This window comes from Acinetobacter lwoffii (assembly GCF_022967985.1).
Classification (GTDB): Bacteria; Pseudomonadota; Gammaproteobacteria; order Pseudomonadales; family Moraxellaceae; genus Acinetobacter.
The window spans coordinates 1-57,671 of record NZ_JALJVC010000022.1 but is presented as its reverse complement, the minus strand read 5'-3'; the positions used below and the strand labels follow the sequence as shown (position 1 = coordinate 57,671).

At 41.9% G+C, this 57,671-nt stretch carries 51 protein-coding genes; 18 read left to right on the top strand and 33 right to left on the bottom strand.

The features are described 5' to 3' along the window. Positions 1-5: 5 nt before the first annotated feature. The 12 genes from MWG72_RS12670 to rfbB all read right to left on the bottom strand — a co-directional run bounded on the left by MWG72_RS12670 (position 6) and on the right by rfbB (position 12,370). The gene (locus tag MWG72_RS12670; RefSeq protein WP_243475553.1) at positions 6-977 is read right to left on the bottom strand and encodes an IS481 family transposase; all 972 of its coding nucleotides are present in this window, start codon (positions 975-977) and stop codon (positions 6-8) included. 110 nt (positions 978-1,087) lie between these two features. Then, positions 1,088-2,041: a GNAT family N-acetyltransferase gene (locus tag MWG72_RS12665; RefSeq protein ID WP_247144191.1), complete on the bottom strand. Its 954-nt coding sequence runs from the start codon at positions 2,039-2,041 to the stop codon at positions 1,088-1,090. 105 nt (positions 2,042-2,146) lie between these two features. Then, entirely contained in the window at positions 2,147-3,295 is a 1,149-nt protein-coding gene (locus MWG72_RS12660) for a glycosyltransferase family 4 protein (protein WP_247144190.1), read from the bottom strand. Beyond that, positions 3,292-4,161, bottom strand: coding sequence for a glycosyltransferase family 2 protein (locus MWG72_RS12655; RefSeq protein ID WP_005108303.1), 870 nt, complete (start codon positions 4,159-4,161; stop codon positions 3,292-3,294). The genes MWG72_RS12660 and MWG72_RS12655 overlap by 4 nt, the downstream gene beginning before the upstream one ends. A gap of 2 nt (positions 4,162-4,163) precedes the next feature. Then, entirely contained in the window at positions 4,164-5,303 is a 1,140-nt protein-coding gene (locus MWG72_RS12650) for an O-antigen ligase family protein (RefSeq protein WP_005245440.1), read from the bottom strand. A 150-nt stretch (positions 5,304-5,453) separates the two neighbouring features. After that, positions 5,454-6,341, bottom strand: coding sequence for a glycosyltransferase family 2 protein (locus MWG72_RS12645; RefSeq protein WP_276520288.1), 888 nt, complete (start codon positions 6,339-6,341; stop codon positions 5,454-5,456). Positions 6,342-6,354: 13 nt separating this feature from the next. Then, the gene (locus tag MWG72_RS12640; RefSeq protein ID WP_005245442.1) at positions 6,355-7,599 is read right to left on the bottom strand and encodes an O-antigen translocase; all 1,245 of its coding nucleotides are present in this window, start codon (positions 7,597-7,599) and stop codon (positions 6,355-6,357) included. After that, a complete protein-coding gene (locus MWG72_RS12635; RefSeq protein WP_005108299.1) occupies positions 7,600-8,715 on the bottom strand; it encodes a DegT/DnrJ/EryC1/StrS family aminotransferase in 1,116 nt (371 codons plus the stop codon). 94 nt (positions 8,716-8,809) lie between these two features. Continuing rightward, positions 8,810-9,901 (bottom strand): acyltransferase family protein, encoded by a 1,092-nt coding sequence (locus tag MWG72_RS12630; RefSeq protein ID WP_247144188.1) that lies wholly within the window; start codon positions 9,899-9,901, stop codon positions 8,810-8,812. A 116-nt stretch (positions 9,902-10,017) separates the two neighbouring features. Continuing rightward, positions 10,018-10,431, bottom strand: a complete 414-nt coding sequence (locus tag MWG72_RS12625; protein ID WP_247144187.1) for a sugar 3,4-ketoisomerase — start codon at positions 10,429-10,431, stop codon at positions 10,018-10,020. A gap of 5 nt (positions 10,432-10,436) precedes the next feature. Next, the gene (gene rfbA / locus MWG72_RS12620) at positions 10,437-11,312 is read right to left on the bottom strand and encodes a glucose-1-phosphate thymidylyltransferase RfbA (RefSeq protein ID WP_247144186.1); all 876 of its coding nucleotides are present in this window, start codon (positions 11,310-11,312) and stop codon (positions 10,437-10,439) included. Further along, positions 11,312-12,370 carry a dTDP-glucose 4,6-dehydratase gene (rfbB, locus tag MWG72_RS12615; RefSeq protein WP_247144192.1) on the bottom strand — a complete coding sequence of 353 codons (1,059 nt, stop codon included), beginning with the start codon at positions 12,368-12,370 and terminating at the stop codon, positions 11,312-11,314. The genes rfbA and rfbB overlap by 1 nt, the downstream gene beginning before the upstream one ends. Before the next feature lie 739 nt (positions 12,371-13,109). Between rfbB and MWG72_RS12610 the strand changes: the two genes are divergently transcribed. The 11 genes from MWG72_RS12610 to ahr all read left to right on the top strand — a co-directional run bounded on the left by MWG72_RS12610 (position 13,110) and on the right by ahr (position 23,455). Then, a complete protein-coding gene (locus MWG72_RS12610) occupies positions 13,110-14,186 on the top strand; it encodes a polysaccharide biosynthesis/export family protein (RefSeq protein WP_005108292.1) in 1,077 nt (358 codons plus the stop codon). 421 nt (positions 14,187-14,607) lie between these two features. After that, complete coding sequence (locus tag MWG72_RS12605) at positions 14,608-16,791, top strand: polysaccharide biosynthesis tyrosine autokinase (protein ID WP_247144185.1); 2,184 nt, start codon at positions 14,608-14,610, stop codon at positions 16,789-16,791. A gap of 165 nt (positions 16,792-16,956) precedes the next feature. Next, positions 16,957-17,661: a BamJ family beta-barrel-assembly machinery protein gene (locus MWG72_RS12600; protein ID WP_184413379.1), complete on the top strand. Its 705-nt coding sequence runs from the start codon at positions 16,957-16,959 to the stop codon at positions 17,659-17,661. 48 nt (positions 17,662-17,709) lie between these two features. Continuing rightward, a complete protein-coding gene (locus MWG72_RS12595) occupies positions 17,710-18,399 on the top strand; it encodes a BamJ family beta-barrel-assembly machinery protein (RefSeq protein WP_184413381.1) in 690 nt (229 codons plus the stop codon). Positions 18,400-18,563: 164 nt separating this feature from the next. Then, positions 18,564-19,298, top strand: a complete 735-nt coding sequence (locus MWG72_RS12590; RefSeq protein WP_184413383.1) for a dienelactone hydrolase family protein — start codon at positions 18,564-18,566, stop codon at positions 19,296-19,298. A gap of 93 nt (positions 19,299-19,391) precedes the next feature. After that, on the top strand, positions 19,392-19,751 hold the full coding sequence (locus tag MWG72_RS12585; RefSeq protein WP_026055739.1) for an HIT family protein: 360 nt from the start codon (positions 19,392-19,394) through the stop codon (positions 19,749-19,751). A gap of 162 nt (positions 19,752-19,913) precedes the next feature. After that, positions 19,914-20,942: an A/G-specific adenine glycosylase gene (mutY, locus tag MWG72_RS12580; protein ID WP_180087358.1), complete on the top strand. Its 1,029-nt coding sequence runs from the start codon at positions 19,914-19,916 to the stop codon at positions 20,940-20,942. A gap of 69 nt (positions 20,943-21,011) precedes the next feature. After that, complete coding sequence (locus MWG72_RS12575; RefSeq protein ID WP_247144184.1) at positions 21,012-21,554, top strand: M23 family metallopeptidase; 543 nt, start codon at positions 21,012-21,014, stop codon at positions 21,552-21,554. Between the two features lie 15 nt (positions 21,555-21,569). After that, positions 21,570-21,815: a hypothetical protein gene (locus MWG72_RS12570; protein WP_184413389.1), complete on the top strand. Its 246-nt coding sequence runs from the start codon at positions 21,570-21,572 to the stop codon at positions 21,813-21,815. 24 nt (positions 21,816-21,839) lie between these two features. Beyond that, complete coding sequence (locus MWG72_RS12565) at positions 21,840-22,421, top strand: DNA-3-methyladenine glycosylase I (RefSeq protein ID WP_247144183.1); 582 nt, start codon at positions 21,840-21,842, stop codon at positions 22,419-22,421. Between the two features lie 5 nt (positions 22,422-22,426). Continuing rightward, complete coding sequence (gene ahr, locus MWG72_RS12560; RefSeq protein ID WP_184413393.1) at positions 22,427-23,455, top strand: NADPH-dependent aldehyde reductase Ahr; 1,029 nt, start codon at positions 22,427-22,429, stop codon at positions 23,453-23,455. Between the two features lie 48 nt (positions 23,456-23,503). Here the strand turns inward: ahr and MWG72_RS12555 are convergent, their stop codons facing one another. The 9 genes from MWG72_RS12555 to MWG72_RS12515 all read right to left on the bottom strand — a co-directional run bounded on the left by MWG72_RS12555 (position 23,504) and on the right by MWG72_RS12515 (position 33,053). Next, positions 23,504-24,148: an START domain-containing protein gene (locus MWG72_RS12555; protein ID WP_004280862.1), complete on the bottom strand. Its 645-nt coding sequence runs from the start codon at positions 24,146-24,148 to the stop codon at positions 23,504-23,506. A gap of 56 nt (positions 24,149-24,204) precedes the next feature. Then, complete coding sequence (gene dapB, locus MWG72_RS12550; RefSeq protein ID WP_195725378.1) at positions 24,205-25,026, bottom strand: 4-hydroxy-tetrahydrodipicolinate reductase; 822 nt, start codon at positions 25,024-25,026, stop codon at positions 24,205-24,207. Between the two features lie 602 nt (positions 25,027-25,628). After that, a complete protein-coding gene (locus tag MWG72_RS12545; RefSeq protein WP_004280859.1) occupies positions 25,629-25,826 on the bottom strand; it encodes a hypothetical protein in 198 nt (65 codons plus the stop codon). Between the two features lie 69 nt (positions 25,827-25,895). Continuing rightward, complete coding sequence (locus tag MWG72_RS12540; protein ID WP_004647679.1) at positions 25,896-26,123, bottom strand: hypothetical protein; 228 nt, start codon at positions 26,121-26,123, stop codon at positions 25,896-25,898. A gap of 111 nt (positions 26,124-26,234) precedes the next feature. Continuing rightward, positions 26,235-26,450, bottom strand: a complete 216-nt coding sequence (locus MWG72_RS12535) for a cold-shock protein (RefSeq protein WP_004280856.1) — start codon at positions 26,448-26,450, stop codon at positions 26,235-26,237. Positions 26,451-27,075: 625 nt separating this feature from the next. Continuing rightward, positions 27,076-28,197: a molecular chaperone DnaJ gene (gene dnaJ, locus MWG72_RS12530; RefSeq protein ID WP_195725377.1), complete on the bottom strand. Its 1,122-nt coding sequence runs from the start codon at positions 28,195-28,197 to the stop codon at positions 27,076-27,078. Positions 28,198-28,301: 104 nt separating this feature from the next. Then, entirely contained in the window at positions 28,302-28,679 is a 378-nt protein-coding gene (locus MWG72_RS12525) for a hypothetical protein (RefSeq protein WP_005245471.1), read from the bottom strand. Positions 28,680-28,821: 142 nt separating this feature from the next. Further along, positions 28,822-31,947 carry an efflux RND transporter permease subunit gene (locus MWG72_RS12520; RefSeq protein WP_247144182.1) on the bottom strand — a complete coding sequence of 1,042 codons (3,126 nt, stop codon included), beginning with the start codon at positions 31,945-31,947 and terminating at the stop codon, positions 28,822-28,824. Positions 31,948-31,949: 2 nt separating this feature from the next. Continuing rightward, a complete protein-coding gene (locus MWG72_RS12515; protein WP_247144181.1) occupies positions 31,950-33,053 on the bottom strand; it encodes an efflux RND transporter periplasmic adaptor subunit in 1,104 nt (367 codons plus the stop codon). A 148-nt stretch (positions 33,054-33,201) separates the two neighbouring features. Here MWG72_RS12515 and MWG72_RS12510 point away from each other — a divergent pair, with 148 nt between their 5' ends. From MWG72_RS12510 to MWG72_RS12500, 3 genes are all read left to right on the top strand, one after another. Further along, entirely contained in the window at positions 33,202-33,825 is a 624-nt protein-coding gene (locus tag MWG72_RS12510) for a TetR/AcrR family transcriptional regulator (protein WP_247144180.1), read from the top strand. Between the two features lie 150 nt (positions 33,826-33,975). Beyond that, the gene (gene ppc / locus MWG72_RS12505; protein ID WP_247144179.1) at positions 33,976-36,660 is read left to right on the top strand and encodes a phosphoenolpyruvate carboxylase; all 2,685 of its coding nucleotides are present in this window, start codon (positions 33,976-33,978) and stop codon (positions 36,658-36,660) included. A gap of 296 nt (positions 36,661-36,956) precedes the next feature. Beyond that, positions 36,957-38,252, top strand: coding sequence for a solute carrier family 23 protein (locus MWG72_RS12500; RefSeq protein WP_247144178.1), 1,296 nt, complete (start codon positions 36,957-36,959; stop codon positions 38,250-38,252). A gap of 121 nt (positions 38,253-38,373) precedes the next feature. Here MWG72_RS12500 and MWG72_RS12495 read toward each other — a convergent pair whose 3' ends face one another. From MWG72_RS12495 to ilvD (MWG72_RS12480), 4 genes are all read right to left on the bottom strand, one after another. Beyond that, positions 38,374-38,661 carry a chorismate mutase gene (locus tag MWG72_RS12495; RefSeq protein ID WP_005094791.1) on the bottom strand — a complete coding sequence of 96 codons (288 nt, stop codon included), beginning with the start codon at positions 38,659-38,661 and terminating at the stop codon, positions 38,374-38,376. Beyond that, positions 38,642-39,964: a hypothetical protein gene (locus tag MWG72_RS12490; protein WP_247144177.1), complete on the bottom strand. Its 1,323-nt coding sequence runs from the start codon at positions 39,962-39,964 to the stop codon at positions 38,642-38,644. Before MWG72_RS12490 ends, MWG72_RS12495 begins: the two co-directional genes overlap by 20 nt. A 151-nt stretch (positions 39,965-40,115) precedes the next feature. Continuing rightward, the gene (gene ilvD / locus MWG72_RS12485; protein ID WP_247144176.1) at positions 40,116-41,801 is read right to left on the bottom strand and encodes a dihydroxy-acid dehydratase; all 1,686 of its coding nucleotides are present in this window, start codon (positions 41,799-41,801) and stop codon (positions 40,116-40,118) included. Between the two features lie 373 nt (positions 41,802-42,174). Beyond that, complete coding sequence (ilvD, locus tag MWG72_RS12480; protein ID WP_247144175.1) at positions 42,175-44,004, bottom strand: dihydroxy-acid dehydratase; 1,830 nt, start codon at positions 44,002-44,004, stop codon at positions 42,175-42,177. A gap of 408 nt (positions 44,005-44,412) precedes the next feature. Between ilvD (MWG72_RS12480) and fmt the strand changes: the two genes are divergently transcribed. Continuing rightward, positions 44,413-45,375, top strand: coding sequence for a methionyl-tRNA formyltransferase (fmt, locus tag MWG72_RS12475; RefSeq protein WP_247144174.1), 963 nt, complete (start codon positions 44,413-44,415; stop codon positions 45,373-45,375). Beyond that, on the top strand, positions 45,372-46,679 hold the full coding sequence (gene rsmB / locus MWG72_RS12470; RefSeq protein ID WP_247144173.1) for a 16S rRNA (cytosine(967)-C(5))-methyltransferase RsmB: 1,308 nt from the start codon (positions 45,372-45,374) through the stop codon (positions 46,677-46,679). Before fmt ends, rsmB begins: the two co-directional genes overlap by 4 nt. Positions 46,680-46,749: 70 nt before the next feature. On the opposite strand, the gene zupT is transcribed toward rsmB, so the two are convergent. From zupT to MWG72_RS12450, 4 genes are all read right to left on the bottom strand, one after another. Next, the gene (zupT, locus tag MWG72_RS12465) at positions 46,750-47,559 is read right to left on the bottom strand and encodes a zinc transporter ZupT (RefSeq protein WP_005108262.1); all 810 of its coding nucleotides are present in this window, start codon (positions 47,557-47,559) and stop codon (positions 46,750-46,752) included. A gap of 89 nt (positions 47,560-47,648) precedes the next feature. Then, positions 47,649-47,759 carry a methionine/alanine import family NSS transporter small subunit gene (locus MWG72_RS12460; protein WP_004647694.1) on the bottom strand — a complete coding sequence of 37 codons (111 nt, stop codon included), beginning with the start codon at positions 47,757-47,759 and terminating at the stop codon, positions 47,649-47,651. A 10-nt stretch (positions 47,760-47,769) separates the two neighbouring features. Next, positions 47,770-49,245 carry a sodium-dependent transporter gene (locus tag MWG72_RS12455; protein WP_247144172.1) on the bottom strand — a complete coding sequence of 492 codons (1,476 nt, stop codon included), beginning with the start codon at positions 49,243-49,245 and terminating at the stop codon, positions 47,770-47,772. Between the two features lie 579 nt (positions 49,246-49,824). Beyond that, a complete protein-coding gene (locus MWG72_RS12450) occupies positions 49,825-51,273 on the bottom strand; it encodes an aldehyde dehydrogenase family protein (protein WP_247144171.1) in 1,449 nt (482 codons plus the stop codon). Positions 51,274-51,407: 134 nt separating this feature from the next. Between MWG72_RS12450 and MWG72_RS12445 the strand changes: the two genes are divergently transcribed. Together MWG72_RS12445 and MWG72_RS12440 are read left to right on the top strand one after the other, a co-directional pair. Further along, positions 51,408-52,097 carry a TIGR04219 family outer membrane beta-barrel protein gene (locus MWG72_RS12445; RefSeq protein WP_085064399.1) on the top strand — a complete coding sequence of 230 codons (690 nt, stop codon included), beginning with the start codon at positions 51,408-51,410 and terminating at the stop codon, positions 52,095-52,097. A gap of 366 nt (positions 52,098-52,463) precedes the next feature. After that, positions 52,464-53,015 carry a type 1 glutamine amidotransferase domain-containing protein gene (locus MWG72_RS12440; protein ID WP_005245514.1) on the top strand — a complete coding sequence of 184 codons (552 nt, stop codon included), beginning with the start codon at positions 52,464-52,466 and terminating at the stop codon, positions 53,013-53,015. A gap of 49 nt (positions 53,016-53,064) precedes the next feature. Here MWG72_RS12440 and MWG72_RS12435 read toward each other — a convergent pair whose 3' ends face one another. From MWG72_RS12435 to MWG72_RS12420, 4 genes are all read right to left on the bottom strand, one after another. Beyond that, entirely contained in the window at positions 53,065-53,388 is a 324-nt protein-coding gene (locus tag MWG72_RS12435) for an ankyrin repeat domain-containing protein (protein WP_247144170.1), read from the bottom strand. Positions 53,389-53,441: 53 nt separating this feature from the next. Beyond that, the gene (locus MWG72_RS12430; RefSeq protein ID WP_247144169.1) at positions 53,442-54,284 is read right to left on the bottom strand and encodes a hypothetical protein; all 843 of its coding nucleotides are present in this window, start codon (positions 54,282-54,284) and stop codon (positions 53,442-53,444) included. 100 nt (positions 54,285-54,384) lie between these two features. Then, positions 54,385-55,734: an aromatic acid/H+ symport family MFS transporter gene (locus MWG72_RS12425; RefSeq protein ID WP_004647700.1), complete on the bottom strand. Its 1,350-nt coding sequence runs from the start codon at positions 55,732-55,734 to the stop codon at positions 54,385-54,387. A gap of 342 nt (positions 55,735-56,076) precedes the next feature. Beyond that, positions 56,077-57,441, bottom strand: coding sequence for an MFS transporter (locus MWG72_RS12420; protein ID WP_004728947.1), 1,365 nt, complete (start codon positions 57,439-57,441; stop codon positions 56,077-56,079). Positions 57,442-57,671 lie beyond the last annotated feature (230 nt).

Below are 57,671 nucleotides of genomic sequence, written 5' to 3'. Positions count from 1 at the left end.
GTGATTCATAGAGATCGTTTCAATTTAGCGATCTCTAAATCCATCTTGTAATTGGCGTGTTGAATCCGTTCATTGGATGGGTTGTATTGCTTCTGGACCTCATCAGAGAAAGGGGTTTCTTCACATAATTCAAAGTACCTTTCCATCGGTGTTTTACCTTTCAAAGCTGAATGTGGTCTCATCCAGTTATAGTAATGCTGCCATTCGGCTAGCTTGTCTTGGATATCTTCAGAATTAATATCGACAGTAGCGTAGAACTCAGATTTATCAGTCTTTTGAGAACGCTCTACCTTGCCATTCAAATGAGGTGAACCTGGTTTATTTGGCCTAAATTTGATTCCATGCTGCATCAATTTTTTCTGTACTTTTTCAGCAAAAAATTCCCGCCCACGATCGGTCTGTATTCGCTGTATGGGAAAAGGCATTTCTTCAATTACGCAGTCTAAAAAGTCGAGCGTATTCGCCGCTGTTCGGCGTTTATATATCCTTAAAACGCGATATCGTGTGCAGTCATCGATAGATGTGTACTGATATAGCCTAGAACCCAATTTACAAGTATCCATTTGAATTCTATCGCCTGGTAATGGGCGTTCATAACGAATGAAATCTACTTTACGACGGAATTTTTTAATCGGTTTGACTTGATGGGTGGATAGTACTTTATGGATAGTCGCTAAGGACAACGAGACTCCGTGCAGCCTCATCAATTCTGTTTGCAAACGTCGAGCACCCAGATTTCTAGCCGAGCGCATTTCCAATATTAAGTCCTCTAGCTCAGCATTGATTTTAGTATTTGGAGATTTTAATGGGCGTTTACTCTGACTACTTAATCCATCAATACCTTGCTCAGAATATCGTTTCCACCACTTGCGTAATGTTGGTCTAGAAATGCCACATCTCCGACAGACTAGGCCAGCATCATTGGTCTCTTCAAATAATTTAACCCATACGAGTCTTTGTTGAATTTCTCTGTTCATAGACACCAATTATATTGAAATGATGTCTATGAATCACACACTTGAGGCTTATTCAGCACATCCTTATGCAATTGAATAAGCCTGTAATCATCTGTTTGTGAAACAAAGACCTAAAGATCTATATTATAGAAATCATGTACAATCGCACGAGCACCAAATCTTTCTTTTTGATTAATTAAACCCGTATTTAAAAACTTCCCCTCATTTTCATTGGAAGTACCAAAGTCAAATATTTTAGCAGAATTTTTACTATTATTTATTAAAAAATCAAGCAGATAGTCTAATACTTTTTCCTTTCTACCCTTATCATTACTGGCCAAATACTGAGTATGAACCACTCTCTCAGTTTCAAAAGTTACTGCTGCTGCAACTATATGTCTATCAAGACAGCACTTATAAGCTCTTATATTATTAGGAAATCTACTTTTCAATAAATCTATTTCAATTTCATTATGTACAGGTTGTTGATTATGATGCTGACGTAATACTTCACGAAGCACCCCCCAAACAATACTAGGCTGATCTACTTCTTCACAAATAATCCCATTTTTTTTGAGCTTCTTAATTGATCTTCTTTTACTTTCTGAATATGAATATTCTTCCTCTAAATCAATACAAACGCTAATATCTCTACGATAAAGGTTTGCATGATTTCTAAATAAAGCATATAAGTCTTCTTGCGCTGGATAATTATGATAAATACTCGGGATACATTTATATATAATTTTTTCAATATTTTTTTCTTTTAAAAAAATCTTTAGTTGAGTAAAAAGTTCAAGCATATCAGTAGCATGAACTCCTCTATCAATCAAAAATCCACCAAAGGTTAGACCTTGATGACTATAAAAAATATTATCTTGAATATTTCCAGGCAATAAAGCCATAATTTTCTCTTCATCATTTTTAAATATTAAAGAGAAATCTTCGAAACGATCAGAATGATACTCCATGAAATCCCGATTAAACATAAAGTGAGAATTTTTACACTTTAATAAAAATTCATTCCACATAATTTTGTCTGAATCTTCGTATTTTTTTATTTGAAAGCTTGTATCTTCGCCCATTACAATCTCCTATATAAGTTAAATATTCTATACTTATTATTTTTAAGTTAAATTTAATCAAAATTATTTTTATAAATAAAAAATATTATTGAATAACTTCTAAGTCTAATTCATTCCTAATATTTGCAATAATCTATGATTTATATGATCAGCATTAAAATTTTTTTTAGCATATAAAAAGCCTTGATATCCCATTTTATTTACTTGTTCAGGATATTTTATGAAATAAATCATTTTCTTTACTAAAGCGTTTACATCCCATTTAGGAATTAGGAAACCCGTAACACCATCTACTACAGTTTCATTACAGCCAGGTACATCAGTAGTAATCACTGGTCTTCCTATAGCCATTGCTTCTTGTGTACTACGAGGTACGCCCTCACGGTAATAGGAGGGTAATACAAAAACTGCACTCTCACGTATTCTTTGATCCACATCTTTAACGAAGCCAGCGTATTCTATAATTCCTGTTTTTATCAATTGATCTAATTGTGCCTGCTTTAAACCAGTTGGGTTTTCAGGATCCAATCCACCTATAATTTTAAATGTTATATCAGGATATTTTTCTTTAACTATTCGAGCAGCTTCTAAATATTCAAATATACCCTTTTCAGCAATTAACCTGGCAATAAAGATAAAAGATAAATGTTTCTCAGTATCCCATTTCGTATAGGCATATTCTTGTAAATTAAGGCCAATTGGTCCTAAGACCTCAATTGCATTATTTTTATGAGGAAGATTATAATGATATACTAAATCTTTAGGATCATCGCGATTGAGAAAAATAATTTTATCTAAATATGGAAATACAAGCCGATATAAAGAGATTTGTATAAAGCGTATGAATTTAGACTTCAAACTTTGACCATGTTTATGCATTGTAAAAGGCGAACCCAATCCTTCAATCATGCCATAGATATAAGGAACCTTAGTCTTATAAGCAGCCAAAGTTGCATAAATAACTGGCTTAGTTGAATATGAAAAAACAATATCAGGTTGAATTTCACTTATTTTTTTAATCAGTTGATAAGTTGAATGAAGATCAGCAAATGGGTTCAATCCACCACGACTAAGTTTATAGGTAACCAGCGTAACACCTAAACTTTGTATTTTAGCCAACCATTCATTAGTATATTCAGACACGAAAGCATAAACATGATAATTCTGTGCTAAACAGGACAAAATAAAATCTTTACGAAAGCCATAAAGATTAGAGGCTGTTGTCCCAATGATAATAATTTTTTTAGAGATCATTGCTTTATACGCTCTATTAGTTCTAATTGTGACTCATAAAAATTTTTCTCGTCGTTAGAAACAGGGGTTATCCTACGGCTATGTAAGATCTTCATTAAATTTAGAAAATCTAATATTTTTACAATAATTTTTTTTATCTCAAATTTTAGAAGAATCTTATTTTTTTCGCGATCAGCGATTATATTATTATAATATTTTTTGATTACTTCAATCTGGGTATTATAACCACGGATCATTTTCTCTTTTTTTACATTTTCTACTTCTCGATAAAAATACAATGGTTCTTGCATTACCATATAATTAAAATCATTTTTTATAGCTGCTGAGAGCCATAATTCATAATCTTCAGCTAGGCAGTTATTTTCCTGATAAGGATTTCTTTGACACCATGCCTTACGTGCAAGAAGTGAAGGATGTAATAAATTTGTCAACCCTTGCAAAATTTCTTTTGGCTGCATCTGGTGGGTAGAAAAAATTCTTTTCCCCAGAATTTCATTTTTATTTCCAATGGAATACAAGCTGGTAACAACTAAATCAATCTCTGGATTTTTAGTTAGGACTTTAATCTGTTTTTCAAGCCGGTCTACAGCCATTAAATCATCAGCATCCATACGCGCAATAATGTCATATTTTGCTTCACTAATAATCTGATTTAAGCGATAGGGTAATCTTCTATTATAACCGTCAGAAATGATACGGATTCGAGAATCAACAAATGATCGGGCTATTTCTAAAGACCGGTCTGTCGAACCATCATCTACCAGTATGAGTTCCCAGTCTTGAAAAGTTTGGGCAAGGACAGATTTAATCGCATCTTCCAAGAATTTTTCAGCATTAAAAAATGGAATTCCGATAGAAATATACATATTTATTCATCCTTATTATTTGAGAATAATAAAAAAGCCGCCAATAAAAACCAAAAAATAATTGTTCTTGCGCTATAAGTGGTAAACCCATATAACATTGGCCCTAATAATATCATCTTGTTGGAAAGCGATAGTTTCTTAAATATTTGATATAAAAATATTAAAAATAAGGATATTCCTATAATCCCATAATAAAACAAGATACCTAACCAAGTTGAATGAATTTCATTTCCTGTAGGGTTATATAACCAGTGGGCGCCTTGCCCAGCACCAAAAATTAAATATTGAGGATAATCTAAAAAACTGAAAAGACCACGCCCTTCTACCTGACTGTCTCGTTGATCTAACCCTTCTATAAAGCGTAGTGCAATACTATCAAAGACCCCCAAGTTATATAAAAAGTAGCTTAAGCTTCCAAAAAACACTAATGTTCCAATGAATACAAATATTCTTTTATTTAGGTCTCCTTTTTGACTAAATATAAGTCCCAGAGTTAACATTAAAAAACCAACTGAAGCAGATCTTGACATGGTCAATAAAATTAAGAATAAGGCTAAAAAATAGATAGTTATTTTTTTAAAGCCATTTCCTGAAATATACAGATAAATTGCACAGCTACTCAGCACCCAAAATGCCATCTGATTAGGATCATTAAAAAGACCATTATATCGAGGTTCAAAATCATAACGACCTAAGTTGCTTGCCCAGATAATAATTTCAACAATATAGGAAAAAGGAATTAGGAATAATAATTTTTCATAGAAAAAGTTAATCTGAACTTGATTTAAATTCATCATTAATAGAAAAAACAATAAATTAAATATCCAGTAAACAGTCGACATCATATAACTTGAATCGAGAACAATTAAATACCAAGCAAAATTTACACAAATTGCATAAGCAACAAATAATAAAATTATATTTGAATATTCAATATTTATTTTAGAGCTTTTGCTAAATAGCAATAAAATAGCACCCATAATAAAAATATGGCTGAATTGTGGAACTCCACTTGACCAAAAATAAAACTGAGATAAAAAAAATGAAAACAGTATAAGATATATAATTGATTTATCTCTTATATTAGTATCACTTAAAAAAATAATGTTATTTTTTGAATTAGTTTCATTTAAAATAATCATTATCCATTCCTTTCTTATTGTCTTTTACTTGATAGAAAAGTAAAAGAACCGATTAATATTTTATATTATTAATTTAATTATTTTCTTATTTAATATATTTTAAAAATTATTCTTTAACAAAATTAATAACATTTATCAAACTTATTTATATTAAAAATCTTTTTTAATAAGCAACCAGTAAAAAAACCTAAAAAAATCATATGTTAAAATTTCAGATGGATATTCTCTCAAAATGCTTAGCATTTTTTCTAATGATTTCTTTTTGGAAAACAACCCCAACTCAAATGCATTTATCCATAAAGCTCTTTTTTTTGCTTTATTAAATAGAATATGATTTTGGTACTCATTTAAAATCATCATTCTCGAATCATGCATAAGAGACGTCTGTTTATGCATATTATTATCATGCAGCCTGTATTTAGCAAAAACAACAGGAAGATAACATAACTCCCCTTCCCGTGCTAAAAGCAACCACATATACCAGTCTTCAATTTTTACCTTAGCATCATAACCACCAATTTTTTTCACAGCTTTAGATCGGATCAGTTGGGTCGTAGCTGGTAAATCATGTTCTAATAATAAAATTTTTTCAAAACTATAACTTTGTCTTTTTTTAACCCTATTTTTTACAAGATTAGAATCATTATCAATAATTGCTACTCCTCCAAATACTGCGATACAATTTTTATTCTGGTTTAAAAATTCTGATTGTATCTTTATTTTATCTTTTAAGATTATATCATCTGAAGCTAGAGAAGAAAAATATTCTCCTTGTGTCCATTCTAATGCTTCATTCAAGGTTGCACTCAAGCCCTTATTGGGTCGATGTCTAAACTCAAACCGGATGAACCGTTTTTCACAGAGCGGAATCAGTCCTTGTATTTTTTCTACTGAAGAATCTGTAGATCCATCATCAATGACAATTAACTCAATATTCTGGTAAGACTGGTCAATGACACTCCGGATACTGTCACACACGAATCTCTCATGATTATAACTTGGTATAATGATGGAAACTAAAGATTGCTCAATTATCATATTATATATCTCTTTATTTTAATTGTTTAAATATAAATAAACTGATTACTATCCAATACATCCCATAATTTATTAGGTGGGCAATTGAAACACCTTTAAATCCAAAAAACTGGGTACATACATAGGTCAAAGCAATAAGGGATAAGGTAAATATAATTTCTGTAGAAATGTACAGTTTGGTCATTGCTTTGCTTAGCATTAAATAGGCGAGTATCCAGCTTCCTATTTTTAATGCATCCCCCATCATTTGCCAAAAGAACAAGTCCTGCATGGGTGCGAAAGATGGAGTGAATAGTAAATTAATTATCCAATCACGTAGTACGAAAACAATAATTCCTCCTACTACAGTCAGTGGAAAAAGAAATTTATAGCCCAAATAAACTTCTTTCTTAATTTCATCAATCTTATTTAGCTCTGATAATCGGGGTAAGTAATACACTCCCAATGTTGTCGTGACCAGCATAAGGTACACCGTGCTTAGTCGGATCATCGCTTCCCAGTAACCTGCATATGCCAGACTAAACTCCTGAGTTAAATATGCTCTAATTAACATTTGAGACAGGGGTACACAAATCGCACTCACTAATGCCATGAGAATAAATGAGCTAAACTTTTTGGTAATTTCTAGGTCTATTTTTCCTAGGAGAGATGAAAACTTAAACCAGTTCGCTCTATAACATAGAAATAACGTCACTATAAATGCAATAGACTGATAAATGGATAATGCAACTAAAGCTCCATATAAATGTAACTTAATTGCCAGCATACTCGTGATAATAAGAGCAAATAAACTACCTGCAATATTTGCAAGCACTAATTTTAATATTTCTTTTTTTCCATTTAATATTGCTAAAAACAGTGTATTAAAATTAAAAAATATCAAAAAAACTGCAAACCATATAAAAACTGTCTGGTATTTAAGTGAATGGAAAATATAAAGTGAGAGTTGTCCTTGAAAAATTAATATGAGAAACGCGAAAATCAGACTAAACAGAAAAACAATACTACCTGCTGTTTTCCAAATTGCACGTTGTTTACTTTCATCCTCATGATATTCGGCTGTATATTTTACGACTGCGGTATTAATTGCACTCCCTGCAAAAGTAGTCACCATTTGAATAAAATTCTGGAACTGTCCTATCGCTGCATATCCAGTGGGTCCTAGATATACAGCTAAAATTTTATTCAGTACAAACATGGTGATGGTCTTAATCAAAACTGCCAAGCCATTGAGTACACTGGTCCTAAGTAAATTCATCTATGCTTGAAAACCATTACATAACTGAACAACCTGCTTTGCCTCATCAATAGATAAAGTCGGTCCAATCGGCAAGCTCAAGACCTCAGCATGAATTTGTTCTGAAATTGGTAAACTGAAATTATTCCACTCCTGATAGGCTTGCTGCTTATGCGGTGGAATCGGATAATGAATCAATGTCTGTACCCCGTGCTCTGCTAAATGTTTTTGTAATTGTTCCCGATGTTGAGTTCGGATCACAAATAAGTGCCAAACATGCTGTGTATCAGTTTCGGCATTTATATTTGTGAATGGAAGCTCAATCGCTGAGTTCTGAATTTCTTTTAAATAAAGATCTGCAATATGACGACGATACTGGTTCTCCTGATCTAAAAATTTCAGTTTCACATTCAAGATTGCCGCCTGAATTTCATCAAGGCGACTATTTACCCCAGGTACCAGATTTTTATATTTTTCGTGTGAGCCATAATTACGTATAGCCTTAAGCATATGCGCTAACTCGGCATCATTGGTGGTAATCGCCCCGGCATCCCCTAACGCACCCAAATTTTTACCCGGATAAAAACTGAAGCCTGAGGCATCTCCCCAACTGCCTGCTTTTTTACCATCTATTTCAGCACCATGGGCTTGTGCTGAATCCTCCAAGACCAGTAAATTATATTTCTTGGCAATGACCATAATTTCTGGCATTGCAGCAAGCTGTCCATATAAGTGAACAGGCAAAATCGCCTTTGTTTTTGTGGTGATAGCTGCTTCAATTTTTTTAGCATCAATATTAAAAGTATGAATATCCGGTTCGACCAACACCGGTTTTAGATTATTCTGTGAAATTGCCAAAATACTCGCAATATAGGTATTTGAAGGTACAATGACCTCATCCCCTTCATTCAGTCTCCCCAATTCCTTCCATGCACGCAGAGTCAGAATAAGCGCATCTAACCCATTGGCAACTCCTATGGCATACTGTGTTCCACAATAATCCGCAAATTTTCTTTCAAAATCCTCTACTTCTTTGCCACTGATATACCAGCCGGAATCAATGACCTGTGTACAAGCTGCTAAAAGTTTGTCGCGGTATTGAGCATTTATCGCTTTTAGGTCAAGAAAAGGAATCATTCTTATCAATCTCATATAAAAATTTATTATTACTTTTTAATTCTACGTTCATCAAAATTAATATATTTATATTAATTAAAGTAAAAATCCAATATTATTTATTAAGTTCATAACTCTTTGTTTTAAAACCTGGCTCTAATAAAAATTTCTTCATTTTCCTATTTAGAGGCTTTTCAATATACTTATACATTATAAAACTAGCTATTAAAGTCACAATAAAAATAATGAATGAGAACAACATTAAGTCTATATTAAATGATAGTATCTTTTTTATATAATTTAAAATTTGTATATCCAAAACATGCAGTAAATAAAAAGAAAAACTGATTTTCCCCGCCAATACCATATATTTATTTGATAAGAAATTAGTAATAATACTTTTTTTCTGAGCAACATGAGACAATGCAAAAATAAGAATAATTGCTGCCATAGGTAGCCAATAATATATTGAGTATCTATAGCTTATATCTATCTTGTTATGAAATACAAAGAATAAAATAAAAAGTAAAATTGCTCCTAATTCAAATATAAAAGTAGGTATATTTATTTTAGAATAAGTAACTTTTATTTTTTCATAAAGATCAAATAGAATAATACCCAGTAAAAAATCAGAGAAACGTACAAATGGTGAAATATACAACCAATAGTGATCCTGATTTTTATTAAGCTGCATATTAAGAATTAAAATACCTACTAGATATAAAATAAAAATATAAGTTCTTATTTTTTCAGAAATTAAAAATGCAAATGGAAAAAGTAGATAAAAGAACAATTCGTCAGAAATACTCCAAGAAGGAGAATTTAATGAAAAATGAATATTTTCTTCTAAAAAAAAGCTTTGTATCAGAAAAATGTGTTGAATTAAGTACTCCCACCCTTTTCCAGATTGAATAAAGGTTAACAGGAGTACAAGTGCCGTAGTCGCAATATGTACTGGATACACTCTTGCTAAACGAGAAATATAAAACTCTTTTTTTGAAATATTTCCTATAATAAATTTTTCTTTATAATTATAGGATAAAATAAATCCGCTTAATATAAAGAAAAAACTGACGCCTAAAAATCCTTCATCAAAAATACTGTTAAAAATATTTTCATAATTTGTATCATTTTTTAGAAAGGCCAAATGACTAAGAAAAACAAATAGCGCAAAAAACATACGCAATGATGTAAGTGGTTTAATCATCTCATACATCTCCTTAATATTTATTATTATTTATAATTCTATTTTTTGAAGCTTCTCTATTAACAAAAGCCATCATACTCATGAATTATTTTTCGTAATTTTAATTATCTAAATATCTATTCAATAACAACCTTATCTGCTTCTTCTAAAAACTGGTCATAGTTACGGATATAGTCACTTTCATCATAGTGATCGCTTGCCAATACCAACAATATGCAATCTTCTGAAAAACCATGCATCTCATGCCAAACCATTGGTGGGATAAATAATCCTTTATTAGGCTGACCTATTAAGACCTCTTGTCTTTCTTTGCCATTATTCATCAGTATTTTGCAACTGCCTTGGATGCAAAAAGCAATTTGTTGAAGCTCTTTATGTGCATGAAATCCACGAGGAACATCAGGCTGAGCACCGAAAATATAATAGAGCCTCTGTATACTAAAAGGAATATTCCGATTGGCTTCAGCGACCACCAAGCTGCCACGATGATCTCCCAAATTAGGTAATTCTATCCACTCGATGAGATTCATAGTTATTACCCCACTAAAGAAATCAGATATTGACCATAGCCATTTTTATTCATTGTTTGACCAATCGCTAAAACTTCCTCTCTGCTCAACCAGCCATTATTCAATGCAATTTCTTCCAGGCAGGCAACTTTATAACCTTGACGTTTTTCAATAGTTTCTACAAATTGAGCTGCTTCAAGTAGGCTGCCCTGTGTACCCGTATCTAACCAGGCAAACCCACGCCCCAACAATTCAACATTTAAATCACCACGCTCCAGATATGCCTGGTTAATCGAAGTAATCTCTAACTCTCCTCGCTCAGATGGTTCTACTTGTTTGGCAATTTGAATCACATCATTGTCATAGAAATACAGGCCCGTCACAGCGAAGTTAGATTTAGGATTTTTTGGTTTTTCTTCAATTGACATAACACGTTGCTGTTTATCAAATTCTACAACACCAAAGCGTTCAGGATCTTTCACCTGATAGCCAAATACAGTTGCTCCTTTTTGCCGTGCTGCAGCCTGGCGTAGCATAGGGGTAAAACCTTGCCCGTAAAAAATATTATCGCCCAGCACCAGACATACATTGCTTTGGCCAATAAATTTTTCGCCCAGGATAAAGGCTTGTGCTAAACCATCAGGACGAGGTTGAATCGCATAACTCAGCTCCATGCCAAACTGTGAACCATCGCCTAATAAACGTTTAAACCCCTCTATATCCTCTGGGGTACTAATGACAAGAACTTCACTGATACCGGCTAACATCAGGACAGATAATGGGTAATAAACCATTGGTTTGTCATAAATCGGAAGTAGCTGTTTCGAGATCCCTTTAGTTATTGGATGCAAACGTGTGCCCGAACCGCCTGCTAAAATAATCCCCTTTATTGTTTTTGACATTATACTGCCTCCCCTAAACGTTCACGCTGATAAGTACCATCCTGCACGCGACGACACCATTGCAGATTATCCAGATACCACTGCACAGTTTTACGGATACCGGTCTCGAATGATTCCTGTGGCTTCCACCCCAGTTCCCGCTCAATTTTTGAAGCATCAATGGCATAGCGCAGATCATGTCCAGGCCGATCCTTAACAAAGGCAATTAAGCTTTCATAACTTTGCCCGTTCAGTTGGGGTTTTAATTCATCTAAAATCTGACAAATAGTTTTAACCACTTCTATATTTTGTTTTTCATTCCATCCACCAATATTATAGGTCTCACCCACTACACCCTGAGTCGCAACCTGGAATAAAGCACGCGCATGATCTTCTACAAACAGCCAGTCACGAATCTGCTGACCATCTCCATAGACCGGTAATGGTCTGCCTTCCAAAGCATTTAAGATCATCAAAGGAATCAGTTTTTCAGGAAAATGATAAGGTCCATAATTATTCGAACAGTTCGTGACAACCACCGGCAAACCGTAGGTTCTATGCCAGGCCCGAACTAAATGATCTGAACTGGCTTTACTTGCCGAATAAGGCGAACTTGGTAAATAAGGGGTAGTTTCAGTGAATAGATCAGTTGTGTCTTCTAAGTCGCCATATACTTCATCTGTTGAAATATGATGAAATATGAATCTAGATTTTTTAATTTCAGCCAAATTTTGCCAATACTTTCGTGCAACCTCTAATAAGGTATAGGTACCGACGATATTTGTATTTATAAATTCAGCCGGACCATCGATCGAACGGTCCACATGAGACTCTGCCGCCAAATGCATGACCACATCTGGCTCAAAGTCTGAAAATAATCGTTCTAAAGATAGATGATCACAAATATCAGTTTGAGCGAATTGATAACGAGGGTGATCCAATACAGAAACTAATGACTCCAAGTTACCTGCATAAGTTAACTTATCAACATTTAAAATATGATGTTCAGTCTCTTTAATGATATGCCGGATGACAGCAGATCCAATAAAACCAGCCCCACCGGTCACCAATATTTTCATCACCATTTTTAGTGTCCTTTAATATTTTTATTTTACTTTTCACAAATTATTTTTAATGTATTGCTGCCTTCTGGGCATATCTGTTTTTATTGATTTGTTCATAAGATATATTAATATTATTACACAAACCACTTATAAAAAAGTAGATGCTTAAATGTAGTTACATTTTATAATTTTAATTAATTTTTTAGAACTCATCTAAGCCTATATAGTCATTAATCTTTTATATATCTTTCAACTAATATTAATTTAATATTCATCAAAAATTTTCTACTAATATTTTAATTAACAAAGTCTTATTTTAATTATTTTAAACTAATTTTTCTTAAAAATCATTTAAAATTTATTTAAATTTAATAAAAATCAACGATCTAAAAAACCTTTAGATTAGATAAAAATTATATAAAAATACTTTCTAATATTGACTATGATTATGCTCTTAATCTTTTCAGTTACATCATCCATTAAAAAATAACAATTGGAAACAATTAATCCTTATTCTAAGACTTAAGTAATTCGCTATATCTCTACAGCTTGTTTAATCAAGGTTTCACGTCCATTTTCGTCCATCTTTTTGTAGTATCTTTTTTCAAACTTATTAAATTGACTTAAAAATAGCTATAGACAAGGTATGTGATCTATTATATTTTTTAGATGTTAATTACATCAATTGAATTCAAAAAATTAATAATTATTAATAAATACCAATTCTGAACATATAAAAATAAAGGGGTTTCAAGTGAACTATAGACGCCTTTTAGGTATTTCTACCTTAAGCCTATCTCTAGTTGGATGTGCAGCCATATCCGGCTTTCAAACATATGATTTACCACAAGAAGGAATCTATCAAACTGAGCTAGGAACGCCTGTCAATCTGGTACAATTGAATCAGGACACCCTGCCTGTATTGCAGTCTGCCCAAACCCATAACCTCAGTCATTATGCTGCTTTATTTCAGACCGAGGTACAGGATTACCGTTTGAATCCAGGTGATATTTTATCCTTTCAATTATGGGCCTATCCTGAAATTAGTGCAGCTCCTACAGCAAGCGATAATAACAACGGCTACCAAATTGACCGAAATGGTTATATCCACTTTCCATTCATTGGCCGTTATAAAGCAGCAGGAAAAACCCTTCCACAAGTGAATCAGGAAGTACGACGCCTATTAGTTCCCTACTTAAACAGCCCGGATGTGGTAGTGCGAGTCATTTCCTATCAGGGACAACGCTATTCAGTGGTCGGTAATGTAAAATCGGCCGGACAATTTTACTTGTCTGATCAACCCGTCAGTGTTTATACAGCACTCGGTTTGGCTGGCGGTATGAATGAGCAAGGTGACTCTACTTCGATTCAACTTGTACGTCAGGGTGTGACCTATGACCTGAATACCATTGCACTGGAAAAAGCTGGATATTCCTTACATAAGCTGTTGATTCAACCGAATGACACTCTTTATATCAGTCCTCGTGAAAACCAGAAGATCTATGTCATGGGTGAGGCCAGTGCCAATAAGCCCTTACCACTACGTGACCAAGGCATGACTCTTGCTGATGTATTGGGTGAAAGTGAAGGGATTAATCCCTATTCCGCGAGTTCTAGCCGGATTTATGTCTTACGTGGCAACTCGGACAATCAGATGACTGAAATATATCACTTAAGTCTAAAAAACCTTGGAGATTTTGGCCTAGCGAAACAGTTCAAAATGCGTAGCAATGACATTGTCTATGTTGATGCCACAGGTCTGACCCGTTGGGAACGCGTTGTTAGCCAGATTCTTCCATTTTCATATGTCGCTGATTCAGCTATACGATAGGTAACTCAGCTATGAAAATTAAAAATCTTTTCGGGGTCTTTTAGGAAATATGGGGGGTATCAATTAATGACTGAAAGTTTATTCATAACATCCGCCTGCATTCGTAGATTAAATCTATAACTTCAGTGATTTGGAATGATTATAGTCATCAATGACCACCCACTATTTTGATATAAGCTCACGGACTTCACCTGCAAATCCATGGTGCTCAAAACTCGATATGAAACAGATTAAATAAAAACCGTATTATTCTGATCATCATTAAAATATCTGGCCTTATGTGGGTTAGATATTTCAAGAAAGGACAATAAAACCAAAATATGTAGGATTCTTTCTCAGAAAAGCAGCAAGTCTTTGATTATTTTATTAAAAATAACTCAAAGACTGGAAAATCACTTTTAAACTTTTAGATAGTAAAATTATGAACAAAAATAACAATACCGAAAATATGATTGACCTAAAAGGGGTGTTCTTTTCCCTGCTCTCGCAATGGAAGCTCATCCTCTTGTGTGGTTTGCTTAGCCTGATGGCAGTGTTGCTGTACATGCGTACCGCAGCCATTAACTATAAGGTGGATGCAATCGTTCAGGTCGAAGAAAATAAAGGGGCATCAGCTGCCTTATTAGGCAGCTTGTCAAGTATTATTAGTCAGATGTCTTCATCAAATGCTGAGATTGAGGTTTTAAAATCACGCACGATTCTGGAGTCAGTGATTGATCGTTTAAATCTGGATCTCCATATTGCGAGCACTGAAGACTCCTTTATCAATCGCCTCATTTACGGCAAAAATTCTCAGACCGAATATCAACCCGAAACTGTACGCTTTAAAGAAGGTGAAAAAAGCTTTGATATCCGTCAGTTTGAAGTTCCCGTAGCGTACCAGGATAAAAATCTCCTACTGAAGTTTCAACCACAGAGCTTTATCTTGATCAATCCAGTGACAGAAGAAACTGTCTTTGAGGGTGCACTTAACCAGCCCGTTCAAGCCAAAACTGCACAGGGAGACTGGAAAATTGCAATCTTTAGTCAAGATAATCTAGATCGCAGTTACCGGATACAAAAACTCTCGTTGCCAACAGCGATTGATTCTATTCTTGCCAATTATTCAGTGACAGAAAAAGGAGAACTGAGTGGAGTTCTGCAGCTTCGCTATCAGGGTCAAGATAAACAGCACATCACTAAAGTCCTGAACACGATTTTAGCGATTTATAGCCAGCATAATATTACGCGCCGTTCAACAGAAACAGCGCAGACACTGGCGTTTCTGGATGAACAATTACCAGATTTAAAGAAACAGCTTGATAATGCAGAATTCGCCTTTAACCAGTTCCGTCAACGGCATAATACAGTTGATATTGCTAAAGAATCTGAATTGTATTTAAATCAGAGCGTCACCTTAGAAACGCAAAAAGTCTTACTTGAACAGAGACAGGCAGAAATAGCTGCCAAATATGCAGCACTACATCCAGCCATGCGAGAAATTACGGCTCAACTTCGTGTGATCAATGGCAAGATTCGTGAACTGAATACAACACTCAAAAATATTCCAGAGATACAACGCCAGTATTTGCAACTGTCACGTGAAGTCGAAGTCAAACAGCAACTGTATACCAACCTGGTAAATTCATACCAACAACTGCGTGTTGCCAAAGCGGGTGAGATTGGCAATGTCCATATTATTGATACCGCACTTGAACCAATTGACCAGGTGCAACAGAAAACACCACTAATTCTGTTCCTCGCCTTTTGGTTCGGTATTTTTGTGGGAATCTTGGTGGCACTATTCCGCAATATGCTGCGTTCTGGTGTGAAAGATAGCAGTCAAATAGAATATCAACTGGAGCTTCCAGTGTATGCAAATATTGCCCATTCTCCGAGTCAGAAACCTGGGCTAAAACTACTCAAAAAGAAAAAGATTCCTTTCGTATTAGCCCTTAAACATAGCGATGATATCGCGATCGAAAGCTTGCGAAGCATACGTACAGCGAGTCATTTCGCCCTAAGCCAAGCCAAGAACAATATCATCATGATTTCAGGTCCAGCACCAAAAGTTGGAAAATCATTTGTTTCCAGTAACCTGGCGGTTATCATGGCGGAAAAAAACAAACGCGTATTGGTGATTGATGCAGATTTGCGTCGTGGTCATATCCACAAATATTTTGATCTGGATAATCAACATGGATTAACTGAATACCTGAATGAGCAAATTACATTAGAACAGGTGGTACAAAACACCAATGTTCCTAACTTAAATGTAATCACCTGTGGTGAAATTTCAGCAAATCCTTCTGAGCTTCTCAATTCACTATGCTTCAAGGAATTACTACAATCTCTGATTCCGCACTATGACCATATCATTATTGATACACCACCTGTATTGGCTGTCACTGATGCGATTATCGTATCACGCTATGTTGGAATTAATTTAGTTGTAGCGCGCTATGCAAAAACACAAATGAAGGAGCTGGAGCTTACATTGAACCGCTTTAAGCAGGCCGGTTGTATCGTAAATGGCTTTATCCTGAATGATATCCAGCGTTCAGCCGGGGGGAGCTATAGTTATGATTACATTTATAGTTATAAGTCTAGAGAACAAAATGGCTGATCCCATTTAGATAAAAAACCAGCCATTGCTGGTTTTTTTATATCTTTAAACTTCAACATAACTGCGATGTCCGCTTGCTAAAAAACCACCCATTCTGCAAGATTTCTCAAAATTTTCTGCTAAGATGGAATGAACCTCAACGATAACATTAGATTGGAATAATACATGAGTAAGGCCTTACCGATTGCTGTCGCTGTTCTTTTAGGCGGTGCCGCGCTAGTACCTGTTTACTATGCAACTCAAAACCCAGCTGCTCAAACCACAAAAGCATCTAAAGATGCCTCTGCTGTTTCTAAAATTAGCTATGCACTCGGTTATGAAGTCGCTCATCAAACCCCACCTGAGCTGGATATTAACAGCTTTGTGACAGGCGTTCGCGAAGGTCATGCCCGTACCGCTCCAGCTTATACTGAAGAAGAATTACAAGCAGCTTATGAGCAGTTCCAAAAAGAAATGCAGCAGAAGCAAGTCGATAGTGCCAAACAGGCTCAGGCATCAAGTGATACTTTCCTAACTGAAAATGCCAAAAAAGCTGGGATAAAAACTACGGCATCTGGTTTGCAATATTTAGTGACCAAAGAAGGTACGGGCAAGCAGCCTGCAGCAACTTCAATTGTGAAAGTACATTACACAGGGAAACTGGTTGATGGTACCGTGTTTGACAGTTCGGTTGAACGTGGCGAGCCGATTGAGTTCCCACTCAATCAGGTCATTCCAGGCTGGACCGAAGGTCTGCAACTGATGAAAGAAGGCGGTAAAGCAACCCTGTATATCCCATCTAAACTCGGTTATGGTGAACAGGGCGTGCCAGGTACGATTCCTCCACACAGTACTTTGATTTTTGATGTGGAACTCATCGAAGTAAAATAATCCACGAAAAGGAGAGCAACGCGCTCTCCTTTATTTTGAGAATGAATCATGAAAATACAAATAAGTTTGATGGTTTTACTGCTGAGTTCTGGCAGTCTTTTTGCCAAAGAAGTCACCAATAAAAGCCCTGAGGCTGAACAGGTCGGCTACAGCTTTGGTTATCTGATGGGAAAAAGCAATGCCGATTCCTTACAAGGCATTGATCTGGATGCCTTCAGTGCCGGTTTAAAAGCGGCAGCCGCTGGGAAACAGGCGACTTTAAGTGAGGAAGACATGGCGCGAATCTTGACCCAATTTAAGCGTCAGGCTGAAGCCAAAGAGCTGATTACCCTGAAAAAGCAGGCTGATGAAAATGCCAAAATTGGTCAGGCTTTCCTGGCTGAAAATGCAAAAAAACCGGGGATAAAAACCACAAAATCAGGTTTGCAATATCAGATTCTTCAGGAAGGAAAAGGTAAATCGCCGAGCGCAAACAGTAATGTCCGCGTACATTATGAAGGCCGTTTGATCGATGGTACGGTTTTTGACAGCTCGATTGCCCGTAATCAACCCGTGGTATTTCGTACCACCCAAGTCATTACCGGCTGGACCGAAGGTTTACAGCTGATGAAAGAAGGTGCCAAATATCGTTTCTTCATTCCGGCCGAACTGGCCTATGGACAGATTGGTTCAGGGGATGTAATTGAACCGAACAGTACTTTAATTTTTGATGTGGAATTACTGGAAATTATTAAATAATAAGTCCTATTTTTCCAGATCTAAAATCGGAGAGGTTCTATATTGGCCTCTCTTTTTTTATGGGCTTAAGTATCCTTAAATCGCAGGTTTTCATGTCACATTCCGATCAGTTTTGCTATGTTATGTTTTAATCAAGCAATTCAACAACAATAGAGGACGTCAGCATGGCAGCAATCAAGACTCGCGAAATTCATTATACTGCGCAGGATGGCAGCCCATTAATTGGTTATTTTGCCGCCCCAGAAACAGATACCCCTGTTGCCGGTGTACTGGTCGCACCCGAATGGTGGGGTCGGAATGAATATACCGAACAGCGCGCCCGTGAACTTGCAGAACATGGCTATGCGGCCTTGGCCATGGACATGTATGGGGATAAAAAAGTCACGACCAATTCTGATCAGGCTCATCAGTGGATGATGCAGACTTTTGAAGATCCTGACACTATCGTTAACCGTGCAACAGCAGCCTTGAATGCCCTGGCAGCACAGGATGAAGTCAATGCTGATAAGCTTGCAGCGATTGGTTTCTGCTACGGCGGCAAAGTCGTATTGGATCTGGCCCGTTCTAATGCACCTTTAAAAGCGGTGGCCACTTTCCATGCCAACCTGTCTCCGAAAGCACCGGCTCAGGAAGGTCAGGTACAGGCGGAAATCCTGGTGCTACATGGTGAACTGGACAGCATGGTGACCCTGGATGATGTGGCCGGTTTCCGTGAGGAAATGCATGCAGCCAAAGTCGAGCATGAAGTGATTGTTTTTGAAAATGCCAAACATGGCTTTAGCAACCCGCTTGCGGATGAACGGGCCAAATCCAATGGTGTGGATCTTGGTTACAATGCAGAAGCGGAACAAAAAGGTCTGGCAGCAATGTATGCCTTGCTAGACTGCCATTTGGCATAAATAGAAACAACTATCCGGCTTGTTCACAGGCTGAATATTTTAGATACTTCATGAAGAAAAGAAGATAAATCCTACCAGAGGAGAATGTGTATGATGGCTGAAACCAACTGCCCCTACTGCAATTTTGACGAATATGATGTCATTGCCAAAAATGATTATGGTGTGGTGTTGCCTGAACCAAATTCATTGTCCGAAGGTCATTGTGTGATCATTCCATTGCGGCATGTGGCCTCATTTTTTGAAGTGACTGACAAAGAACGTAAAAGTTTGATGTCTTTATTGGAACAGGCACGCAATGAACTGCAATTACGCTACCAGCCTGCCGGTTTTCATGTCGGTTTTATTGATGGTGAAGTATTTCAGGAAAAGGTTGAACATCTGCATATTCATATTATTCCGCGTTATGCAGGCAAGACCTTGAAGCTGGATGAGCGCTGGGGAATTAACGATTAACCGGATTTTTGATCAAAAATAAATGCTCTCCGGAGCATTTATTTTTATGAAAGCTAAGTTCTATCAAGCTCGATGAACATCTACGTTTTTATCTCACTTTTCACATTCCCACCCTGCTGATTCCGCTATACTAGCTGCTGCTTATTCGGTTGCTATGTGTTCATGTTCGTATTTTCAGATGCCCTATTGGAATGGTTTGATGTACATGGTCGTCATGACTTGCCCTGGCAAGTGACAGATGATCCGTATAAAGTCTGGGTCTCTGAAATCATGTTGCAGCAAACCCAGGTCAAAACTGTACTGCAATATTTCGAACGATTTATCCAGCGTTTTCCGACTGTTCAGGACTTAGGTCAAGCCTCATGGGATGAGGTCGCACCCTACTGGGCAGGTCTCGGCTATTATGCCCGCGCCCGCAATCTGCATAAAGCGGCCGGCATCGTGACAGCACAGCAGCAATTCCCTCAAACCCTAGAAGAATGGATGGCCTTGCCCGGCATTGGCCGTTCTACCGCTGGTGCCCTCATGTCACTCGGTTTACGTCAATATGGCGTAATTATGGATGGTAATGTTAAACGGGTATTGTCACGTTTCTTTGCCATTGAAGATGATCTGTCCAAACCCGTACATGAACGTGCCCTCTGGCAATTGGCGGAGCAGCTCTGTCCTATTGAACGCAATCATGACTACACCCAGGCGATTATGGATCTGGGCGCGACCGTGTGTACCCCGAAAAAGCCTTTATGTCTGTATTGTCCGATGCAGCAGCATTGTAAGGCTCATCAGCAAGGACTGGAAAATGAATTGCCTTTCAAGAAGGCCAAAAAACCGGTTCCTGTACGCTCTGCTCAGGTCCTGCTAATCCAGTCCGGTACAGACTGGCTCTGGCAACAACGTCCCAATAGCGGTCTTTGGGGCGGTCTCTGGTGTCTGCCGATTATTGAAAATACATATGAATTTGAACAGCAATGCCAGCAGTTGGACCTCAAGAACATCATCAAAAAAACCCAGATTAGCCACAGTTTTACCCATTTTACCTGGCAACTTGAAGCAATTGTTTTTGCAGTAGATCAGGATCAGCAGGAACATCTGGCGATTGAACTGCAAGGCTGCTGGATGAGTCCGCAAACAGCAACTGAGGCCGGCATTCCGACTGCCATGAAAAAATTGATCACTAGCGTCAATCTGTGACATAGTCTGAACAAAGCAAAATATCGCTCAGCTCAACATGAGCATTGCCAATATTTAAGGATGAATAAAGTGCGCCAATACCTTGCTTTGACGTGGATTGCTTTGATTGCTGTGCTGCTGGCTGCCTGTAGCAGTACACCAAAAAAATCCCCTGCTGTACAGCTCAACCCTATCCTCGTGCAAAAACTGAAAAGTATGCGAGTACCGTCCTCTCTGCCAATCCCGGTGGCACGCATACAAGCACGTGAGTTAACAGATACCTGGGGTGCTTCGCGCAGTCGCGGACGCCTACATGAAGGTATTGATATCATGGCTCCACGTGGAACCAAAGTCTTTAGCGCGACTGAGGGTCTAATTGCAGATTTACGTAACAACAATTTGGGTGGTAAAGTAGTCTGGATTTTGGGTCCAGGCGGCTCCTGGCACTATTATGCGCATCTGGATGGCCATAAACGTGGCTTAAAAGTCGGCGACTATGTCAAAAAAGGCCAGCTGATCGGTTATGTCGGCAATAGCGGTAATGCCCGGCATACTGCTCCTCATCTGCATTATGGAATCTATTTACAGGGCAAGGGCCGCGGTGTGGTCAACCCTTATCCCTATTTACGTTAATTTTAGGATATTTACATGTCAGAAGCGTTGATCAATCGTCTGGTAGAATTTGCTGAATCAGGCAATCAACAAAAAATTGTATTGAATGGTCAAACTTACCAGGGCTGGGTGATGGAAATTACCGAGGAAGCGCTTCTGATCAGTACCGGTTATGCTGACAAGGCCGGTAAAGATATGTGGATTCAATTTAGCGATCTGGATCAGGCTGAACTGTCGTATTGGGACAATCAGCAGGATCAATGGACTGTGTTTAAATTATAAAAGCATCAAAACAAGGAGCATCACATGACTGTGCAACGCTGTAGCTGGTGCTCCGATGATCCGCTGTATATCACCTACCATGACCAGGAATGGGGACAGGCCCTGCTGGATGAAAATCGCCTGTTTGAAATGCTGTGTCTGGAAGGACAGCAGGCCGGTCTGGCCTGGATTACCGTTCTCAGAAAACGTGAAGCCTACCGTAAACATTTTTTTCAATATTCGATTGAATCTATCGCCTTACTTACAGATGAACAACTCCAACTGAAACTTGAAGATGCTAGCCTGATACGTCATCGTGGCAAATTGAACGCCGTTCGGGAAAATGCCCAAGCTTGGCTGAAACTGCAACAGCAAGGGATTAATCTGGTGGATTGGCTCTGGTCTTTTGCTCAGCAACCGCGACTGAATAATGATGTTGTGGATTATCGGCAAGCACCCGCTCAAACCATTGAGAGCCAGAGAATGTCTAAAGCATTAAAACAGGCTGGTTTTAAATTTGTCGGCCCCACCATTTGCTATGCCTTTATGCAGGCCGTTGGTATGGTCGATGACCATGAAAATCATTGTGACTTTAAAACAATATCCTCGCATTTAAATAAGAGCTGAAAATCATGTCGAATAATATTATTCAAGCTTATGCTGCTATGTCCGCAGGTGCGGAACTTGAACCTTATCAGTTTGATGCCGGAGAATTGCAGCCGCATCAGGTCGAAGTCAAAGTAGAATACTGCGGTCTCTGTCATTCCGATATTTCAGTGATCAATAATGACTGGGGTTCTTCAGTGTATCCGGTTGTAGCAGGACATGAGATTATCGGTACCATTACCCATCTGGGTGCAGAAGCCAAAGGCCTGAAAGTTGGGCAACGGGTGGGTATCGGCTGGACAGCGGAAAGTTGCCAATATTGCGATCCTTGTATTTCGGGCCAGCAGGTGCTGTGTACTGGCGGTCAGGTGGCTACCATTGTCGGACATGCCGGTGGTTTTGCCGACAAAGTGCGCGCCGGTTGGCAATGGGCCATTCCCTTACCTGAAGATCTTGATCCTGAAAGTGCGGGTCCCCTGCTCTGTGGCGGGATTACCGTCTTTGATCCGATCCTGAAACATCAGATTCAGGCCATTCATCATGTTGGTGTAATCGGGATTGGTGGTTTGGGTCATATCGCGATTAAATTACTCAAAGCCTGGGGCTGTGAGATTACCGCTTTCACATCAAATCTCGATAAAAGTGATGAGCTGAAAGGCATGGGTGCTGACCATGTGGTCAATAGTCGTGATTCGGCTGCCTTAAAAGCCCAGCGAGGCAAGTTTGATTTATTGCTGAGTACTGTCAATGTCACCTTGAACTGGCAGGCTTATCTGGCAACTTTGGCGCCGAATGGCACTGTGCATATGCTGGGTTTACCACTTGAGCCGATGCAGATTCCGGCTGGCATGTTGATTGGCGGAGCCAAGTCAGTTACCGGTTCACCGACAGGTTCGCCGGCGGCATTACGTCAGTTACTCCAATTTGCTGCACGTAAAAATATTGCTCCGCAAATTGAAGTCTTCCCGATGTCACAACTGAACCAAGCGATTGAACATCTGCATTCTGGCAAAGCCCGTTACCGGATTGTGCTTAAAGCAGATTTTACAGCTTAAATCCTGCTTATTTTCAGCTGTTAAAAAGACCCAGAAATTGGGTCTTTTTTATTGTAGAGCTTCAGGCAAGACCGCAATAGATGAAGGCTTGGCCAGCTCGGTCTTCATTTTCTGCAGCATCTGATAAGGTTGCTGTTGCACAAACATATTTACGAAGCTCAAAGGAATGGAACCTTCCGGATTGGCATAACCATAGGTAGAGACCTTGACTTTATTATTGGCCAGTTTCTGAAAAGTCCAGTCGCCCTGATAATCGGTTAAACGCACATAATCCGGGTTTAAAGGATAACCACTTTGGATGGCTTTATTCTTGATGGTGATCTGGCCATTGGCTTCCTTGATCATCTTACCCTGCACAATCAGGTCACGGTCTTTTAAGGGAAATGGAAAATCCAGCACCATATACAGGGTAAAGTCACCTTTTTTATCATCGCGGGACAGGACCTTGATGCTACCCATATAGGGAACCCACTGCACTGCATGCTCGACGTTCAGAATCAAGGACACGGCATTTTCAAGCGGTGCAGTATAAGTGGTTTCAGCTTTATAGAGAAAGACCGGGTTTTGTTCATTCTGGTATGTCCAGACCTTGATATTATTTTTATGAATACTGAGTTTAGGCGTCCCGACAGGCTTGGCCTGCGCAATGGCGCCAAGCGCCACTGCACAGAGCAGGAAAATCATTTTTTGCATTTTTTATTCGTCTTATTTTAGTTTTAGATTTTTTTATAAATGATTTTAACTCGGTTTTAGACCTGAATATCGTTAAAACCAAGCACGTCCTTCATATCATATTTACGCGCTTCACGACCGACGACCCAAGCTGCAGCACGTACCGCACCAGAAGCAAAGTTCATCCGGTTAGTCGCTTTATGAGTAATTTCCACACGTTCCCCATCAGCAATAAACATTGCAGTATGTTCACCGACAATATCGCCACCGCGAATGGTCTGGAAACCAATACTTTTACGCTCACGCGGACCGGTATGACCTTCACGGCAATACACCGCATCTTCTTTCAGGTCACGGCCCAAAGTTTCCGCAATCGCCTCACCCCACATCAAAGCTGTACCCGATGGCGCATCTACTTTGTGACGGTGATGTGCTTCAATCACTTCGATATCAACCGTATCGCCAAATACTTTAGAGGCCAGTTCAAGCAGTTTGATTGAAACGTTCACACCCACTGAATAATTCGCTGCATAAACTACAGGAGTTTCCGTCGCAGATTGATTCAAATAGGCTTTTTGCTCGTCATTCATACCGGTGGTACCAATCACGATTGCGACCCCTGCTTCACGGCAGATTTTCAGATGATTGACGGTCGCTGCTGGCGCAGTGAAATCAATCACGACATCACAGTCTTTAACTACATCGGTCAGGCTACCCACGACCTTGACACCTGTTGCACCAATTCCGGCAAGTTCACCCGCATCTGCGCCTAATAGTGTACTTTCAGGGCGTTCTACCGCGGCCGCCAATTGATAACCTGCTTCATGCACCGCCTGAATAAGGATACGCCCCATACGACCGCCGGCACCCAAGATCCCAATGCGTGGTGTAGCTGACATAACATAGTCCTGATGTTGATCCAAAATTGCTCTTACTATAGCAAAACTGCAGAATAACACTAAGATGCATTGCATAAAAATCAATGAAAATACTCAAAGAGTGAAATCACTGATATTGATAAGAGTTTTAATCAAGCTTAAGAAGTTAGGCAATCACTTCCGTCAAAGCTATACGATATACATCAACTTGACTCGTCATATAGTTTTTAGCAATTACTCATATAACTGAAATAAGCTTATTCATAATTTTATCGCTATGATTTTGCATTGATTTACTGAGATTACTGATTTGTGAAGTTAAACAGACGACTTGCCAATACAGTTTTTCCTGTTTAGTCTCGCCATTATTAATTGAGCTCAAAATCTTGATGATTTAAATCTCAGTTAGATTAACAGGATTCTTATGCAAGACTTTTTACTAAATTTTAATTATGAATATCTACTTTTGAATTGATGAGCAGATAAGATTTTAAGTCTTATTGAGATTAAAAGGACTCAATTTTGCTTTATACAAAAATCAGTCCTTAGATTGAGCAAATGAATTATCTAGCTCTTAGGGAACTTATTAAAAATAATAATACCTAAAGCAAAATTTGCCTGGTCTATACAATTTTGAAAATTTTTCCACTTAAGGTACTTTGAAAGCACATTTCAAAACTGGGACGAATATCTTCACCATCTACAGTGATATGTTTTATATTGGAATGAGATTGTGTTTTAGAAAAATGATGATCGACTGTTGCTTGAATAGCGTGTTGAGCCCCAAACTGATCCTTCACACTGATACTTTGTTTAAGCATATCTATACCTTTAATAATAGTTAAAGTGGCAAAATCTCCACTAAAAATTGATGTTTCTTAATTTTATCTTTAAATAACTTTATGATTTAGCTTAAATAATTGATTTAGAGAAGTATAGAATGTACGGCCATCTAAGTTTAAATCTACCTCAACTCCAGATGAAAGAAGAACTCTTTTACCCACTTCAATTCTTTTTAAACCCTGACGTGTATTTTGCATTTTATTGAGAGGAATTAACGAAACAATAATTTCAGTACCATTTTTAGATTTTGCAATTAAATCATTTATTTTTAACAACTTGAATCCTGTTTTTCTAAAGATTTTTCCAATTTGGAAAATAACTTAAAATTAAATTTTGAACGATAAAAAAAGCACTTATTAAGTGCTTTTTTTACTGTTTATTCTTGCTTAGATAGCAACAATATTTACAGCATTCGGTCCTTTTTGACCTTGAGCTACACTGAATTCAACCAGTTGGCCTTCCATTAAGGTTTTAAAACCTGAACTGGCGATTTCGCTGAAATGAGCAAAAACATCTGGACCTGATTCTTGTTGAATGAAACCAAAACCTTTAGTTTCGTTGAACCACTTTACAGTACCTTTAACAACATTTGAGTTTGACATAATATATCCTACTAATTTTTTAATAATTTTTAGTCAATTTATTGACTGAATATAACTTTGAAATAATAAAGAATGAGACTTCAAATCTGAAAAAAACGAAGGATTATGACTAAAACTGCGATACTTAAAGAAGATTTACCGAAACAAGACTTTTTTCTAGTTAAGTTAACTATACACGAAAAATTTAATTAATCAAGTTTTCTTATATATATATTTATTTTATTTATTAAAAAATGAAATTTTAAAAATTTATAGTGATTTCAATAAGATTAAGCTTTTATTGTCATGATAACAAAATAAGAGTAATCTGCTGTACTGGTAAATTTGATAAGTAATGAATGCGATTATATAGCTCTGTAATAACAATATTGGCCTTTTTAATTTCGGGAATGATGCTTTTTTCTCACTTACAAAATATCTATCTCCCTCCAAATTTGGACTCATACTTTCTATTTAGATAGTCAAATATAAAAACAGAAACCGCTTTTTAGGCGGTTTTTATGTTTAAGCGATACCTATCAAACAATAAGATAGCTATCAACTAATAAATAGCATCTTCTAATCTAGAGTATCTTATCTAAATAATAAAAAAGGACGCCTCAGCGTCCTTTTTATTTTCACTCAATTAATCAAACAAGCGATCAAAGAATGATTTTTTCTTTGGTGATGACTTGCTGTCTTCACCATCCATGGTTTCTTGCAGTTCTTTTAACAGTTCACGTTGACGTGCACTTAAATTCACTGGAGTTTCCACCACAATACGGCACAGTAAGTCACCTTGCATGCTGGTACGTACCGGTTTAACCCCCTTACCACGTAAACGGAACAGTTTACCTGTTTGCGTACCTTCAGGAATTTTCAGGCTCACACGGCCATCCAGCGTAGGAATCTGAACTTCCTTACCCAAGGCTGCATCAGCAATCGATACCGGTACATCCATATACAGATCAGCGCCATCACGCTGGAAGATTTCATGCTCACGCACCACCACTTCTACGTACAAGTCACCTGACTGACCATCACGGATCGCTTCACCCTTACCAGTCAAGCGTACGCGGTCGCCATTGTCCACACCCGCAGGAATAGTGACTTCCAGAGTTTGCTGACGATCCGACACACCCGAACCATGACATTTATTACATGGGTTCTTGATGATCTTGCCCTGACCACGACAGGTGCTACAGGTTTGCTGTACCGAGAAGAAACCTTGCTGCATACGCACTTGACCGGCACCATGACAGGTACGGCAGGTTTCTACATCGTTTGGATTTTTTGAGCCTTTACCATCACAGGCATCACACGGTGCCGGTGCAGTAAAGGTAATGGTTTTCTTGACGCCCTTGACCGCTTCTTCCAGGGTCAGTTCCATGACATAGCGTAAGTCGGAACCTCGGCGCGCGCGCTGCTGGCCACGACCACCGCCGCCACCAAAAGCACCACCGAAAATATCACCGAACTGGCTGAAAATGTCTTCTGCGCTGAAACCACCGCCGAAGCCGCCACCGCCGCCGCCCATACCACCTTCAAAGGCCTGATGGCCCATACGGTCGTACATGCTGCGCTTTTCACCATCAGAGAGCACTTCATAGGCCTCTGCTGCTTCTTTGAATTTCTCTTCAGCTTCAGCATTGTCCGGGTTACGGTCTGGATGATATTTCATCGCCAACTTACGGTAGGCTTTTTTGATTTCATCATCACTAGCGGTTTTAGCGACGCCCAAAACCTCATAATAATCACGTTTAGCCATGTCTGGCGATGCTCCTCACGGAATTTTGTTTAATATTCAACTGAGGTCTGAAATTGGGGTCAAACCGAGTTTTACAAGGGGAAATATGAAAAAAATTATACGCTTTAGAACACAGCTTTGTTTTGAGAGAATTTATGGATGCCTTTAAACCAGGCATTGATCAGGAAAATAAAAGCAATAAAACTGAAAATCACGCCGGTCACCACACATGCTTTGACCCAGAGCTGACTGTCCCAGGCAAAGAAAAACAAGGGAATAAACCACAGCGCAGCGAAGATCGCCAAAATGGTATAAATCACGATATTGCGCATGATCCACAGTGCCTGTGCCTGTAACCAGACCTCGGCATAATCAACTTGAGTGACTTTACGTGCGAACCAGTAGGCCAATAGTCCACTAAACAGGGTAAATAAGGCCAAAAACATGAAGACATAAGCCATCGCTACGGAACGTCGCATCTTGGTTAACGTATCTTGAGTCATGTTCGGTTCAACCTCGTTACCGTATTGGCAGCTCGGCCAATGCAGCAATTACTTATTTTTTTAAATTATAAAAATCTCAGGTGCTACTATATTGAAAATTTCCAAATTTCGCACCTGAAATTATGACAAATTTAAACAGAATTTAAACTTTTTTCACTTTAAACCACTGTGCATATAGTGCAGGCAGGAAAAACAGGGTCAATAATGTCGCCACAATCAAACCACCCATAATCGCCACCGCCATCGGCCCGAAGAAAATACTGCGGGACAAGGGAATCATCGCCAGAACTGCAGCCAGTGCGGTCAATACGATCGGACGACAACGGCGTACCGTGGCATTGATGATGGCATCCCACTGCGACTCTCCGGCCTGAATATCCTGCTCGATCTGGTCAATCAAAATCAGCGAATTGCGCATGATCATTCCCGATAATGCAATCGTTCCGAGCATCGCAACAAAACCGAAAGGTTTATTGAAAATTAACAGGAATAACACCACTCCGATAATGCCCAAAGGTGCAGTCAGAAATACAATAAAGGCCCGTGATATGCTCTTAAGCTGAATCATCAGCAAGGTCATGACGACTGCGAGGAATAAAGGCATGCCGGCATTCACCGAGTTCTGTCCGCGAGCCGATTCTTCAACTGTACCGCCCACTTGCAGCAGATAGCCATTCGGCAGCTCTGCCCGGATTTTTTCCAGTGGCTCTTTGAGTTCATTGACCACAGTAGCGGGCTGCAGTTTGCTACGAATATCGGCACGCACAGTAATGGTCGGCAAGCGGTTACGATGCCAGATCAGGCCTTCTTCAAAGCTGTATTCAATTTTGGCCAGCTGCGCCAAAGGTACCGATGTACCGGTTGCGGTCGGAACAGCCAGACTGGCTAAAGATGCTACCTCCACCCGTTCAGCCTGAGCACCACGTAAACGGATTTCGATCAGTTCACGTTTTTCACGGTACTGATCAATACCGGCCCCCAAAATCGAGCTGTTGAGTACATTGGCCAGTTCACTGCTACTCACCCCAAGCTGACGGGCACGATCCTGATCAATCTGCAATTTGATGACTTTACTCGGCTCGCCCCAGTCCAGATGCACATTGGTGGTATTCGGATTGTCTCCCACGGTGGCTGCAACTTTCTGCGCCCATTCACGGACTAATCCTAGATCTTCACCCGACACCCGGAATTGTAGTGGATAACCCACAGGTGGGCCATTTTCCAGCAAGGACACCCTGGTACGCACTTCTGGCAATAACTTTCGAATCTGGTCACTTAAGGATTTACGGATTTCATTCCGGTCTTCCAGCGAGGAAGCCAATACCACAAACTGGGCAAAGCTGGTTTGCGGCAACTGCTGATCGAGCGGTAAATAGAAACGTGGAGAACCCATCCCGACATAAGCCACATAGTTATCAATACCCTCTTGTTTCGATAAAAAGGCTTCTACTTTTTTTACTGCAGCTTCAGTGGCCTTCAGTGAAGCACCTTCTTCAAGTTTGAGATCCACCAGAATTTCAGCCCGGTTCGAGGGTGGGAAAAACTGCTGCGGCACCAGCTTAAACATTAAAATAGACAGAATAAAAATTCCGACCGTGGCAACAATGACAGTTTTACGATAGGTCACACAGGCATCGGCCCAACGGCGAAAGCCCTGATAAAACCGGGTTTGATAAGGGTCATAATGTTCTCCGGCATGATGCACAATCGGCTGAGGTTCTGGCTGTTTGCGTAGACGTGCCCAGAGACGCTGATACCACGGCGCTTTCTGAATTAAATCCTTGTTGAAATCCGGCAGAAGTTTATCGCCTAAATATGGCACAAACAGTACCGCGGCAATCCAGGACACCAGCAATGCAATGGTCACCACCTGGAAAATCGAACGGGTATATTCCCCGGTACTCGATGCTGCAGTGGCGATCGGCAGGAAACCGGCAGCGGTAATCAGGGTGCCTGTCAGCATTGGAAAAGCCGTGGTGCGCCAGGCATGCCCGGCCGCCTGTAAACGGCTATAACCCTGCTCCATCTTAATCGCCATCATTTCAATGGCGATAATGGCATCATCGACCAAAAGACCGAGAGCCAGAATCAGGGCCCCCAGGGAAATTTTATGCAGTCCGACATCAAACAGCTGCATACCGGCAAAAGTCATGGCCAGCACCAGCGGAATCGAGAAAGCCACCACCAGACCGGTCCGGAAACCGAGCGAGAAAAAACTGACCAGCAATACGATAACCACCGCTTCTGCCAGCACTTTCATAAATTCGTTAATGCTGCGTTTGACTGCCACCGGCTGATCGGAGACTTTTTGCAGCTCCATGCCGAGTGGCAGAGCTTTTTGCAGGCGGGCGAATTCCTGTTCCAGATTTTTACCCAAGGCAATGATGTCCCCACCCTTGCGCATCGATACAGCAATACCAATGCCGTTTTCGCCCATAAAGCGCATCCGGGGCTGTGCCGGATCACTAAAGCCTCGATAGACTTCTGCGACATCTCCCAGCTGAATAGTTTTGCCATTGACCAGCAGCGGCATCTGTCTTAATTCTTCAACACTGTTTAATGCACCACTGACCCGCACCTGAATCCGGTCTGAACCGGTTTCAAAAAAACCGGACTGGGTGGTGGCATTTTGCTGCTGCAGGGCTTGCTGAATCGCCATGACTGGAACGCCAAGCTGAATGGCCTTGGTATTGGAAATCTCAATCCAGATTTTCTGGTCTTGTAGGCCAATCAGCTCAACTTTGGCAACATCTTTGACCCGTTGCAGTTGCAGCTGTAAGCGGTCGGCGTATTCCTTGAGGGTCGCATAGTCAAAATCTTTACCCTTGAGCACATAAATATTGCCAAAGGTATCGCCGAATTCATCATTAAAGAACGGCCCTTGTACCCCTTGTGGCAATTCATGCCGGATATCGCCCACCTTCTTGCGCACGTTATACCAGACATCAGCGACATCTTTCGAAGCCAGGGAATCCTTGGCAACAAAAGTCACCATGGATTCACCCGGACGCGAATAGGCCATGATGCGCTCATACTGTCCCGTGGTCATCAGTTCCTTTTCAATCCGGTCAGTGACCTGCAGGGAGATTTCTTTGGCACTGGCACCCGGCCAATAGGTCTGGATTACCATGACTTTAAAGGTAAAAGGTGGATCTTCACTTTGTGACAGTTTGGAATAAGAGACGATGCCGATCAGACCGAGCAGGATCATGAAATACAGCACCAGACCTTTATTTTTTAAAGCCCATTCCGACAGGTTAAAGTTCATGTTTAACTCCCTGCCTGAATGGTCACACGACGGTTTTCACGATCAATCGGATTGATTTTTTGCTGGTTACGCAGCAGATGTACGCCGCCAATCACCACATAGTCTTCCGGCTTGAGGCCACTGAGTACAGGAACACTGTCCCGGCCATAGGCACCGAGCTGGACCGGGACTTTACGTAAGGTATGATCCGGCTGGACCACCATGACATAAGCCTGCTGATCCGTTGCCGAGACACTGGATAGCGGCACACTGAGCATATTGTCGCGGCTGTGCTGAAAAAACACCCGGGCACTTTGCCCCAGCTGGATCTGGCCATTGCCTTCACGTAAGGAAACTTTAACCCGAAAGGTACGCGACTGGTCCGCTGCCGGTGAAATCTCTCGGACAATGGCGGCAAATTTTTCTTCAGGTTTGGACCATAAGGTGACCAGAGCCGCTTGCCCCACCCTAATTTCAGCAATTGCCTGTTCCGGCACCCCAATCACCACTTCACGCTCGCCGGCAATTGCCAGTTCATACGCCGCCTGCCCGGCAGCGACCACCTGACCTGTTTCAATATTGCGTGCAGTGATTACGCCGTTTCTGGTGGCAATCAGCTGATTATAAGCAGTCTGGTTTTTAGCGGTATCATAATTGGATTGTGCCTGCTTCAGATTTGACAGGGCGGTCTTGTACTGGTTTTCGATCGCGTCATATTGTGAGCGGCTCACGGCATTGGATGGCAATAACTGCTTGAAACGTTGTAATTCATCCTGAGCAATCTTAGTGGCAGACTGCGCGCTTTCCAGCTGGGCACGTGCTGCATTCAGCTGCAGCTGGGCATCTTTGACATCCAGAGTTGCCAGGACTTGCCCGACTTTGACCTGGTCACCCACATCGGCGAAGCGCTGGGTCACCTGTCCAGCGACCCGAAAGGCCAGCGCCGTTTGCTGGCGCGCCTGCACATCACCGGCATAACTTTTTAATTCATGCTGTGAAGTGGTGGGTGTGGCCACCATGACAAAGGGAACTTCCTGTTCTGCTGCAGCAGTATCTTTGCTGCACCCGGTTAAGGTCACGCTGCAAAGCACCACCATGCCAGCCAATACGCTGTAAATCCTGCTCATCTTATTCGCTCTTATCTGATCGTCTTTTTTAGGGCAAACTATGCTGATATATTGAATTGCTTGTTTTTTAATTAATATACCACCCGGTACGCTAATTACAACTGAATCATCAAAGCAATGACCGTGTTGACTTTTTTTGGAAGAAATTGTGCAAATACCTGTAGGACGACCCAAGGATCTGGAAAAGCGTCAGCGCATACTCAGCGTGGCCAAAGCGCTGTTTTTAGCGCATGGCTATCATGCCTCCAGCATGAACCAGATTGCACGTGAGGCAGGTGTAACCAAGCTGACGGTGTATAACCATTTTCAGGATAAGGCGACCCTGTTTAGCTGTGCGATTGAGGATACCTGTGAAGCCATTCTGCATGAACATCCTCAACTCTTGCAGCCGAGCAGTGACTTTGCGCAGGAGTTTTATCAGGCCTGTCAGCGCGCTTTAAATATTCTTCATTTACCTGAAGCGATCAAACTGGATCTGTTGCTGATGGAACTGGCCTCGCAGCAAAGTCCGTTGACCGAACAGTTTTATCAGGCCTCGCATAGCAAACTGGATGCAGTCTGGAATGATTTCTTTGCCCTGGCCCAGCAGTACCGCTTTATTCAGGTCGATCTTCCAGAAAAACAGACCGAGCTGATTGTGTCCCTGCTCACCGGAATACGTCATCAGAAAATCCTGCTGGGTCTCAGCCCTCCTCCTTCAAGCGCAGAACAGCAACAGATCATTGCCCAGGCCATTGAACTGTTTATGCTGAAATATGCCCTGCCGGATTAAATCCTTTCCTTCGGACTGATCGCCGATCACCGTATGTGGCCTAAAAGTTGCTAAAAAATCAGCCAATGCTCTGCAACTTTTGTCTCTAGGGGACTTGGATTGTCATGCAGTCGCGGTATAGTCAAAGCATGCATGTGAGGGAATAAAAAAATGATTCAACAGATTGATGCACCACTACGCGAAGACGTACGCTTACTGGGTAATTTGCTTGGGGAAACCTTAAAATTACATGCCGGGCAGGATTTGTTTAATCAGATCGAGCAGATCCGAGCCCTGTCCAAAGGCGCTCGCGATGGACAGGTCGAAGCAGAAAAACAACTGGAACAACTATTTTTGAGTCTGGAAGATGCCGAAATCCTGCCGCTGACCCGCGCCTTTACCCACTTTTTAAACTTTGCCAATATTGCCGAACAATATCATGTGGTGCGTCGTCGCCGTCAGAGCGAATTTGATGACACTGCAGAATCGCCCAATCCTCTGGTGCCTTTATTTAAAAAATTTAAACAGCAGGAAATTTCTGCCGATACGCTGTATCAGCAAATCTGTGAACTGAAAATTGAACTGGTCCTGACCGCGCATCCCACAGAAGTCAGCCGCCGTACTCTGATTCAAAAATATGATGGCATCAATAATGCCCTGTCCAAATTCGACCAGCAGAAACTGACGCCACGTGAACGTCAGGCAATTCTGGCCGATCTGAAACAGCTGATCAGCTCTGCCTGGCAAACCGATGAAATCCGTCAGCATCGCCCGACTCCGATTGATGAAGCGAAATGGGGCTTTACCACCATTGAACAGACCCTGTGGAATGCAGTACCAAAATTTATCCGCGAACTAAATGGCATGGTTCAGGCGCAATGTGGCCAGAACCTTCCCTTAGATGTCGCACCAGTACGTTTTGCCTCCTGGATGGGTGGTGACCGCGATGGCAACCCGAATGTCACCCACACCGTCACTCAGGAAGTACTATGGCTGTCACGCTGGAAAGCAGCCGATCTCTATGTACGTGATATTGAAAACCTGCGCTGGGAACTGTCCATTCAGCAATGCAGTCCGGAGATTTCCGAAGCCTTGGGCCAGCCCCATCCTGAACCCTATCGTGAATATTTACGTGACACCCGTACCCGCCTGAAAGCGACGCGACACTGGCTGGCAGAAAAATTAAAAGGCAATGATGCCGATGACAGTCTGGTGATTAAAAGTAAAGACGAACTTTTACAACCGCTCCTGACCTGCTATCGTTCACTGATGGACTGCAATCTGGCCGAAATTGCCAATGGCAGCCTGCTGGACTTTATTTACCGGGTCAACAGTTTTGGGATCGAACTACTAAAACTGGATATCCGTCAGGAATCCGGCCGTCACCGTCAGGCAATTTCAGCCATTACTGAATATTTGGGACTGGGGAATTTTGAAACATGGACCGAACAGGCCCGTCAAAACTTTTTACTGCAGGAATTACAAAGCAAGCGTCCATTACTGCCGAAACATCTGAATGAACCGGCCGGCAGCCTGATTGAACATCCGGATGTACAGGAAGTCTTTGCCACCATGCGCACACTGGCCGAACAGCCGAGCGAGTCTCTGGGTGCCTATATTATTTCCATGGCAGAATATCCAAGTGATGTGTTGGCGGTACTGCTTTTACAAAAAGAAGCCGGCATCGAGCAGGCGTTACGGGTGGTTCCTCTATTTGAAACCTTAAAAGATCTGGATGGTGCAGCCGCAACCATGTCGACCCTGTTCAATATGCACTGGTACAAACAGCATATTCAGGGCAAGCATGAGGTCATGATTGGCTATTCGGATTCTGCCAAGGATGCCGGCTTTATGTCGGCCAACTGGGCACAGTATCGTGCCCAGGAAGAACTGACCGCAGTTGCCCAGCAACATGGCGTGCAATTGACCCTGTTTCATGGTCGTGGCGGTTCAATCAGCCGTGGAGGTGCACCAACCCAGCAAGCCTTGTTCTCTCAGCCACCGGGTTCTATTTCCGGTGCGATCCGGGTGACTGAACAGGGCGAAATGATCCGCTTTAAATTCGGGCTGGAAGAAATCGCGCTGCAAAATCTGGAAATTTATACCGCTGCCACCTTGGAAGCGACCCTGCTCCCGCCACCTGAGCCAAAACAGGAATGGCGCGACCTGATGCATCAAATGACCGAACTGTCGGTTCAGGTCTATCGCCAGACCGTACGGGAAAATCCGCATTTTGTAAAATACCTGCGTACCGTTACCCCTGAGCTTGAACTGCAGATGCTGCCACTGGGTTCACGTCCTGCCAAACGTAAAGTCAGCGGCGGCATTGAATCCTTGCGTGCCATCCCTTGGGTATTTGCCTGGACCCAGATTCGCCTGATGTTACCTGCCTGGCTCGGGACCGGTGCTGCACTGAATGAGGTCCTAGATCAGGGACAGCGTAATGTACTCGATGAGATGCTGGCCGAGTGGCCATATTTCCAGACCCTGATTGATATGCTGGAAATGGTACTGTCTAAAGCCGATGCCCATGTAGCGCTGTATTATGAATCTCATCTGACCCAGGATGAAGATCTGAAAATTCTGGGGACAGCGTTGCGCCAACGTTTGCAGGATGCCGTACAAACCCTGTTAAGCTTGAAAGGTGAATCTAAACTCCTGAGCAGCAATGGCGTACTGGATCAGTCCATGAAGGTACGTAAACCATATCTGTTACCCTTGCACTTGCTGCAAGCTGAACTGATGAAACGTCGCCGTTTATATCTGGAACAGCAACAGGCCGAAAACACCCCGGTAGATCATGCGCTGATGGTCAGTATTGCCGGTATTGCAGCCGGTTTGCGTAATACTGGCTAAGCAAAAATGCCCATTTGAAAGCACATCCTGGTGATGTGCTTTTTTATTGACCAGTCAATAGCCAGGAAATATTTTATTTTATATAGTAAATCAGATTTATTTATAGATACCCCTATTCATAATAAGAAATTAATCTACTGATTTCACTTTAATTTTAACCCAGTATTCTTTTACCGCCCGGTAAAATCTTAAATAAAGTCATAGAATTAATTTGAACAAAAATTTTGCTTAAGTGATTAAATCTTCTAAAGAACAAGAGTATGATGTGCACAATTTATCTTTTGAGTGCTCATTTTATGTCCAGTTGGTTTCCCAAATGGCGCCCTTATGAGGGCAGTATCGATGCACGACCAGTAGGTACCGCAGAGTATTTGCCACCCGCACAAACGGTCATTTTGGGTGTACAACATGCTTTTGCCATGTTTGGCGCAACTGTACTAGCACCTTTTTTAATGGGCTTTGATCCTAACCTGGCGATTTTAATGTCAGGGATCTGTACCATTCTGTTCTTTTTAATCACCGGTGGCCGGGTTCCAAGTTATCTAGGTTCAAGCTTTGCCTTTATTGGTGTGGTCATCGCAGCAACAGGTTATGCGGGTGGTGGCGGACTGAATCCAAATATTGGCGTTGCAGCAGGCGGGATTATCGCATGTGGCATCTTCTATGCACTCATGGGCTTTCTGGTCATGGCGACGGGCACCCGCTGGATTGAAAAGCTGATGCCACCGGTAGTGACCGGTGCCGTGGTGATGATCATTGGCCTGAACCTTGCTCCAGTCACAGTGAAAAGTGTGATGGGCAATACCTTCAATATGTGGATGTCTCTGGTCACTGTGTTGTGCATGGGTTCAATTGCCGTATTCACCCGTGGCTTATTACAGCGCCTGCTGTTATTGGTTGGCCTGTTATTGGCTTATCTGATTTACTTCGTACTCAGTAATGTCATGGGTTATGGCACTGCGATCAACTTCCTTCCTATTCAGCAAGCAGCCTGGTTCGGTTTACCGACTTTCCACGCGCCGACCTTTGAATTGAATGCCATGTTGATCATTGCACCGATTGCCTTGATTCTGGTGGCTGAAAATCTGGGCCATATTAAAGCCGTAGGAGCGATGACCGGTGAAAACCTCGATCCGCATATTGGTAAAGCCTTTGTGGCAGATGGTGTTGCAACCACTTTAGCCGGTGGTGTAGGTGCGCCGGGTATGACTACCTATGGTGAAAACATTGGTGTGATGGCCGTGACACGGGTTTACTCGACCATCATCTTTGCAGTCGCGGGTGTCTTTGCTGTGTTCCTGGGTCTATCGCCTAAGTTTGGTGCGATTATTCACACGATTCCGACAGCGATTCTGACCGGTGCTTCGATTGTAGTCTTTGGTTTGATTACCATTGCTGGTGCCAAAATCTGGATTGAGAACAAGGTCGATTTCTCGCAGAACAAGAACCTGATGGTGGCTGCGGTGACCATTATTTTAGGTACGGGTGATTTTGCCCTGACTTTTGGCAGCTTCAATCTGGGTGGTATTGGTACGGCAACGTTTGCTGCACTGATCCTGAACTGGTTCTTTAGCCTGGCCGATAAAAAATAAAACTCGAAATAAAAGTATTGAGCAGCCGAATGGCTGCTTTTTTTATCTTTATATTTTTCAACTTTGCGATTAAAGAAATGAAAAGAAGCCCCGCAAGGCTTCTATTAAAGCACGTGTCTGTTTAAGGACGAAACTCTTTCAGTTCACGTTGAATAAAGTATTGGAACATTTCACGGTATAGATGTTCAATAAACTCCTGATCGACACCTTGTTTTTGCGCCAGAGCTCTGACATTTTCTACAATCTGCTCCATACGTTCCGGTGACTGTAAATCGGTTTCGGTTTTTTTGAAACGGGTGGTTTGATCAACATAAAATTGACGCGCAGCGATCAGCTCAACTAAAGCTGTATCAATGGCATCGATCTGTTGACGTGCATGTTCTAGTGATTCAGCTTTGATCTTTTCCATGTTTTTTCAGTTCACTTTCAGTTTGATTATTACTCTTATACTTTTCTTCTAACACATTACTGAAAATACTTTCAATCATCCAGACCCGATATAAGCTATTAAATGTATAACTTTGATCATCTATGCGCAGTTCTAGTACCGGAAAATTCGGCTGGGACTTCATTTCACAGAGCATATCATTGTCCTGCAGCTTGACCAGAATATCATCCTGGGTCAGATCTACAATATTTAACTGTTGCTGCAAACGCTTGAAATGTGGTGCATAAGACAGGTCTTCACCACGGGTCCAGACGGCCTGCAAGATCTGGTACATCGCCTCAATCCGCTGCTCCTCGGGACAGCTATAAAATAATTGTGCCATTGGCACGATCGCCTGCTCAGTCGGTCGGCAGAACGGGGTAAATTCTACTTCCGTCCGTTTGGATAAACGGGTGGCCAGACTCCAGTCAAAGTCATCTCGGCCACGATAGGACAAGGGATAGACATTTAGCTGGATATTATAATAATCCGCCAGTTCTTCCTTGATATAGGCCAGTAATAGCCAGGAAATCGGATCTTCCAGCGCGATATACAAGTCCAGTTCCGGATCCATCGACTGGATCTCGTTCAGCTCTTCGGCATCACTGATTAGATGCTCACGCCATTCAATGTGATCGATCATAAAAATCGGATTACCGGTCAGCAGTTTTTGCTGCTCCAGACGTCGGGTCAGACGTAACAGATCATCGACCGCCTGATACTGGCGTCCGCCTAAATTAAAATAGCTGGCCAGAATCGGGGTCTGATCAAAAATACGTTCAGGAAAATCCTGTGGCTGATGATGGCGGCTGGCCATGGCATATAAGGTGCGCAATTTTCCGGTCTGTTTTTGCCAGAGCATATGGAATACATCTTCCAGTAAATACAGGAAATCCTGTCCCCGCAGCGGCGTATGCCGCAAAATCAGTTCGGCCTGTTTTAAGGCCTCAGCGCTCGGTAATTCCGGCGTATCATGAAAACTGAAACGATGCTGTTTTGACAAGATTTTTGCATCATTAATCGTGTAGTGCTGCCATTCATCAAAAGACATCTGGTTCGGCGCTTCGGCATGCTCACTGGAAATGATGACTTTTAGCGGCTTGAGTTCTGGACTTAAAATTTCTTCGAGCTGGGGCAACTGCTGTACCGCCAGATAACTGTACACATCATCCAGTCTTAAATGGATACTCAGCCCATCTTGAATAGATAACACCGTTTGACGGGTCGGTTTTTGGTAAAACCAACTCGATCGGATTGGATCAAACCAACGGCGTAACAGGGACATGAGATCGGCCTCGACAACAATGACGGTGCGCAGCTCAACATATGAGAAGCTGCGCAGAATAATCTATTTTTAAGATCGCAGAAGCCAAAGCCCTGCATGCTGTAAAAACTTATATCAAGTCATAAGCAAATGTTCAATGTTTAACAATGGATTAGAGGTCAAGATTCAGGTCAGTGACCGCCCCAGTTTCTGCACCTGAAGTCAGTTTGGCGAATTTAGCCAGCGCACCGTGGGTATAGTTTGGCTGAGGTTTGGTCCAGGCCGCTTGACGTGCAGCAATTTCTTCTTCCGCGACATGCCAGGTCATTTCCCGAGTTTCGGCATTAATCGAAATCTGGTCACCATTTTTCACCAGACCAATCGGGCCGCCCTCATAAGCTTCTGGCGTCACATGCCCAATCACGAAACCATGACTGCCGCCAGAGAAACGTCCGTCAGTAATTAAAGCTACCGAAGCGCCCAGACCTTTACCAATAATCGCAGAAGTCGGTTTCAGCATTTCCGGCATGCCCGGACCACCTTTAGGGCCGACGCCGCGAATCACCACCACTTCACCCGGCTGGACTTCACCATCCAGAATCCCCCGCATGGCACCCTGCTCGCCTTCAAATACCCGGGCCGGTCCTTTGAAGTACAGACCTTCCTTACCGGTAATCTTGGCCACGGCGCCTTTTGGTGACAGGTTGCCTTTGAGAATCACCAGATGTGAGTCTTTTTTTACCGGCTTGTCAAAAGGTAAAATGATCTGCTGACCTTCCGGATAATCTTTTACATCGGCCAGGTTTTCTGCCAGGGTTTTTCCAGTGACAGTCAGGCATGAACCATCCAGCATGCCGGCATCCAGCATGCGCTTCATCAGTGGTTGAATCCCACCAATCGCAATCAGTTCTGACATTAAATATTTCCCGGATGGACGCACATCGGCCACCACCGGAATATCTTTGCCAATTCGGACAAAGTCATCCAGACTCAATTCAACCCCTGCGGTATGCGCCATGGCCAAAAGATGTAGTACCCCGTTGGTCGAACCACCCAGCGCAATCAAGACCTTGATCGAATTTTCGAAAGCAGCCTTGGTCATGATGTCACGTGGCTTGATATCCAGTCGCAACAGATTCATGACTGCTTCACCGGCACGGGCACAGTCGATTTGTTTATCATCCGAAATCGCTTCCTGCGCCGAGGAGCCCGGCAAGCTCATACCTAAAGCTTCAATTGCAGAGGCCATCGAGTTGGCCGTATACATGCCGCCACAAGAACCCGGACCCGGCAAAGACACTTCTTCAATATGCTTGACCTGAATCGCGTTGATTTCACCTTTGGCATATTGACCGACTGCTTCAAATACCGAAATCATGTCGGTATGGCCTTCGCCCGGTTTAATAGTGCCGCCATAAATAAACAACCCCGGACGGTTTAAGCGTGCCAACCCCATAATGCAGCCCGGCATATTCTTGTCGCAGCCGCCAATTGCAATCACCCCATCATAAGCCTGGCAGCCCACCACTGTTTCAATGGAGTCTGCGATCACTTCCCGTGACAGCAGTGAATATTTCATACCTTCTGTACCATTGGAAATACCATCAGAAATGGTAATGGTATTAAAGATAATGCCCTTGCCGCCGGCAGCACTGACGCCCTGTTCGACTGTTCTGGCCAGACCATCAATATGCATATTACATGGTGTGACATTGGCCCAAGTCGAAGCGATGCCAATAAATGGCCGTTCAAAATCAGCATCTTTAAAACCGGTAGCACGCATCATGGAACGCGCCGGTGCATTTTCAATGCCTTCATAAACGGGGGCTGAATGCTCGCGGATATTATCTTTACTCATTATTCTCTTCCTGGGCGATGACCAATTTTAAGCATGGGTCTTGGACAATTTATTTTAAGGTCATTGTATAGAAAGCAGACTACACATGAAAGCAACACTCTGTACTCTGCGAATCCCATTAATCCATTTATTATTTTTCTACCCAAATCAGATCACATGATGAAGCGACATGGATGTCGCTGTTTTCCTGTGCAGCAAGGATGCTGCATCAGGAAAACAAAGGCGTTTTGTTACTTTTGCGCTGTCAAAAGTAAAACATTGTCTACGCAATATTATTGCAAAATCACAAAGTAAAATGCGACCGTGCTATTTTCAACAATTAATAAAAAAGCACCCCCGTCTGGAGTGCTTTTTAAATCTGTAAAATTACAAATTAGATATCACGTACCGCACCTTTCGAGGCACTGGTGGTATGCATCGCATACGCTTTCAGTGCTTTAGACACTTTACGCGGACGCTGTTCAGCAGGCTGCCAGCCTTTGGCTTCTTGTGCTTCACGACGTGCTGCCATAGTTACATCATCCACCGCCAGGTGAATGGTACGGTTTGGAATATCAATTTCGATACGGTCGCCATCTTCAACCAGACCAATCGCACCGCCTTCTGCAGCTTCAGGCGACACGTGACCAATTGAAAGACCAGAAGAACCACCCGAGAAACGGCCATCTGTTAACAGAGCACAGTCTTTACCCAAACCTTTTGATTTTAAGTAACTGGTTGGATACAACATTTCCTGCATACCCGGACCACCACGTGGACCTTCGTAGCGAATCACCACAACATCACCCGCAGTGATTTTGCCGCCAAGAATGGCTTCAACTGCAGCATCCTGACTTTCAAACACACGTGCAGTCCCGTTGAATTTCAGGATTGAATCATCCACACCTGCTGTTTTTACGATACAGCCTTCTAGTGCGATGTTGCCATAAAGTACTGCCAGGCCACCATCTTGCGAGAATGCATTGGCTGCATTACGGATCACGCCATTGTCACGGTCGCCATCTAAACGTGCATAGTAACGGTCTTGTGAAAATGCCGTCTGAGTCGGTACACCACCCGGCGCTGATTTGAAGAATTGATACACTTCTTCATCTTCAGTACGAATGATGTCCCATTTATCCAAGGCATCTTTCAGTGTTTTTTCATGAACAGTTGGAACAGATGTATCGAGTAAGCCTGCACGATCCAGTTCACCCAAGATTGACATGATGCCGCCGGCACGGTGTACATCTTCCATATGGACGTCTTGCTTCGCCGGCGCAACCTTACAAAGAACCGGCACATTACGTGACAAACGATCGATGTCGGTCATCGTGAAGTCGACTTCAGCTTCGTGTGCTGCTGCCAACAGATGCAGAACCGTATTGGTTGAACCACCCATGGAAATGTCTAAAGTCATTGCATTTTCAAATGCCGCTTTGGTTGCGATTGAACGTGGCAAGATGCTGTAATCTTCCTGTTCATAATGACGTTTCGCCAATTCAACAATCAGTTGACCAGCTTTTTCAAATAATTTTTTACGGTTGGCATGGGTTGCCAGTGTTGAACCATTGCCCGGAAGCGATAAACCAAGTGCTTCAGTCAAACAGTTCATCGAGTTTGCGGTAAACATGCCTGAACATGAACCACAAGTTGGACAAGCAGAACGTTCGTATTCTGCGACCTCTTCATCAGTGAAGCTGTCATCTGCTGCAACAATCATGGCATCGACTAGGTCAATGGCTTTTTCATTGCCACGGATTTTGACCTTGCCCGCTTCCATTGGACCGCCAGAGACAAATACCACCGGAATGTTCAGACGCATCGCGGCCATGAGCATCCCCGGGGTGATCTTGTCACAGTTCGAGATACACACCATTGCATCGGCACAATGCGCATTGACCATGTACTCGACCGAGTCTGCAATCAGATCCCGTGAAGGCAATGAATACAGCATGCCGTCATGACCCATCGCGATGCCATCATCGACCGCAATGGTATTGAATTCTTTGGCCACGCCGCCTGACGCTTCAATTTGACGTGCCACCAGCTGACCCAGATCTTTAAGATGCACATGACCCGGTACAAACTGGGTGAACGAGTTCACCACCGCAATAATCGGCTTACCGAAATCTTCATCTTTCATGCCGGTGGCACGCCATAAACCGCGTGCGCCAGCCATATTTCTTCCGTGTGTCGATGTTTTTGAACGATAGTCAGGCATTTTATATTTCCAACAAAGTTTGAGCTTGCAATGAATCGGGCAGATCCACTCTGGCTAAATCATACTGACAAGGAGCTTAAATCAGTTGAATTTTAAACCTATCATACTACAAGCCCTTGATTTACAAGATGGCCTTTTGAGTGTAGATGCAGGCAAAAATGTCTATCGAGAGGTTTGGATGATCTGACGATAAAAATTTCTTAATGAAATCTACTATACCGCCATCATCATCAGGACAATACAAAACTTTCATGAATAATTTTTACAATTTGCATGAGTTTTTTTTATATAAAAATTCCACTGAAATTCAAGCACTCACCAAGCTTCTCGGATAAGTTTTTGCAACGATTAGGCTGAAATTTGGCTTTTGGCTTATAATAGCTTTTAAGTTTATTTGGAATTTCATGTGTGAAGATCATATTTGCAGGCACACCAGAATTTGCAGCGACTGCATTGGCTGCGTTGCTTAGAACCGAACATGAAATTGTGGCGGTCTATACTCAACCTGACCGCAAGGCCGGACGTGGACAAAAGCTCACGGCATCTGCGGTGAAGCAGTTAGCGCTTGAACACAATATTCCGGTTTATCAGCCTTTACATTTCAAGTCATTGACTGAAGAAGGCCTTGCAGCGCAAGCGGAACTTAAAGCCTTAAATGCAGATGTGATGGTAGTGGCGGCTTATGGTCTGATCCTGCCACAAGTGGTTCTGGATACGCCAAAATATGGTTGCCTGAATATTCATGGTTCGCTGTTGCCACGCTGGCGCGGTGCAGCCCCGATTCAACGTGCCATTGCTACCGGTGATACCGAGACCGGTGTAACCATTATGAAAATGGCGGCCGGTCTGGATACCGGGGATATGATGTATAAAACACGATGTCCGATTACTGCCGAGGATACTTCTGCCAGCCTGCATGACAAACTGGCGCTGCAAGGTGCTGAGGCGATTGTGGCCGTGCTTGAATCGGAACAGACCTTACAGCACTATCTTGAGACTCGTCAAGTTCAGGATGAAAGCCTGACGGTTTACGCGCATAAACTGACAAAAGCCGAAGCTCAAATTGACTGGACCCAGCCTGCGGCAGACATTGACCGTAATATTCGCGCTTTTAATCCTTGGCCGGTGGCATTTACTCCACTGGATGACAGCAGCAATTTACGCATCTGGAATTCATCACTTTCCACGCAAAAGACAAGCAATGCCCTCCCTGGTGAAGTGATTGCCCTGGATAAAGACGGCGTGCATGTGATGTGTGGGGATCAACATGCCATTTGCATCACCAATCTGCAATGGCCAGGCGGCAAAGCCCTGAATGCTGTTCAAATTAATCAAACTCAAAAACTATCGGTAGGACATAAATTCGCATGAGCCAAATTCAATCATCAGCTAAAAACTTGAATTTGCGCGCGCAAGTTGTAAAAACCCTATTGGCTGTACAAAACGGCCAATCACTTGCTTCTGTACTCAATCAACATATCAACATCGTGTCTGAACGTGACCGTGGTCTATATCACGAGTTAACTTTGGGCTGTTTACGTCAGTGGCACGGCCTGAAAGCCATCACCCTGCCGCTCTTAACCAAACCTCTCGATAACCAGGCGCTAGAAAGCTGCTTATATTTGGGTTTGTACCAGATTCTATGTACCCGTATTCCGGCGCATGCTGCAATTTCAGAAACCGTCACTGCTGCCAAACAGCTGGGCTTTGAACCTTTAAGCGGTCTGGTGAATGCCGTTCTGCGTCGTGTTTCACGTGAAACAGAAGAATTTGATCTGGCTTTAAATCAGGCGCATGGCCTGCCAAGCTGGCTTTACAAGCGTTTAAAGAAAGACTGGCCGGAACAGCTTGCCGAACTGTCACATGACTTGAAACAGATTGCACCACTCACCTTGCGTGTCAATGTCAATCAGGTCAGCCGTGATGAATATCTGGAAATTCTGGAAGAAGAAGGTTATGAAGCACGTGCCTGTACTCTTTCTGAAGTTGGCATCGTGCTGGAACAGAATGTCCATATTCCAAACCTGCCGGGCTATGAAGCCGGCGGTTTCTCGGTTCAGGATGAACATGCTCAGCTGTGTGCGACCTTGCTTCCTGACCTTGAAGGCAAAGTCGTGGTTGATGCCTGCGCCGCTCCGGGTGGTAAGACTGCGCATATATTGGAAAAATATAGCCCGAAAAAACTGTATGCCATTGATCAGGATGCCAGACGTTTAGTCCGTGTGGCAGAAAATCTGGAACGTTTACTATTAACTGAATATGCCGACGTTGAAATTATCGCGGCTGATGCGATCACTTGGACAGCACCTGAGTCGGTGGATTGTATCGTGCTAGATGCACCATGTTCCGCAATTGGTGTGATCCGTCGTCATCCGGATATTCGCTTGCTACGTCACTCTACAGATATTCCGCAAACGGTACATCTGCAAAAGCAGATTCTGGAAAATATGTGGCAGCAACTGAAAGTTGGCGGTACGTTGCTGTACATCACCTGTTCAATTCTAAAAGCCGAAAACGAACAGCAGATGGTCGAGTTCTTTGCTCAACATGCCGATGCCAAAGAAATCAAAATCGAAGCCGATTGGGGTATCGAACAGATTCATGGTCGTCAGTTGTTGCCGAAAGCAGATCAAGGCGACGGTTTCTTCTATTGCCGTATAGAAAAAACTGCATAAGTCATGTGTTTAAAATGAAAGGCAGCGCAAGCTGCTTTTTTTATGGCGCGTGATTTAGTGAATATATGGCTTATTGAATAAACTTAAAAATCACCAGACTGCTGGCCAATGCCGCCATGCCGCTCACCAATCCATAGACTGTTTCATGCCCTTCAGAATAGCGCTTTGCCGTCGGCAATAATTCATCCAGCGCCAGATAAACCATCACCCCGCCAATCACCCCAAAGATCAGACCATAGACGGTTTCACTCATATAAGGTGCCAGAATAAAATACCCGAGCGCTGCCCCTAATGGTTCGGCCAGGCCCGAAACCAGACTGGCCCAAAGGGCATAGTCTTTACGGCCGGTGGCCATATATACCGGCAAGGCAATTGCCACGCCTTCTGGTACATTATGAATCGCAATTGCCACCGCCAACGGCGCGCCCAAAGCAGGACTTTCTAGCGTGGCAAAAAACGTCGCGAGTCCTTCCGGCAGGTTATGTGCGCTAATCGCAAACAGGGTCAGCATGCCGGTACGCAGTAATTGGGGTGAACTAACGCCCTTGGCAGAATGGGTTTCAATCGTGTCATGTGGATTCGGCACAAAGCGATCCAGCAATAACACCAGAACTACGCCCAGTAAAAAAGCAAAAGTGCCAAAGGCAAAACCGGTTTTTTCATCAAAATCTAGGCTAAAGGAAGCGATCGATTTGTTCAGAATTTCGGTTAAAGAGACATAGATCATGGCCCCGGCAGCAAAGGCCAGACCAAAGGCCAGCAAACGGAAATTAGGTTTTTTTAAGAATAATACCAGTCCCCCACCCACCACGGTGGCCAGCCCGGCAAATAAAGTCACGGCAAAGGCTGTATAGACTTGTCCATCTGAAACGGAAATCATGTCAAAGCATTCAGCCATTAAAAAAGTCATTATCATCAAGGATGATAATGACTTCCGTTTATGGTAACAGTAGGTTTATGTGAAGATTTTTAGTCTTCTGGTTCTTCCGGATTCTTTGCCAGATGAATCACAGCCAGTACCAGACCACCCCATAATAAAACGATAGAGATGATCATCATGATTAGTGCAGATGTATTCATAGTCGCTCTCCTAGCTGTGACGATCTTTAATCAGGCTGAATAGAATGGCACCCAGAATAAAGAATGCCATTACTCCTCCACCTACCATCCATAGGGTACTGGCAGCATAGCCACCATAACCTTCTGCCATGATCGATTTCAGGGTCAGGCCCAATGCCAGCAATAATGAGAAAGGCGTGATCACCGTTAGCATGAAGTTCCAACTGGCACCCAGTTTCACGCTGGCAAACTCATTCACATGGCCTTCCAGCTGTTTCATTAATGGACGACGGAACCAGGACAACAGAATAATCGATAACAGACCACCACCAACAATACCGATGTTATTGGCAAAGTAATCGATGATATCGACAAAGGTAATGGCACTATGTGTCGAGAACATCAGGGTAGAAATCACTGCTGAACCACCCGCAATAATGGTCACTGACTTGTTCTTTGACCAGCCCAGTTTGTCCTGGAACGCAGCAATCGGAACTTGCAGGATACTGACCATGGAGGTAATACCCGCCACCGTCAATGAACCAAAGAACAGGAAACCGAACAGGTCACCACCTGCACCTAAACTGGAAATGATTTTCGGAAACGCAATAAAGGCCAGACCAATACCGCCAGATACCACATCTTCAACTTTCGCACCTGAGCTGAATGCCATAAAACCAAGCGCGGCAAAGACACCAATACCCGCCAGAATTTCAAAAGACGAGTTGGCCAATGCCACCACAATGCCTGAACCGGTCAGGTTAGTTTTGCGTTTCAAGTAAGAGGCATAGGTCAACATGATCCCGAAGCCCACTGAAAGTGAGAAGAAGATATGACCAAAGGCCGCTAACCAGACTTTATAGTTGGCCATCGCTTCCCAGTTTGGCGTGAAGAAAGCATTTAAGCCATCGACTGCACCCGGTAAACGGACTGCCTGAATCACTAGGATCGTGAATAAAATCACCAGCAATGGCATAAAGATTTTATTCGCCAGTTCCACCCCACGGCGTACTCCACCGTAAAGAATCAGCATGACTGCTGCCCAAACTACCACCAGACCAAAGAACAGCACAGGTACAAAACCGAGCGTCAGACCCTCACCATTTTGCAGGTAAGTATTGAAGAAGAAGCCTTGGGTATCTGTGCCCCACTGCTGTCCAAAGGAATAGAACATATAGCTGCCAGCCCAGGACAAGACGCTGGCATAGTAAATCCCGATCACCAGAGTGACCATGACCTGCCACCAACCCAGAGATTCGGCATTCATGAGTTTTTTATAGGCCATAGGCGGTGCTTTACGGAACTTGTGCCCGACCGCATAGTCTAAAAACAATAAAGGTAAACCTGCTGCGAAAATCGCAATCAGATAAGGGATCAGGAATGCCCCGCCACCATTTTCATAGGCAACATAAGGGAAACGCCAGATATTCCCCAAGCCAACGGCGGAACCAATCGCTGCAATAATGAATCCTGATCGTGCGGACCAATTCTCACGAGTTTCTGTCATAGAACACCTAAACTTTTAACCCCTTTAGATGCTGCTTGTTATGGTTATGGCGCAAGCAAAAAAAGAAGCATTTTCAATAATTTTGGGTGTTTGAATTAGAGGGCACCTTGTGGGCGTCGAATTCTAATGTACAAACAGGTCAGCAAGTCTTACATCTTGCTTAAAGTCTGATCGAAAAACTGACCTTGTAGATGATTCAACAATACTGACTTTTTTAAATTTTTTCTGTAAATTCTGCTTAAAATATTCGTTATTTATAATCTATTCGAATTAAGCGTTCAATAATTCTCCGAAATAGGCCAGATTAAACAAGTTATATATTGACAAACTTTTTGGAATATATTTTTTCTTAAGTTTTACTACAGGGTCGCTGTTTCAAAAAATGTATTCCAAGACCCCAATCCAGCATCTGTTTTTAGATCATTATTTGATAATGAAACGGCTCATACTAAGGCACGTGACCAAACTGTGATATGGGAAATCAAAGTCTCTCATGGAACTTTAACCTCTTTAAATATCACAAGCAGATTTAAAACCAGCCACCTGTGATATCGAAGCGATGAATTGAATATTCTGAACCTAGGCTTTAATCACCAGCATGCGCTCTTCCTGCATGTCGCGAATGGCTGACTGAATTCCTTCACGACCCAGACCTGAATCTTTGACCCCGCCATAAGGCATATTATCGACTCGGAAAGACGGAATATCATTGATAATGACACCGCCGACATGCAGATGATCCCAGGCATACAGCATCTTGTTCAGATTCTGAGTATACACTCCAGCTTGCAAGCCAAAACGGCTGCGGTTGATACAGGCAATACCGGATTCGAAATCAGCATACGCTTCCAGAATTGCCACCGGGCCAAAGGCTTCATCACGGTAGATTTCCAGACTGTGGTCTACATTTTCCAGCAAGGTCGGTGCGAACATCACACCATTCAATTCGCCTCCAATCAGGATTTTCGCGTCTTTTTTCACGGCTTTATCCAGCCATTTTTTCAGGCGTTTGGCTTCATCTTCCTTGATCATCGGACCAACCAAGGTTGTGCTCAGATTCGGATCAGTGGCTTTAATCGTTTTCAGTTTCGCCAGCAGTTTGTCCTTCACTTCAGTATAAATCTGCTGATGCACCAAAATGCGTTGCACACTGATACACACCTGTCCGGCGTGGTTATACGCCCCACCAATCAGACGATTAATCAAGGCATCGTTAATTTCGGTATCCGGCTCAATCATGACGGCAGCATTGCCACCCAGCTCCAAGACCACTTTTTTGCGTCCGGCACGCGCTTTCATATCCCAGCCTACGGCATCGGAACCGGTAAAACTGAGTAATTTAAAACGCTCATCAGTGACCAGTAGATCGGCCAGCTCTCGCGGACAGGGCAAGACCGAAAAAGCGCCTTGCGGTAAATCGGTTTCCGCCAGAATTTCGGCAATTTTTAAGGCAGAAATCGGGGTCAGACTCGGCGGTTTCAGCACAAAGGGACAACCGGCTGCAATCGCAGGAGCAATTTTATGCGCGGTCAGATTTAAAGGAAAATTAAACGGACTGATCAAAGACACCGCACCAATCGGCACCTGTTTCACAATGCCCTGATAGCCGGATGCTGCTGCAGTCACGGCCAAAGGCAGCATACGTCCCTGATCAATCTGGGTCACGGCATCTGCGGCAATCTGGAAAGTATTAATCAGACGTTCAACTTCGGCTTCGGCTGCTTTACGCGGCTTGCCCCCTTCTGCAATCAGAATTTCGGTCAATTCTTCATGAATCTCACGAAAACGGCGTACACAATGCAATAGAATTTTCTGTTTCTGGAACGGCTCCAAGGCGGCCATTTCAGCTTCTGCATCTACGGCAGACTGAATCGCCTGTTCCAGTATGTTGGCATCTGCCAAGGCGACACGGGCATACAGTTCGTGGTTATATTTATGCTTGACCTCTAACCATTCACCCGTCTGAACGGCCTGACCGGCGACATATAATGCATACTCTTTCGTTTGTTGTGTGCTTCTCGCTACCATCTTATTGTCCTGCAAAATCCAAGGATATACATTTTTGAAATTCTCTATATCATGCACTTGCTACTCCATATTAAGAAGATGTTTTTAAGTAACCAGACACCTCCAATTTTAATAAAGCTTTAGGGAATAGAGCCATGCGCGCAAAAATACTCACCACCTTATTCTTCGGTTTTGGACTCAGTACGCTCAGTCATGCAGATGTAATCGGCGTGAAAGCAGATCTCAGTTACTGGGATTTTGACGGCTATAGTCAGGATAACAATTTCAAGCATGAGCTAGATCGACAAGGTACAGCGCAGCTATCTGTCGCTGTAGAACATCCTGTGCCATTGTTACCAAATGCCAAGATTAAATATGTCAATCTGGACAGCAATAGCGAACAGAGTTCTCTTATCAATGCCTCAGAAATTGAGCTGAACAATATTGACTATATTCTGTATTATGAATTGCTAGATACCATTGTGCATGCGGATATAGGTGCAGGTTTAACCAATCTAGATGGTACGGTAAAAAACCTGACTGCCGGCGCTTTCACTCAATACGATCTGGATGAATATAGTCCACTGCTCTATGCAACAGCCGGAGTTAAATTGCCATTTACCGGTATGAGTGCCAAAGCGGAAGCAGTTTACAGTCACGGCAGTGATACCCGTAAGACCGACGTACAGGCGGAACTGCAATATGATTTCATTGATAATCTGCTGGTCGATGTCGGTGCCAAAATCGGTTATCGCATCATGCAGGTAGATTTTGAGCAGGATCAACGTCCAGACTTACAGCTGGAATTTAAAGGTCCTTATATCGGTCTAGATATACATTTTTAATGCAATACAACCGGTTAAGCCTACAAAGCTCAATTTCTCTGCGCTGATGTAAGCCAAAGCGTACAGCAATAACCGCAATCTGCTGCTAGTGCGTTACCGGGATGTGTATTACTTTATAAACATAGAGAGCAGGATGCTCCGAAGACCTAAAAACAAGAAGAACATCGCAACACCAGGACGTGAGGTACGACAGGAGTTATACCTAAATCACGAGATACGAAAAAGCCCCGACAGGATGTCGGGGCTTTTTTTTCTGCCTATTATTTTATTTATCATTGCTTAACAGTTCCGAGCTAAAACTCCAACATTGTAAGAATCCCCTTGTTGTTAAGCTAAAAATCCTCACATTTTTTGGGAACAGCAATCATGGTAAAAAAGGTCCTCTTTATTACATCTAATCAAGGCATTGAACATGATGAACTCACTGAGCCTTTAAATTTTCTAAAGTCCAAAGGTTTTGAAGTGATTCATGCTGCCGAAAAAAATGAAGATGTCGCGACGGTCAAAGGTGATACCAAAGCTGCCACCCAATATACGCCGGATACCAGTCTTGAACACGTCGATCTGAATGATTATGATCTTTTGGTGATTCCCGGCGGTACAGTCAACGCGGATACCTTAAGAATCAATCAGGATGCGCAAAAAATCATTCAGCATTTTGCCGACAATCACAAACCGATTGCCGCGATCTGTCATGGGCCATGGACTTTGATTGATGCACAGCGCATTAAAGATAAGAATCTGACTTCGTATAAGAGCATCAAACTGGATCTGGAAAATGCTGGCGGGAAATGGGTCGACGAAGAAGTCCACCGCTGCAATACAGGTGACTGGGTACTGATTACTTCACGCAATCCGGACGATTTACCGGCTTTCAATGAAGCGATCTTAAAAGAGCTTGAAGGCGAAGCTGCCTAAGCTCCTACACTAAAAAAAGAACCTCAGCATTGAGGTTCTTTTTTTATATTCAGACACCTCCGGCCAGACTTTTCAGATAAGCCACCACCTCTTTATTGCCTGCCATTTCAGCCAGCTCTAAAGCAGTATTTGGACTGCGATGGGCAATATCTGCGCCTTTGCTAACCAAAAGTTTGACCACTTCCAGATGATCATTTTCAGCGGCAGCCTGTAAGGCGCTATAGCCTTCTTCATCGGCAGAGTTGACGTCCAGGCCTTCCTGTAGTGCCTGCTCGACCTGTTCAACATCGCCTAAAGATGCCCAATACACCAGTTCAGGAAGATGCAGTTCATCATCATCTTCAGGGATTGGGGAGAATGAATTAAGTTTCATACGACGATACCCTAAATAATTTAGTAATAATTAAACATTGTACAATTTAAATCTCAAGTTTCTTTAAGTGCTCTTATCCATAAATATTTGTCATCGACTTTTCTCTCAGATTTTAATAATTTCATTTCAGGTATAAATAATTCTAGTTCGTTTTTTAAGTTTTCAATTTTTTCTTCTTCTAAATATGGTGCCTCATCGTATAACTTTAATAATTTCTCAGGATAGTCATCAATTTCAAGTAAATGTAACTTACTTAAATCATTTTGGAGGTATGTAGAAATTTTAGATTGCTTTTGAAGAAGATCAGTATAATAAGAAGATGTTGAGGAATTAATTGGTTGAGGAATTGCCCTAATCTGATTATCTAATTCTTTAGTTTTCTCACTTAAAGCAGCTCGTAAGCTCATAATTTTTTTAAAACTTAAATCCATACATAAGGTTTTAGCCCAAGGTTTTAAAACTTCCTGTATATCTTGTTCATTAGACCCGGTTTTTTTCATTATTTTTCTAATATCATCAGCAAATTGAATGAACTTTTCCGGTGTGGGAGCTCCATCAAATCTACCAATATTACTTTGAATTTCAACAAGAGTTTTAGCTGTTATAGCGGTCATTTCTTTAAGATAAATTAATGCATTATCAGCTTCCTCTAATTTTTTATCTAATTGTCTAGTTTTAGCTTCTACTCCTAATCCTTTTAATGACTTAAATCGGTCAATTGTTGCAGCAAATAACAATACCAACCCTGCTGTCAAAGAAGTAATCGCAATAGGTGCATTACCGGAATAAGAAGACCAAGTTCCTACACCTAAATTGATTAATCCAGCAATTAGCAGAAACCAGTTCGTTAAATTAAATAAGAAGCACTTATTCACTGATTCCCAATATTTTTTCATTATTTTTCCTACTTACTTATTATTTAAGATATTAATCTTTAAAAATTTTATAGACAATGAAAAGCCCCCTTTCGGAGGCTTCTTATTTAAAAACTCAGCTTTAAGCTTTAGATACTGCTGGTTCAATTGAACCAATCTTTTCAGATTCATTGTCATGCATGATCAATGCAACAGCAATTGCAGTAATCAGAACAGGTAAACCAACTGCCATAAAGTTAAAGTAAGCAGGCAGGTTCATACCCAGTAAGCCACCGATCAGGATTGGGCCTACAATCGCGCCCATACGACCAATCGCAGAAGACCAGCCAATACCTGTCGAACGTACCGCAAGTGGGTAGAACTGCGCAACATAGCTATATAGCAACATTTGCGAACCAATCGACGCTGCACCTGCCAGGAACACCAGGATGTAAAGTAAGAATTGGTTAGATGCAAAGCCCATTGAGCTCATCACAATTGCACCCATCATACCCAGGAACATTAGCACCGGTTTCAAGTGGAAACGATCCGCAAGAATACCACCACCGACAATACCCACAACCGCACCAACGTTCATCACCATCATGAACATCAAGCTGTTGTCCATCGAATAGCCAGCTGCCATCATTAACTTCGGTAACCAGCTGCTCAGTGCATACATGGTTAACAGACAAGTGAAAAACGCGACCCAGAACAGTAAAGTATTGACCGCACGACCACGACGGAACAAGCTCACCACGTTAGCGGCTTCAGGCACATTTTCCTGTGGCAAAGTGAAAGTTGTATTCTCGGTAACTGTCAGATTTGGCGCCAAGCGACGTACAATACGACGAGCTTCTGGCTGCTTGTTCTGTTTCACAATAAATGCGAGCGACTCAGGCAGGAATTTCCAGATCACTGGTAATAAAAACAGTGGAATACCCGCGATAAAGAACATGATTTGCCAACCAAAACTTGGGGTAAACCATGAACCCAATAACGCAGCCATTACGCCACCGACCGCATAACCACTAAACATGGTGGTCACCAGCGTACTACGCATTTTTTGTGGGGCATATTCCGAAGTCAATGCCACCAGGTTTGGCATTACGCCACCAATACCAAGACCGGCAAGGAAACGTAAAATACCGAATTCGGTTGGGTTTGAAGCAAAGCCGCCGGCAAAAGTTAAACCACTAAATAATACAATACAGATCATGATCACTTTCTTACGACCGATCTTGTCCGCGAGGGAACCAAAGATCATCGCACCAAACATCATGCCGGCCAGTGCGGTACTTGCAAGCATTCCAGCCTGCACTGCACTTAAGCCCCAGTCTTGCATCAATAACGGTAAAACTACACCATTGATTGCGAGATCATAGCCATCAAATAAGATAATGAGTAAACACCAAGCAACTACATTGAAGTGGAAAGGCGTGAATTTCGCATTATCGACTACAGAATTTACATCTATTTTTTCCGTTGTCATCGTTCTCATCTCCCATGAGTACTTGTCCATAACATCTTGTTGAAGACTGAAGTCAATCTTCAATGTCAGGCAATATACGCAAGCAGGATTTAAGGCACAATAAGACTAATTGATATTCTGCTATGCTCTCGGAAATGTCATTTATTTGCGTGATATGTCACACTATTATTAGTATAAACTTTTGAATAATTGATGTTTATTTTTTAATTCGTCCAATATTTAAGCTCTTTTAATCCGCTTATTCTTTTGACCAATTGAATATTGATTTAATTTCATACTAAAGATATGAAAAAGCCCCTTTAAGTAAGGAGCTTTTTAACTGAGTAGGTCAATTACGAGAGTTTAAATTTTAGCTGTTTTTAATTTTTTCACCATCACGCGACCAGGTTGTGGCTTACGAATCATTGAAATAGCGATGATGCCAATAATACCTGGCATTGCCACTGCGATAAAGTTCCATTTATGTGGTAACTCCATACCAAGCAGCATACCAATCACGATTGGGCCAACAATTGCACCTGTACGCCCTACAGCAGAAGCCCAACCAATACCAGTAGAACGTACTGCAACAGGATAGTATTGAGCAACATAGCTATATAACAAGATACTGGTACCAATAGATGAGGCACCTGCTAAACTGACAAGTAAATAAATAACAGGGGTTGGAGAATTAAAGCCCAAACCAACCAAAGATAGTACACCGACAGTTAACATACTCATAAGAACAGGTTTAAAGTCAAAACGGTCTGCCAAAATACCGCCGCTAATAGTTCCGATCACGGCACCAATATTCAGCGCTAATAAGAACATTAAACTGCTACCTAAAGAATATCCCGCTGCCATCATCAGTTTTGGTAGCCAGCTTCCAAGTGCGTAAAGCATGAGTAAGCACATAAAGAAAGCAATCCAAAATAAGAATGTTCCTGTGGCACGATTTTCTGTAAATAAAGCTTTTACTGATGCACTTTGGGTCTGATCACCGCTGGCTAGAACCAGTTCAGTATCTGCTTGTATGTCTGCAGTTGGCTCGACTTGCTTTATAAAACGACGTGCTTCATTCACTTTTTGTTCTTTAACTAGGAAAGTTAAAGACTCAGGTAAGAACTTCCAAAAAAATGGAACAAAAAGTAAGGGAATACCTGCAATGAAGAACATAATTTCCCAACCAAAACTTGGTGTAAACCATGTACCGCATAATGCAGCCATAATACCGCCCACGGCATAACCACTAAACATGGTGGTTACCAGTGTGCTTTTTAAACGTTTAGGTGCATATTCAGACGTTAGAGCGACTAAGTTTGGTAATACACCACCAATCCCTAAACCAGCAATAAAACGTAAAATACCAAATTCTGTTGGATTAGTGGTAAATCCACCTAAAAATGTAAAAGCACTAAATAAAGAAACACAAATCAAGATAACTTTTTTACGACCAATTTTGTCTGCAAGCATCCCAAACAGCATGGCTCCAAACATCATGCCAGCGAGTGCTGTACTTGCAAGCATGCCTGCTTGAACAGCACTCATGCCCCACTCTTGCATAAGTAGAGGCAGAACGACACCGTTAATTGCTAAATCATATCCGTCAAATAGGACAATAAACAAACACCATAATACAATGCTTAAGTGAAATTTAGTGAATTTTGCCTGATCAATCACATCATTCACACTTACAGTGTTTGCTACTCGCTTCATGTTTTCTGCCATTTTTACTCACCTCCTGTGAGTTTTTTTCGTTGTTTTCAGCACGACACATGACCCTAACTCTTATTTATTATTTTTAATGATTCTTATCGCCATGTCTTCGCAACAACTTAGTTCAACACAGCTACTTTTCATGCAATATCCGACTAAAGTCTTACTTATTCCTTAAAAATCTAAACCCATGAGTCTAGTTTTTAATCAATATTCAACAATTCCAAGAGCTATTTGACCAA

What these genes read in the sequence shown, in the direction of transcription:
- MWG72_RS12670 (WP_243475553.1), bottom strand. Translation starts at nt 977, where the DNA reads ATGAACAGAGAAATTCAACAAAGACTCGTATGGGTTAAATTATTTGAA.
- MWG72_RS12665 (WP_247144191.1), bottom strand. Translation starts at nt 2,041, where the DNA reads ATGGGCGAAGATACAAGCTTTCAAATAAAAAAATACGAAGATTCAGAC.
- MWG72_RS12660 (WP_247144190.1), bottom strand. Translation starts at nt 3,295, where the DNA reads ATGATCTCTAAAAAAATTATTATCATTGGGACAACAGCCTCTAATCTT.
- MWG72_RS12655 (WP_005108303.1), bottom strand. Translation starts at nt 4,161, where the DNA reads ATGTATATTTCTATCGGAATTCCATTTTTTAATGCTGAAAAATTCTTG.
- MWG72_RS12650 (WP_005245440.1), bottom strand. Translation starts at nt 5,303, where the DNA reads ATGATTATTTTAAATGAAACTAATTCAAAAAATAACATTATTTTTTTA.
- MWG72_RS12645 (WP_276520288.1), bottom strand. Translation starts at nt 6,341, where the DNA reads ATGATAATTGAGCAATCTTTAGTTTCCATCATTATACCAAGTTATAAT.
- MWG72_RS12640 (WP_005245442.1), bottom strand. Translation starts at nt 7,599, where the DNA reads ATGAATTTACTTAGGACCAGTGTACTCAATGGCTTGGCAGTTTTGATT.
- MWG72_RS12635 (WP_005108299.1), bottom strand. Translation starts at nt 8,715, where the DNA reads ATGATTCCTTTTCTTGACCTAAAAGCGATAAATGCTCAATACCGCGAC.
- MWG72_RS12630 (WP_247144188.1), bottom strand. Translation starts at nt 9,901, where the DNA reads ATGATTAAACCACTTACATCATTGCGTATGTTTTTTGCGCTATTTGTT.
- MWG72_RS12625 (WP_247144187.1), bottom strand. Translation starts at nt 10,431, where the DNA reads ATGAATCTCATCGAGTGGATAGAATTACCTAATTTGGGAGATCATCGT.
- rfbA (WP_247144186.1), bottom strand. Translation starts at nt 11,312, where the DNA reads ATGTCAAAAACAATAAAGGGGATTATTTTAGCAGGCGGTTCGGGCACA.
- rfbB (WP_247144192.1), bottom strand. Translation starts at nt 12,370, where the DNA reads ATGAAAATATTGGTGACCGGTGGGGCTGGTTTTATTGGATCTGCTGTC.
- MWG72_RS12605 (WP_247144185.1), top strand. Translation starts at nt 14,608, where the DNA reads ATGAACAAAAATAACAATACCGAAAATATGATTGACCTAAAAGGGGTG.
- MWG72_RS12600 (WP_184413379.1), top strand. Translation starts at nt 16,957, where the DNA reads ATGAGTAAGGCCTTACCGATTGCTGTCGCTGTTCTTTTAGGCGGTGCC.
- MWG72_RS12595 (WP_184413381.1), top strand. Translation starts at nt 17,710, where the DNA reads ATGAAAATACAAATAAGTTTGATGGTTTTACTGCTGAGTTCTGGCAGT.
- MWG72_RS12590 (WP_184413383.1), top strand. Translation starts at nt 18,564, where the DNA reads ATGGCAGCAATCAAGACTCGCGAAATTCATTATACTGCGCAGGATGGC.
- MWG72_RS12585 (WP_026055739.1), top strand. Translation starts at nt 19,392, where the DNA reads ATGGCTGAAACCAACTGCCCCTACTGCAATTTTGACGAATATGATGTC.
- mutY (WP_180087358.1), top strand. Translation starts at nt 19,914, where the DNA reads ATGTTCGTATTTTCAGATGCCCTATTGGAATGGTTTGATGTACATGGT.
- MWG72_RS12570 (WP_184413389.1), top strand. Translation starts at nt 21,570, where the DNA reads ATGTCAGAAGCGTTGATCAATCGTCTGGTAGAATTTGCTGAATCAGGC.
- MWG72_RS12565 (WP_247144183.1), top strand. Translation starts at nt 21,840, where the DNA reads ATGACTGTGCAACGCTGTAGCTGGTGCTCCGATGATCCGCTGTATATC.
- ahr (WP_184413393.1), top strand. Translation starts at nt 22,427, where the DNA reads ATGTCGAATAATATTATTCAAGCTTATGCTGCTATGTCCGCAGGTGCG.
- MWG72_RS12555 (WP_004280862.1), bottom strand. Translation starts at nt 24,148, where the DNA reads ATGCAAAAAATGATTTTCCTGCTCTGTGCAGTGGCGCTTGGCGCCATT.
- dapB (WP_195725378.1), bottom strand. Translation starts at nt 25,026, where the DNA reads ATGTCAGCTACACCACGCATTGGGATCTTGGGTGCCGGCGGTCGTATG.
- MWG72_RS12545 (WP_004280859.1), bottom strand. Translation starts at nt 25,826, where the DNA reads ATGCTTAAACAAAGTATCAGTGTGAAGGATCAGTTTGGGGCTCAACAC.
- MWG72_RS12535 (WP_004280856.1), bottom strand. Translation starts at nt 26,450, where the DNA reads ATGTCAAACTCAAATGTTGTTAAAGGTACTGTAAAGTGGTTCAACGAA.
- dnaJ (WP_195725377.1), bottom strand. Translation starts at nt 28,197, where the DNA reads ATGGCTAAACGTGATTATTATGAGGTTTTGGGCGTCGCTAAAACCGCT.
- MWG72_RS12525 (WP_005245471.1), bottom strand. Translation starts at nt 28,679, where the DNA reads ATGACTCAAGATACGTTAACCAAGATGCGACGTTCCGTAGCGATGGCT.
- MWG72_RS12520 (WP_247144182.1), bottom strand. Translation starts at nt 31,947, where the DNA reads ATGAACTTTAACCTGTCGGAATGGGCTTTAAAAAATAAAGGTCTGGTG.
- MWG72_RS12515 (WP_247144181.1), bottom strand. Translation starts at nt 33,053, where the DNA reads ATGAGCAGGATTTACAGCGTATTGGCTGGCATGGTGGTGCTTTGCAGC.
- ppc (WP_247144179.1), top strand. Translation starts at nt 33,976, where the DNA reads ATGATTCAACAGATTGATGCACCACTACGCGAAGACGTACGCTTACTG.
- MWG72_RS12500 (WP_247144178.1), top strand. Translation starts at nt 36,957, where the DNA reads ATGTCCAGTTGGTTTCCCAAATGGCGCCCTTATGAGGGCAGTATCGAT.
- MWG72_RS12495 (WP_005094791.1), bottom strand. Translation starts at nt 38,661, where the DNA reads ATGGAAAAGATCAAAGCTGAATCACTAGAACATGCACGTCAACAGATC.
- MWG72_RS12490 (WP_247144177.1), bottom strand. Translation starts at nt 39,964, where the DNA reads ATGTCCCTGTTACGCCGTTGGTTTGATCCAATCCGATCGAGTTGGTTT.
- ilvD (WP_247144176.1), bottom strand. Translation starts at nt 41,801, where the DNA reads ATGAGTAAAGATAATATCCGCGAGCATTCAGCCCCCGTTTATGAAGGC.
- ilvD (WP_247144175.1), bottom strand. Translation starts at nt 44,004, where the DNA reads ATGCCTGACTATCGTTCAAAAACATCGACACACGGAAGAAATATGGCT.
- rsmB (WP_247144173.1), top strand. Translation starts at nt 45,372, where the DNA reads ATGAGCCAAATTCAATCATCAGCTAAAAACTTGAATTTGCGCGCGCAA.
- zupT (WP_005108262.1), bottom strand. Translation starts at nt 47,559, where the DNA reads ATGATTTCCGTTTCAGATGGACAAGTCTATACAGCCTTTGCCGTGACT.
- MWG72_RS12460 (WP_004647694.1), bottom strand. Translation starts at nt 47,759, where the DNA reads ATGAATACATCTGCACTAATCATGATGATCATCTCTATCGTTTTATTA.
- MWG72_RS12455 (WP_247144172.1), bottom strand. Translation starts at nt 49,245, where the DNA reads ATGACAGAAACTCGTGAGAATTGGTCCGCACGATCAGGATTCATTATT.
- MWG72_RS12450 (WP_247144171.1), bottom strand. Translation starts at nt 51,273, where the DNA reads ATGGTAGCGAGAAGCACACAACAAACGAAAGAGTATGCATTATATGTC.
- MWG72_RS12445 (WP_085064399.1), top strand. Translation starts at nt 51,408, where the DNA reads ATGCGCGCAAAAATACTCACCACCTTATTCTTCGGTTTTGGACTCAGT.
- MWG72_RS12440 (WP_005245514.1), top strand. Translation starts at nt 52,464, where the DNA reads ATGGTAAAAAAGGTCCTCTTTATTACATCTAATCAAGGCATTGAACAT.
- MWG72_RS12435 (WP_247144170.1), bottom strand. Translation starts at nt 53,388, where the DNA reads ATGAAACTTAATTCATTCTCCCCAATCCCTGAAGATGATGATGAACTG.
- MWG72_RS12430 (WP_247144169.1), bottom strand. Translation starts at nt 54,284, where the DNA reads ATGAAAAAATATTGGGAATCAGTGAATAAGTGCTTCTTATTTAATTTA.
- MWG72_RS12425 (WP_004647700.1), bottom strand. Translation starts at nt 55,734, where the DNA reads ATGACAACGGAAAAAATAGATGTAAATTCTGTAGTCGATAATGCGAAA.
- MWG72_RS12420 (WP_004728947.1), bottom strand. Translation starts at nt 57,441, where the DNA reads ATGGCAGAAAACATGAAGCGAGTAGCAAACACTGTAAGTGTGAATGAT.